General features: G+C 44.8%; 50 protein-coding genes and 1 pseudogene (2 of these 51 cut by a window edge). 26 read left to right on the top strand and 25 right to left on the bottom strand.

The features are described 5' to 3' along the window. A protein-coding gene (locus ACED53_RS00525; protein ID WP_371692538.1) for a DNA internalization-related competence protein ComEC/Rec2 crosses the window boundary here: on the bottom strand, nt 1–1,702 show its 5' portion. 431 nt of this gene lie to the left of the window's left edge; only the first 1,702 of its 2,133 coding nucleotides appear in the window; it begins with the start codon at nt 1,700–1,702; its stop codon lies beyond the left edge, outside the window. 215 nt (nt 1,703–1,917) lie between these two features. On the opposite strand from ACED53_RS00525, the gene ACED53_RS00530 reads away from it, so the two are divergent. Beyond that, on the top strand, nt 1,918–2,430 hold the full coding sequence (locus tag ACED53_RS00530; RefSeq protein WP_009847146.1) for a DUF2062 domain-containing protein: 513 nt from the start codon (nt 1,918–1,920) through the stop codon (nt 2,428–2,430). A gap of 214 nt (nt 2,431–2,644) precedes the next feature. On the opposite strand, the gene lolE is transcribed toward ACED53_RS00530, so the two are convergent. Genes lolE through lolC form a run of 3 tightly spaced genes read right to left on the bottom strand, consistent with a single transcriptional unit; the run spans nt 2,645 to nt 5,783 of the window. Next, nucleotides 2,645–3,889: a lipoprotein-releasing ABC transporter permease subunit LolE gene (gene lolE, locus ACED53_RS00535; RefSeq protein ID WP_017101613.1), complete on the bottom strand. Its 1,245-nt coding sequence runs from the start codon at nt 3,887–3,889 to the stop codon at nt 2,645–2,647. Continuing rightward, a complete protein-coding gene (gene lolD, locus ACED53_RS00540) occupies nt 3,890–4,582 on the bottom strand; it encodes a lipoprotein-releasing ABC transporter ATP-binding protein LolD (protein ID WP_009847148.1) in 693 nt (230 codons plus the stop codon). It abuts the gene before it with no gap. Further along, on the bottom strand, nt 4,575–5,783 hold the full coding sequence (gene lolC / locus ACED53_RS00545) for a lipoprotein-releasing ABC transporter permease subunit LolC (protein ID WP_032499387.1): 1,209 nt from the start codon (nt 5,781–5,783) through the stop codon (nt 4,575–4,577). The genes lolD and lolC overlap by 8 nt, the downstream gene beginning before the upstream one ends. A gap of 226 nt (nt 5,784–6,009) precedes the next feature. Between lolC and ACED53_RS00550 the strand changes: the two genes are divergently transcribed. The 4 genes from ACED53_RS00550 (at nt 6,010) to ACED53_RS00565 (ending at nt 11,560) form a co-directional block, all read left to right on the top strand. After that, nucleotides 6,010–6,579 carry a hypothetical protein gene (locus ACED53_RS00550; RefSeq protein ID WP_009847150.1) on the top strand — a complete coding sequence of 190 codons (570 nt, stop codon included), beginning with the start codon at nt 6,010–6,012 and terminating at the stop codon, nt 6,577–6,579. Between the two features lie 6 nt (nt 6,580–6,585). Beyond that, a complete protein-coding gene (mfd, locus tag ACED53_RS00555) occupies nt 6,586–10,047 on the top strand; it encodes a transcription-repair coupling factor (RefSeq protein ID WP_017101611.1) in 3,462 nt (1,153 codons plus the stop codon). Between the two features lie 63 nt (nt 10,048–10,110). After that, nucleotides 10,111–10,878 carry a peptidoglycan binding protein CsiV gene (locus ACED53_RS00560; protein WP_017101610.1) on the top strand — a complete coding sequence of 256 codons (768 nt, stop codon included), beginning with the start codon at nt 10,111–10,113 and terminating at the stop codon, nt 10,876–10,878. A gap of 136 nt (nt 10,879–11,014) precedes the next feature. Next, on the top strand, nt 11,015–11,560 hold the full coding sequence (locus ACED53_RS00565) for a GNAT family N-acetyltransferase (RefSeq protein ID WP_012604406.1): 546 nt from the start codon (nt 11,015–11,017) through the stop codon (nt 11,558–11,560). A 110-nt stretch (nt 11,561–11,670) separates the two neighbouring features. Here the strand turns inward: ACED53_RS00565 and ACED53_RS00570 are convergent, their stop codons facing one another. The 7 genes from ACED53_RS00570 to hinT all read right to left on the bottom strand — a co-directional run bounded on the left by ACED53_RS00570 (nt 11,671) and on the right by hinT (nt 18,400). Then, on the bottom strand, nt 11,671–12,960 hold the full coding sequence (locus ACED53_RS00570; RefSeq protein WP_017096883.1) for an NAD(P)/FAD-dependent oxidoreductase: 1,290 nt from the start codon (nt 12,958–12,960) through the stop codon (nt 11,671–11,673). Nucleotides 12,961–13,587: 627 nt separating this feature from the next. Beyond that, complete coding sequence (gene ycfP / locus ACED53_RS00575; RefSeq protein ID WP_012604408.1) at nt 13,588–14,127, bottom strand: alpha/beta hydrolase YcfP; 540 nt, start codon at nt 14,125–14,127, stop codon at nt 13,588–13,590. 96 nt (nt 14,128–14,223) lie between these two features. Beyond that, complete coding sequence (locus ACED53_RS00580) at nt 14,224–15,090, bottom strand: phosphotransferase (RefSeq protein WP_017101609.1); 867 nt, start codon at nt 15,088–15,090, stop codon at nt 14,224–14,226. A gap of 226 nt (nt 15,091–15,316) precedes the next feature. Then, entirely contained in the window at nt 15,317–15,907 is a 591-nt protein-coding gene (gene lpoB, locus ACED53_RS00585; RefSeq protein WP_009847157.1) for a penicillin-binding protein activator LpoB, read from the bottom strand. A 139-nt stretch (nt 15,908–16,046) separates the two neighbouring features. Continuing rightward, entirely contained in the window at nt 16,047–16,430 is a 384-nt protein-coding gene (locus ACED53_RS00590; protein ID WP_009847158.1) for a YcfL family protein, read from the bottom strand. Beyond that, nucleotides 16,430–17,821, bottom strand: a complete 1,392-nt coding sequence (locus ACED53_RS00595; protein WP_017101608.1) for a COG3014 family protein — start codon at nt 17,819–17,821, stop codon at nt 16,430–16,432. The genes ACED53_RS00590 and ACED53_RS00595 overlap by 1 nt, the downstream gene beginning before the upstream one ends. Nucleotides 17,822–18,049: 228 nt before the next feature. Then, nucleotides 18,050–18,400, bottom strand: coding sequence for a purine nucleoside phosphoramidase (hinT, locus tag ACED53_RS00600; protein WP_012604413.1), 351 nt, complete (start codon nt 18,398–18,400; stop codon nt 18,050–18,052). 275 nt (nt 18,401–18,675) lie between these two features. Between hinT and ACED53_RS00605 the strand changes: the two genes are divergently transcribed. Next, nucleotides 18,676–20,667 carry a methyl-accepting chemotaxis protein gene (locus tag ACED53_RS00605; RefSeq protein WP_017096887.1) on the top strand — a complete coding sequence of 664 codons (1,992 nt, stop codon included), beginning with the start codon at nt 18,676–18,678 and terminating at the stop codon, nt 20,665–20,667. Between the two features lie 196 nt (nt 20,668–20,863). Next, nucleotides 20,864–22,030 (top strand): DUF1887 family protein, encoded by a 1,167-nt coding sequence (locus tag ACED53_RS00610; protein ID WP_009847162.1) that lies wholly within the window; start codon nt 20,864–20,866, stop codon nt 22,028–22,030. Nucleotides 22,031–22,260: 230 nt separating this feature from the next. On the opposite strand, the gene udp is transcribed toward ACED53_RS00610, so the two are convergent. From udp to ACED53_RS00630, 4 genes are all read right to left on the bottom strand, one after another. After that, on the bottom strand, nt 22,261–23,019 hold the full coding sequence (gene udp, locus ACED53_RS00615; protein ID WP_009847163.1) for a uridine phosphorylase: 759 nt from the start codon (nt 23,017–23,019) through the stop codon (nt 22,261–22,263). A gap of 313 nt (nt 23,020–23,332) precedes the next feature. Continuing rightward, complete coding sequence (locus tag ACED53_RS00620) at nt 23,333–25,690, bottom strand: zinc/cadmium/mercury/lead-transporting ATPase (RefSeq protein ID WP_017101606.1); 2,358 nt, start codon at nt 25,688–25,690, stop codon at nt 23,333–23,335. A 171-nt stretch (nt 25,691–25,861) separates the two neighbouring features. Continuing rightward, nucleotides 25,862–27,325 (bottom strand): MATE family efflux transporter, encoded by a 1,464-nt coding sequence (locus ACED53_RS00625; RefSeq protein ID WP_017101605.1) that lies wholly within the window; start codon nt 27,323–27,325, stop codon nt 25,862–25,864. 189 nt (nt 27,326–27,514) lie between these two features. After that, nucleotides 27,515–27,931 carry a CBS domain-containing protein gene (locus ACED53_RS00630; protein WP_009847166.1) on the bottom strand — a complete coding sequence of 139 codons (417 nt, stop codon included), beginning with the start codon at nt 27,929–27,931 and terminating at the stop codon, nt 27,515–27,517. A 286-nt stretch (nt 27,932–28,217) separates the two neighbouring features. Between ACED53_RS00630 and ACED53_RS00635 the strand changes: the two genes are divergently transcribed. Beyond that, nucleotides 28,218–28,451: a hypothetical protein gene (locus tag ACED53_RS00635; protein ID WP_012604416.1), complete on the top strand. Its 234-nt coding sequence runs from the start codon at nt 28,218–28,220 to the stop codon at nt 28,449–28,451. Nucleotides 28,452–28,689: 238 nt separating this feature from the next. Here the strand turns inward: ACED53_RS00635 and ACED53_RS00640 are convergent, their stop codons facing one another. Then, complete coding sequence (locus ACED53_RS00640) at nt 28,690–29,676, bottom strand: glycosyl transferase family protein (protein WP_017096890.1); 987 nt, start codon at nt 29,674–29,676, stop codon at nt 28,690–28,692. A 167-nt stretch (nt 29,677–29,843) separates the two neighbouring features. Between ACED53_RS00640 and ACED53_RS00645 the strand changes: the two genes are divergently transcribed. From ACED53_RS00645 to ACED53_RS00670, 6 genes and pseudogenes are all read left to right on the top strand, one after another. Further along, a complete protein-coding gene (locus ACED53_RS00645) occupies nt 29,844–30,452 on the top strand; it encodes a TetR/AcrR family transcriptional regulator (RefSeq protein ID WP_009847169.1) in 609 nt (202 codons plus the stop codon). Nucleotides 30,453–30,601: 149 nt separating this feature from the next. Further along, nucleotides 30,602–30,961: a hypothetical protein gene (locus tag ACED53_RS00650; protein ID WP_012604418.1), complete on the top strand. Its 360-nt coding sequence runs from the start codon at nt 30,602–30,604 to the stop codon at nt 30,959–30,961. 91 nt (nt 30,962–31,052) lie between these two features. Then, nucleotides 31,053–31,652 (top strand): thiol:disulfide interchange protein DsbA/DsbL, encoded by a 600-nt coding sequence (locus ACED53_RS00655; RefSeq protein WP_009847171.1) that lies wholly within the window; start codon nt 31,053–31,055, stop codon nt 31,650–31,652. A 238-nt stretch (nt 31,653–31,890) separates the two neighbouring features. Beyond that, nucleotides 31,891–32,385 carry a peptidylprolyl isomerase gene (locus ACED53_RS00660; protein ID WP_017101604.1) on the top strand — a complete coding sequence of 165 codons (495 nt, stop codon included), beginning with the start codon at nt 31,891–31,893 and terminating at the stop codon, nt 32,383–32,385. After that, nucleotides 32,386–32,490: pseudogene (locus tag ACED53_RS00665) on the top strand (hydrogenase); the annotation flags it as partial. A gap of 17 nt (nt 32,491–32,507) precedes the next feature. After that, complete coding sequence (locus ACED53_RS00670) at nt 32,508–32,936, top strand: MarR family winged helix-turn-helix transcriptional regulator (RefSeq protein WP_017101603.1); 429 nt, start codon at nt 32,508–32,510, stop codon at nt 32,934–32,936. Between the two features lie 94 nt (nt 32,937–33,030). Here ACED53_RS00670 and ACED53_RS00675 read toward each other — a convergent pair whose 3' ends face one another. The 4 genes from ACED53_RS00675 to ACED53_RS00690 form a co-directional block, all read right to left on the bottom strand. After that, nucleotides 33,031–33,891: a DMT family transporter gene (locus ACED53_RS00675; RefSeq protein WP_029225568.1), complete on the bottom strand. Its 861-nt coding sequence runs from the start codon at nt 33,889–33,891 to the stop codon at nt 33,031–33,033. A gap of 110 nt (nt 33,892–34,001) precedes the next feature. Beyond that, nucleotides 34,002–35,099, bottom strand: coding sequence for an alkene reductase (locus ACED53_RS00680; RefSeq protein ID WP_017101601.1), 1,098 nt, complete (start codon nt 35,097–35,099; stop codon nt 34,002–34,004). Between the two features lie 14 nt (nt 35,100–35,113). After that, nucleotides 35,114–35,491 carry a lactoylglutathione lyase gene (gloA, locus tag ACED53_RS00685; protein WP_017101600.1) on the bottom strand — a complete coding sequence of 126 codons (378 nt, stop codon included), beginning with the start codon at nt 35,489–35,491 and terminating at the stop codon, nt 35,114–35,116. Nucleotides 35,492–35,708: 217 nt separating this feature from the next. Then, on the bottom strand, nt 35,709–36,644 hold the full coding sequence (locus tag ACED53_RS00690) for a LysR family transcriptional regulator (RefSeq protein WP_012604424.1): 936 nt from the start codon (nt 36,642–36,644) through the stop codon (nt 35,709–35,711). Between the two features lie 330 nt (nt 36,645–36,974). Between ACED53_RS00690 and ACED53_RS00695 the strand changes: the two genes are divergently transcribed. From ACED53_RS00695 to ACED53_RS00715, 5 genes are all read left to right on the top strand, one after another. After that, nucleotides 36,975–37,904, top strand: coding sequence for a hypothetical protein (locus tag ACED53_RS00695; RefSeq protein ID WP_017096898.1), 930 nt, complete (start codon nt 36,975–36,977; stop codon nt 37,902–37,904). A gap of 633 nt (nt 37,905–38,537) precedes the next feature. Beyond that, complete coding sequence (locus tag ACED53_RS00700; protein WP_017096899.1) at nt 38,538–39,179, top strand: hypothetical protein; 642 nt, start codon at nt 38,538–38,540, stop codon at nt 39,177–39,179. Then, nucleotides 39,179–40,168, top strand: a complete 990-nt coding sequence (locus ACED53_RS00705) for an efflux RND transporter periplasmic adaptor subunit (protein ID WP_017096900.1) — start codon at nt 39,179–39,181, stop codon at nt 40,166–40,168. The genes ACED53_RS00700 and ACED53_RS00705 overlap by 1 nt, the downstream gene beginning before the upstream one ends. Before the next feature lie 255 nt (nt 40,169–40,423). Next, complete coding sequence (locus ACED53_RS00710) at nt 40,424–42,400, top strand: alkyl sulfatase dimerization domain-containing protein (RefSeq protein ID WP_017101599.1); 1,977 nt, start codon at nt 40,424–40,426, stop codon at nt 42,398–42,400. 168 nt (nt 42,401–42,568) lie between these two features. Beyond that, nucleotides 42,569–43,057: a hypothetical protein gene (locus ACED53_RS00715; RefSeq protein ID WP_017101598.1), complete on the top strand. Its 489-nt coding sequence runs from the start codon at nt 42,569–42,571 to the stop codon at nt 43,055–43,057. A gap of 91 nt (nt 43,058–43,148) precedes the next feature. On the opposite strand, the gene ACED53_RS00720 is transcribed toward ACED53_RS00715, so the two are convergent. After that, nucleotides 43,149–46,247, bottom strand: a complete 3,099-nt coding sequence (locus tag ACED53_RS00720) for an efflux RND transporter permease subunit (RefSeq protein ID WP_017101597.1) — start codon at nt 46,245–46,247, stop codon at nt 43,149–43,151. An 8-nt stretch (nt 46,248–46,255) separates the two neighbouring features. Further along, nucleotides 46,256–47,368 carry an efflux RND transporter periplasmic adaptor subunit gene (locus tag ACED53_RS00725; RefSeq protein WP_017101596.1) on the bottom strand — a complete coding sequence of 371 codons (1,113 nt, stop codon included), beginning with the start codon at nt 47,366–47,368 and terminating at the stop codon, nt 46,256–46,258. 236 nt (nt 47,369–47,604) lie between these two features. Here ACED53_RS00725 and ACED53_RS00730 point away from each other — a divergent pair, with 236 nt between their 5' ends. Continuing rightward, complete coding sequence (locus ACED53_RS00730) at nt 47,605–48,219, top strand: TetR/AcrR family transcriptional regulator (protein WP_004736309.1); 615 nt, start codon at nt 47,605–47,607, stop codon at nt 48,217–48,219. Nucleotides 48,220–48,241: 22 nt separating this feature from the next. Here the strand turns inward: ACED53_RS00730 and ACED53_RS00735 are convergent, their stop codons facing one another. Further along, nucleotides 48,242–49,153, bottom strand: coding sequence for a LysR family transcriptional regulator (locus ACED53_RS00735; RefSeq protein ID WP_017101595.1), 912 nt, complete (start codon nt 49,151–49,153; stop codon nt 48,242–48,244). Between the two features lie 156 nt (nt 49,154–49,309). Between ACED53_RS00735 and ACED53_RS00740 the strand changes: the two genes are divergently transcribed. Both ACED53_RS00740 and ACED53_RS00745 read left to right on the top strand, forming a co-directional pair. Then, complete coding sequence (locus ACED53_RS00740) at nt 49,310–49,615, top strand: monooxygenase (protein ID WP_017101594.1); 306 nt, start codon at nt 49,310–49,312, stop codon at nt 49,613–49,615. A gap of 70 nt (nt 49,616–49,685) precedes the next feature. Beyond that, nucleotides 49,686–50,060, top strand: coding sequence for a hypothetical protein (locus ACED53_RS00745; protein ID WP_009847186.1), 375 nt, complete (start codon nt 49,686–49,688; stop codon nt 50,058–50,060). A gap of 98 nt (nt 50,061–50,158) precedes the next feature. On the opposite strand, the gene ACED53_RS00750 is transcribed toward ACED53_RS00745, so the two are convergent. Then, nucleotides 50,159–50,677: a lipocalin family protein gene (locus tag ACED53_RS00750; protein WP_017101593.1), complete on the bottom strand. Its 519-nt coding sequence runs from the start codon at nt 50,675–50,677 to the stop codon at nt 50,159–50,161. A 322-nt stretch (nt 50,678–50,999) separates the two neighbouring features. Between ACED53_RS00750 and ACED53_RS00755 the strand changes: the two genes are divergently transcribed. Beyond that, on the top strand, nt 51,000–52,715 hold the full coding sequence (locus ACED53_RS00755) for an amidohydrolase (RefSeq protein ID WP_017101592.1): 1,716 nt from the start codon (nt 51,000–51,002) through the stop codon (nt 52,713–52,715). Between the two features lie 100 nt (nt 52,716–52,815). On the opposite strand, the gene ACED53_RS00760 is transcribed toward ACED53_RS00755, so the two are convergent. After that, nucleotides 52,816–54,021: an MFS transporter gene (locus ACED53_RS00760; RefSeq protein WP_102579820.1), complete on the bottom strand. Its 1,206-nt coding sequence runs from the start codon at nt 54,019–54,021 to the stop codon at nt 52,816–52,818. Nucleotides 54,022–54,173: 152 nt separating this feature from the next. Between ACED53_RS00760 and ACED53_RS00765 the strand changes: the two genes are divergently transcribed. The 3 genes in view from ACED53_RS00765 to fhuB are tightly spaced (at most 17 nt apart) and all read left to right on the top strand, a layout consistent with a single transcriptional unit that may run on beyond the window. After that, nucleotides 54,174–54,941: an ABC transporter ATP-binding protein gene (locus tag ACED53_RS00765; protein ID WP_017101590.1), complete on the top strand. Its 768-nt coding sequence runs from the start codon at nt 54,174–54,176 to the stop codon at nt 54,939–54,941. 17 nt (nt 54,942–54,958) lie between these two features. Next, the gene (locus ACED53_RS00770; protein ID WP_017096909.1) at nt 54,959–55,870 is read left to right on the top strand and encodes an iron-siderophore ABC transporter substrate-binding protein; all 912 of its coding nucleotides are present in this window, start codon (nt 54,959–54,961) and stop codon (nt 55,868–55,870) included. Continuing rightward, nucleotides 55,870–57,671 carry the 5' portion of a Fe(3+)-hydroxamate ABC transporter permease FhuB gene (gene fhuB, locus ACED53_RS00775; protein WP_017101589.1) on the top strand. 196 nt of this gene lie beyond the right edge of the window, so 1,802 of the gene's 1,998 nt are visible here — the first part of the coding sequence; its start codon is at nt 55,870–55,872; its stop codon lies off the right edge, out of view. Before ACED53_RS00770 ends, fhuB begins: the two co-directional genes overlap by 1 nt.

The raw sequence follows: 57,671 nt of genomic DNA on the forward strand, positions 1-57,671 counted from the left end.
GTTTGGGAGGCCACAAGACCTCAAAAGCAACCCCTTGCCAAGTCCATACTTCTCCTAAAATACATGCTTGAATATTTGACGATTCTTGAATCGTAGATTGTCCTTGTTGACTGATATTCTGACTGGCTCTTACCCACTTAGGGTTGTAATTTTCAAGTAACGACGGATAGCCACCAGCGTGGTCAGAATCGAAATGACTCACTATTACACCCTCCAACTCATGAATTCCCCTCTGATTCAAAGTAGGAATAAGTAAGGATTCGACAATGGAACCTCCTGGCCATGCGTTACCAAGATCGTAAACAACAATCTGATTGTTCTTTTCTAAGAGCAAAGACAACCCGTGACCAACATCCAAGATATCGATAGTTAGTTTGTCTTGTTGAGGCTTGCCGAACTCCCACCACAGTACAAACACGGTAATAATCAATATAGATAGTGCTCGCTTGAAATATCGACTGACAAAACCGAAAAACAAGATGAGGAATACAGACAACTCAATCGTGTGATTATCCACTTGAAACCAAAATCGTTCAGAGAAAGGAAGACTAAATACGAGAGGCTCAAGCGATAAGTCGACCAACATCCATAATTGTTCAGACAAACCATTGTTGAATGTAGTTAAGCCAACGCCACCTGATACTGGCGCCAATATTAAGCTAAAGAACATTGCCAGGAACAATAGTGGAATAACCACCATCGACACCCAAGGTAAAAGGAGCAAGTTGTAGAAAACAGAGACTAAGCTGACCCCATTAAAGAACAGCATCGAAAAGGGAGCAATCAGGAATGTCAGCATTAACTGAATCTTGAAGAGGTGCAGTGCTCGGTCGATAAATGTTGAGTTTGAATCGGATGACTGACTATTTAACGCAATGTAAAGAACGGCACCTAACGCACCAAAAGACAACCAGAAGCTACTCGATAATGCTGAAAATGGCCAAATTAGCAGAACCACGCACAGACTTAAGGCGACATACCGAAACAAACTGATATTTTGCCCACGCCACAAGAAATAGCTGGCGATAATACACATCACCAAAGCTCTCAAGGTGGGCAGCGTGAACCCAGCAAACCAACTGTAGAAATAGGCTAAGCCGACTCCGAATATTGTGGGCAACCAAAGAAGTGAAGATGATAGTAACCTGAATACCTTTCCTACTTGATAGCCGATACCAAAGGCAATCCCAATATGCAGCCCCGAAATAGCCATCAAGTGAATCAAACCACTGCTTTTAAGTAAGTCCCAACGCTGAGAGTGAATAAGGTCTCGATAACCAAAACTCAAAGCCATAATGAGGTCTTGATTTGCCAGTTGACTTAACCTTTCAAGACTGTTTTCAAACCAATAGGACCGTAAGTTGCTATTGGTATGAATACGATACTTTGTATTAGATCTGTAAATTGCATTGGCAACCACACCTGCGCTAAACAGATACTTTTCTAAATCAAAGCCTGCTTCATTGAGTTTGCCCCATACAGGCTTTATATACACAGATAAATTGACATCATCTCCGAGTGTTAACTTAAAAGGAGTAAACAAACGTAATTTTATTAATTGAGGAAAGATTAATTTTTCGCCGCCAATTGATCTAGCTACTATTACGCTTTCAAAACCGTGGCTATTTTCACTAAAAAGGCTAACAACCGAAGCATTTATGGTAGTATTCTGCCCTGATTGAAATAAACGACTCGTTTGTATTTCAATTACATTCCCTAGGCAGATAACTAGTATCAATGCTGTTGCTAGACCTCTTGCACTCCGGAAAACGCTATACTTTGTTGATGCTAGTAGTAACAACAGCATCAATGGTGCCCAAACCCAATGAGGCATCACAGGCCAGAAGCTGGCAGACACAACTGTCGCAGCAAATGAAATCAAGAACCAAGTGTTAAACAAGAGAGTAGCTTCCTCCTATGCCAAGAAAGTTTATCAAACGATTTATGCCTGACCATGAGCTAATCAAGCGTCAGAAAGCATTGAAAGTTTTTGGCAATGTTTTGTACAACCCCAACTTATGGTGTCTTAATCGTCGCTCTGCGGCTGGCGCATTCGCTGTTGGGTTATTCATGGCGTTTGTCCCTCTACCAAGCCAAATGATTATGTCTGCAGGCCTTGCTGTCGCATGTGGCGTTAACCTACCTTTGGCTGTCGCACTTGTTTGGATCAGTAACCCGGTCACTATGCCCGTTCTCTTCTACTTTGCTTATAAAGTCGGGGCGTTTGTTATGCATGTACCACCTCAAGCCTTCCATTTCGAATTGTCTTGGGACTTCATCTTGGCGCAAATGAATACAATCGGGCCTCCTTTCTTACTGGGTTGCCTGATTTGTGGCGTGGTTTCAGCAATGATTGGCTACTTTGGTATTCGCGGGTTATGGCGTTACTCAGTAGTAAGAAGTTGGAAGAAGCGTCAAGCAAGGTACTGACAACTTTTCCTTGTCGTTCAATCTATCCTTGTATGCGCTTCACTTAAACCGCACACAAGTTAAAGTCAGATGAACCGCAGAACTCTGCAATATTGGGATGTAACCACAGTCGTAAAGAATGCAGATTGAATTCAAAAAAAAAAGGATCCCATCAGGGATCCTTTTTTGTGTATGCCATTTGTCTATCATGCTACATGACGTATTACTAAGCGCATTACTTCGAGCTAAGCACCGAGGCAGGGTTTAACTTGGCTGCTCGTGATGCTGGGTACCATGTCGCCAATAGGCTCAATACAATCGCTGTACCTGAAACCACAATAACATCCGTCATATCGAGTTGTGATGGCAAGAAGTCGACAAAATAGATGTCACCGGACAAGAACTGGTGATCTACTAGCCTTTCAAGCCCTTTGATAAGTGTCGTGAGATTAAGCGCCACTAACACGCCTATTACACTGCCCACCAAACTACCTAACACACCGGAGAATACGCCCTGCCAAACGAAAATGCGTTTCACAAGGCCGTCCGATGCGCCCATGGTTCTTAAAATCGCGATCTCTGATGCTCTGTCTTTTACTGCCATCATTAATGTCGAGACAATATTGAAACAAGCAACACCAATAACCAGTACCATCACCAGATACATAATGGTGCGAACCAACTGAATATCTCGATACAAGAAGCCAAACTTCTGTTGCCAGCTTCGTAGATACACATACACATCAAGCTGGTTACCCACCTCACGCACAATAGAGTTCGCATTCAGAACATCGGTCACTTTTAAAGAAACCCCTGTCACTGCCTCGCCTAGGTTTGCGTAAACTTGCGCATCGCCGATCGGGATCAAAGCTAAGCTGTGGTCAATTTGGCCATTAAGCGTCAGCAAGCCAACCACTTTAACTCGAACACGTTTAGGTGCTTGAACCTTAACCGACCCATTCACCGTCGGGATCATCAGAGTCAGGTAATCACCGACTTTCGCGCCAAGTACATTGGCCACACCAGAGCCCAAAATGATTTGTTGTTGCCCTGCCTTAAAATCGCTCCAAGCTTGCTTATCGATAAAACTCGATAGGCTCGATACTTGTTGCTCAAGTTGTGGGTCAACGCCGCGAACTTCAATTGCTTTCAACTCTTTGCCTTTTTCGGCAAGCGCGGTAATTTTCACATAAGGCGCAGCAGCAACGACTTTATCGTGCTTTACCGACTCCTCAATCACATGCTCCCAGCGAGTTACTGGTTTATTCACGCCCTCAAACTCACCGTGAGGAATGACAGAAAGTACTCGTGATTGAAGCTCTCGCTCAAAACCATTCATTGCAGATAAGCCGATAATGATTACCGCGACACCAACAGCAATACCAATTGTCGAAGACAAGGAGATGAACGACACCATTTTGTCTCGTTGTTTCGCCCGGCTAAATCGGCCGCCTATCAATAGAGATAAAGAAGAAAACACTTAGCTCTCCTCTTTTTCTACGTTGACCAGTAAACCATCTTGCATGTGAAGTTGGCGATCCATCTTACCGGCAAGTTCACCATCGTGAGTCACAACCAAAAAGGCAGTATCGTACTCACGGTTCAGTTCGCGCATTAAGTCGTAAATAGAAAGTGCTGTGTTGTGGTCTAGGTTACCAGTCGGCTCATCCGCCAACACTAGCGCAGGCTTGTTCACCAATGCACGAGCAATTGCCACTCGTTGCCTCTCACCACCTGAAAGTTCTGAAGGTCGGTGGTCAACACGATGACTTAGCCCCACTTTATCAAGTAGCAACTGTGCTTCTTGTTTAGCTTTCGCTGGCTTCTCTCCACCTATCAACAACGGCATTGCTACGTTTTCTAACGCTGAGAAATCAGAAAGAAGATGATGGAATTGATAAACAAAGCCAAGATGCTGGTTGCGAAGCTTAGCCTGCTTATTCGAACTCAAAGACGCTAAGTCTTGTCCGAGAAAGCTGACACTACCATCAGAAGCATCATCCAACGCCCCTAAAATATGCAATAGCGTACTTTTACCTGAACCGGATGTACCAATGATTGCGACTAGCTCACCCTTTTCTATTTCGAAGCTGACGCCCTTGAGAACCTCAGTATCTAACGAGCCTTCACGGTACGTTTTACGGATATCATTACATTGAAGAAAATTACTCATAACGAAGGGCCTCAGCAGGTTTCACAGACGATGCACGATAAGAAGGGAAGACAGTGGCAATCAAGCTAAGTGCAATAGCCAGAACCACAACAACGGCGATTTGAATTGGGTTAATTAAAATTGGCAACTGTCCACCAAATGAAAACAGAGCAACACCCATCGCCTCTAAAATAGTATTGAGGTTCGAAGCTAAAATCACGCCCAGGATGCCACCAGATAATGCGCCGATCACACCACTACTTGCACCTTGAACCATAAAGATCCCCATGACTTGACCATCACGCATACCTTGGGTTTTTAAGATGGCGACTTCGGACTGTTTCTCCATCACCACCATAATAAGCGCAGAAATAATGTTAAACGCAGCAACACCAATGATCAGCCCAAGCATCAAACCCATCATGTTTTTTTCCATTCGAACGGCTTGGAATAGCTCGCCACGTTGGTCTCGCCAATCGCTCCACACCCAACCTTCCGGTAGCGGTTGGTTTGATAGTTCTGCCACTTCAAATGGGTCATCAAAAAACAGTCGCCAGCCTGAAATCGTATCAGACTTATAACGCATCAATCGCCCTGCGTCTTTGATGTCGGTAACCATCAATTGAGCATCGATATCCGAACCCGTGTTAAAAATGCCAGCTACGGTAAAATTTCGCTGGCTTGGAATACGTCCTAACGGCGTGTATTGGCTGGCACTGGTCACCATTAAGCGAACTTTGTCGCCCATAGACACTTTCAAGTTTCTTGCTAATGTATGACCAAGGAAAAGCTGATACTGACCAGCCTTGAGTGAAGACAGTCTGCCAGCAATTAAATGATTCTGAAGAGGGTCATCGGAATTTGGCTCAATACCAATTAACAAGCCCGCAGATAACTGAGCAGGACTTTGGATCACCGCTTCACTACGAACAATAGGTTCTACGTGGCCATTGAGCGACATTTGCTCCGCAAAGCTAGGTGCTTGAGCAGAAAGTGACGTTGTGCCTCCTTGCTCGTAAACGACGGCTTGAGGAAGGACACCAAGAATTCGGTCTTTTAACTGCGCTTCGAATCCATTCATTACCGACAAAACAGTAACCAGAGACAGCACACCAATGGTAATTCCGGCTGTCGACATATAAGAAACAAAACGGCTAAAGCGATCACCTGAACGGCCTTTCAAATAACGCAGGCCAACAAACAATGAAATAGGATGAAACATACTTTGAACCATCTAAAGGAGATGCGGGTTAATGTAACGGGTATTGCCGTTACTGTGTAGGGGTTAATTGAAAATATAGGGTGAATTAACTCAATTAGTTAGGCTTGAAAAACAAACCTTGTCAAATAGCTAACTTTCAAACAACTATTTGAGACTTTCAATTAACTGACCTTGATTACTGCGGCCACATAGCGATAATCAATAGATCACTTCAAGGAACTAACGCATGACAGAACAAGAGTTTTTTACCGTTCACCACAGCCTTACCGCTAATATTGAGCCAATGGACAGTAACTTCGCTTTACCTTCTCAGATTCAGTTCGAATCGGAGATCCCTGCCCCTTTTGTTGTGGCAAGTGAGTTTAGCCAATTGGACCTGTTAGCCGACAGTGCTCGCAACGAACTGAAAAACAGCGACTTGAAGAATGTCATCAGTTTATTGGATGCACAGAACTCTAAATTAAACCTCTTGTTGAGCTTTATGTTATCGCAACAAGATGATGAACAATTTCGTACCCACACGTATTCATTTGGCGCGAGTCAGTTCTCGTGTTTTTCCAAAACAGATATCGAAGCGGGTCGCTTAGTTAAAGCCAAGCTCTTTATCGAGCACCCTGCCGCCGCTATCTATTGCTACGCGGAGGTCTTCGCTAGCGAACCTAAAGATTCAGGCTTCGAAATCAAATTCAAATATGCTCATCTTCGTGATACTGACCAAGACTTGTTGATCAAGGCTGCGCTCCATCAACAACAAAAGCTCTTACGTCAACGCTCTCTAGAACGAGATAACAAGTAAATAGACATGACAAAACAATCCATTTTCACACTACCTAAGCTCAAAGGTGCCGGTGACAAAAAGCACATCGGTAACCTAGTTGGTTCATCTCTCGCGCTTACTATCGCTAAACTAGCGGAGCAGCATAACAACCATACTTTACTTGCAGTGCCTGATCCTCAGATCGCACTCAAGCTTCAATCTGAAATTGAACAGTTTACGGCACATGAAGTCGCACTATTCCCAGACTGGGAAACACTGCCTTATGACAGCTTTTCTCCGCACCAAGAGATCATTTCAGATCGTATAGCACGCCTTTACGCACTGCCAACGCTAAAAGATGGCATCACGATCGTTCCGATCAGCACGTTATTGCAACGCCAGTCACCGCGCGACTTCTTACTACAACACACGTTAATGGTGAAAACAGGCGATCTCTATTCACTAGAGAAATTACGTCTGCAACTCGAAAAGTCGGGCTATCGCTATGTTGACCAAGTGTTTGGCCCGGGTGAATACGCTAGCCGTGGTTCTATTCTCGACCTGTTCCCAATGGGCAGCAAAGACCCGTATCGTATCGACTTCTTCGATGACGAGATCGACACGATCCGTACTTTCGATCCTGAAAACCAGCGCTCTATCGAAGACATCTCTGAGATTCGACTGCTGCCTGCTCACGAATTCCCAACCTCGGAAACAGCGATTGAAGATTTCCGTATTCGTTGGCGCCAACAGTTTGATGCGCGCCGTGAACCAGAATCGGTTTATATGCAGGTTTCTAAAGGCACGTGGCCTGCTGGTATTGAGTATTGGCAACCGCTGTTCTTCGAGCACACCGAAACCTTGTTCGATTATGTTGCCGATGAAGCGCAACTCCTGATTCTAGGTGATGTCGAGACTGCAGTAGATTCGTTCCTAACCGACGTTTCTCACCGATACGAGCAACGTGGCGTTGATCCACTGCGACCACTGCTGACACCTGAGCAACTTTGGTTGAAGAAAGACGAGCTGTTCGCACACTTCAAACAGAAGCCACAGGTCAACCTAAGCTTAGACACGATTGAAGAAAAAGCTGGGCGTACAAACCTTCCGGTTACGCCTCTGCCTGATCTCAGCGTTCAACATCAGAATAAAGAACCGTTGTCTAACTTAAGAAAGTTCACTGAAGCCTTCGATGGCAAGGTTGTTTTTTCGGTTGAGTCTGAAGGCCGCCGTGAAGCTCTAAGTGAATTGCTTCGAGGCATCAAAGTTCGTCCAAGCGAAGTTGAAAACCTCGACGCGGCAATTAAAGGTAAAGATAAGTTCACCCTGATCCTAGGTTCTGCTGAGCATGGCTTTATCCACGAAGAGCAAAACATCGCCCTTATCTGTGAAAGTGATCTATTGGGTGATCGCGTTGTTCAGCGTCGAAAAAAAGATAAGAAAAGCGTAAACAGCGACACCGTAATCCGTCACTTAGCGGAACTTAAACCGGGCCAACCGGTTGTTCACATTGACCACGGTATTGGTCGCTACATAGGCCTGCAGACCCTAGAAGCGGGTGGTATGAAAACCGAATACGTAACACTTGAGTATCAAAACGATGCCAAGCTCTACGTACCAGTTGCATCTCTGAACTTAATTGGTCGCTACTCTGGTGGTGCTGAAGATTTTGCACCGCTACATAAACTTGGCGGTGAAGCATGGCAGAAAGCTCGTAAGCGCGCCGCAGAGAAAGTCCGTGACGTCGCAGCCGAACTGCTCGATGTTTACGCCAAGCGTGAGCTTAAGCCGGGTTACAAATTTGTGCTCGATCGTGGTCAGTACGCAACCTTCAAATCTGGCTTCCCGTTTGAAGAAACCGATGACCAAGCGATGGCAATTAATGCGGTAATGTCTGATATGTGCCAAGCAAAAGCCATGGACCGCTTGGTGTGTGGTGATGTTGGTTTTGGTAAAACAGAAGTCGCAATGCGTGCCGCGTTCGTGTGTACCGATAACAGCAAACAAGTGGCCGTGTTAGTACCGACAACGTTACTTGCTCAGCAACACTTTGAAAACTTCCGCGACCGTTTCGCCAACTTGCCGATTCGTGTTGAGGTTCTGTCTCGATTCAAATCAGCCAAAGAACAGAAATCGATCATGCAAGATGTCGCCGACGGTAAGGTCGACATCTTAGTGGGTACTCACAAGTTACTTTCAAGTGACCTTCAGTTTAAAGACCTTGGCCTGTTGGTTGTCGATGAAGAGCACCGCTTTGGTGTGCGTCAGAAAGAAAAAGTGAAAGCAATGCGTGCGGATGTCGATATCCTAACGCTCACCGCGACGCCAATTCCACGTACATTGAACATGGCAATGAGCGGCATGCGTGACTTGTCAATCATCGCAACACCACCAGCACGACGCTTAGCAATAAAGACCTTTGTCCGTGAGAGTGATGACGCGATCGTCAGAGAAGCGGTACTTCGTGAAATCATGCGTGGTGGTCAAGTTTACTTCTTACACAACCAAGTAGACACGATTGAAAAGACGGCTGAGTCACTACAGAAACTGATTCCAGAAGCGCGTGTCACCGTGGCTCATGGCCAGATGCGAGAGCGCGAACTAGAACGCATCATGAATGATTTCTACCACCAGCGTTTTAACTTGCTAGTGTGTACAACCATCATCGAAACCGGTATCGACGTACCAACAGCCAATACCATCTTAATGGACAGAGCCGATAACCTTGGTTTAGCACAGTTGCACCAACTGCGTGGGCGTGTGGGTCGATCTCACCACCAAGCCTATGCCTATCTGCTAACACCTCCCCCGAAAGCAATGACCAAAGATGCGGTTAAGCGATTAGATGCCATAGCTTCACTTGAAGACTTAGGTGTAGGCTTTACACTAGCAACCCATGACTTAGAGATTCGTGGCGCGGGTGAGCTGTTAGGTGATGAACAGAGTGGTCAAATTCAATCGGTTGGTTTCACCTTGTACATGGAGATGCTTGAACAAGCAGTTGAAGCATTGAAAGAAGGGCGAGAGCCATCGCTTGATGACCTACTGCGTGAACAAACTGAAATTGAGATGCGCCTGCCTGCGCTATTGCCTGATGACTACATCCCAGACATCAATACACGTTTGTCTACTTATAAGCGTATTGCGAGTGTGAGTGACACCGACGAATTGGCAGAGTTGAAAGTCGAGCTGATTGATCGCTTCGGCCTTCTGCCGGATGCTACCAAGAACTTGTTGTCAGTTTCAGAGCTAAAATTAGCCGCGGCGTCTATCAAAGCGAAGAAAATTGAGGCTCATGATAAAGGTGGATTCTTAGAATTCTACCCGGATGCTGACATAAACCCGACCTACCTTGTTAAACTGTTGCAATCTCAACCGCAAAAGTTTTCAATGGAAGGACCAACAAAGTTCAAGTTTACGATACCATTGGTCGACAGACGGAAACGAATTCAATTTGTTAGTGATTTATTGGGCGAATTCAGACAGAACTTGCTGCCTTCGGCATAAGACCCAATCCACTTGCACATATAAATTATCCAGCCGGTAGTTCGGCTGGAAGACGGAGTAAAAATGAAAAGACTGATCCCACTGCTACTATTGTTCGTCTCACTGCCAAGTTTGGCGCAGAGACAATTTGATATAGAAGTGATCATTTTTAAGCGTGCTGTTGATGCAGAAAAAGTGAATGAATCTTGGCCAAACACACAGCCTCAGATTTCACTTGAGCGCGTAGGTTCATTTCAAGATACCCAATACCGAGCGAAGAAAGGCGTGCAGATGCTGCCTTACTCGGAATACAAGTTAACACCTCAGAAAGATAAGCTACGCAAACACGCAGGCTTTGAAGTTCTGATGCATACCGCTTGGCGTCAAGGCGACCAAGGCAAAAGCTCGGCACCGGTTTTCCATATTCAAGCCGGTAAAGACTTCTCTAAACAGTTTAATGCCGACAGTTCTGAGAAAGGTGCAGTAACTGCATCAAATCCGAATGGTTTTCAAGAAGAGACTATCGACAAGCCGCTTTACGAGTTAGACGGCAAGCTGCAAATCTACGTTCAGCACTATCTATATGCTGAAACGACATTGGATTTAAAAGCGCCGAGCGTTCGTGAAGTGACTCTACAAGAGCAAAAAATCGAGCTAGATTCACCTGTAAGTGGTGCAGAAAGTAACGTGCAAGTGGGTAATCTAACGGAGATTTCTCCGACGGTTGAAGTCCAAGAGTTTCTTAAGAGCTACCGCATGGACCAAAAACGTCGTATGCGCAGTACAGAAACTCACTACCTTGACCACCCACTTCTTGGAATGGTTATTCAAGTTCGACGCGTGGCGCAGTAAGTTACTTGCCGATTCGGCTATAATTATATAAATAATTCAATCCGCCCTCCTAGTGAGGGCGTTTTATTAAGTGCTATCTATCTTTATTCTGCACTGAATCCTTTGTTCAGTACTTACATGTAATTCGGTATTTCTTATGAGCCCTGACTTTCAGATAAATACTCAACACCTCAACCTAAAAATCATTGAAGCCTCAGACGCTCAAGAGTTTTCGCAACTGGTTAAATCCTCCCCGAGTTTATTGCCATGGCTCGACTGGTGCCACGACGAGTTTTCGACCGTCGAGGCCGAGAGATTCATTCTTGCGACTCGCTTAAACTGGGTTAAAGCCGATGCGTTTGGCTTTGGTATCTTCGAACGAAAAAGCGAAAAGTTAGTCGGCATGGTGGCCATAAATGAGCTTTACCACACCTTTAATATGGCAAGTTTAGGTTATTGGGTGGGTGATCAATTTCAGAGAAAAGGGATAGCGAAAGAAGCAATGCTTGCCCTATTTGAATTTTGCTTCGCAATGCTCAAGTTGACGCGTTTGGAGATTGTCTGCGATACAGAGAACCTACCCAGCCAAAAGCTGATCGAGAAATGTGGCGCTGAACGTGAAGCCATTGCAAAGAATCGCTTTATCTTTAACGGTAAACCGAAAGATGGCGTGGTTTATTCTGTGTTACCTCCATTATCTTAATTGCTTAATAGAGTAACAATCCGAAATAACACGTACTCGACACGATCGAAAAAGAGCTCCGAAGAGCTCTTTTTTATTATCAGCGTAATGACCTTAGAAGGCTTACCTGATTAGTGAAGCTTTAGGTTTGGACGAAGGACACGGTTAATACGACCCACCAACATCATCAGTGATGTTTTGATTAAGCCGTGAAGTGCCATCTGGTGCATTCGGTACAAAGAGATGTAAACCACACGAGCAATACGTCCCTCAACCATCATCGAACCTTTAGTCAGGTTACCCATCAAGCTACCTACTGTAGAGAAACGGCTTAGTGAAACCAGTGAGCCTTTATCTTTGTAGATGTAGTCTTTCAGGTCACGGCCGTTCAGCTTAGCGATGATGTTGCTAAATGCGCAGCTTGCCATTTGGTGAGCCGCTTGCGCACGTGGTGGAACAAACGAACCATCCGCTTGTGTACATTGCGCCAAATCACCGATAGCAAAGATGTTGTCATCAAGCGTAGTTTGCAGCGTGTTTTTGACAACCAACTGGTTGATACGGTTCGTCTCAAGACCACCGATGTCTTTCATGAAATCTGGCGCTTTAATACCAGCAGCCCATACCATGATCTGTGCTGGGATCTTCTCACCATCTTTGGTCGTTAGACCGTCAGCGTCAGCTTGTGTAACCATTGTCGTTGTACGCACGTTGACGCCAAGCTTAGTTAGCTCAGAATGTGCTGCGCTGGAAATACGAGGAGGTAGAGCTGGAAGAATACGCTCACCCGCTTCAACAAGGTTAACGTTCAGCTTGCTTGAATCTAGGTCGCCAAAACCGTATGTACGAAGCTCTTTCACAGCGTTGTGAAGCTCAGCAGACAGTTCAACACCAGTAGCACCCGCACCAACAATCGCAATGTCTACCGTACCTTGACCATTCTTAGCGTGCAGCTTTAAGAACTGGTTGTTCATTTCTGTACGGAAACGGTGTGCTTGCTCTGGGCTATCAAGGAAAATACAGTTGTCACGAACACCTGGGGTATTGAAGTCGTTTGACGTTGAACCTAACGCCATCACAAGAATGTCGTATTCAAGTTCGCGGCTTGGCATCAGTAACTCACCGTGCTCATCAGTCAACTCGCTCAACGCAATCACTTTACGTTCACGATCGATATCGTTCAGGCTGCCCATTTGGAAATCAAAGCAATGGTTTTTCGCGTGTGCGCGGTAGCTTAGCGCGTCAACACCTTCATCCAATGAGCCAGTGGCTACTTCATGAAGCAATGGTTTCCATAGGTGGCTTGCTTTACGGTCTACCAGAGTAATCTGGGCACGTTTCTTACGACCTAAAGTGCGGCCTAGCTTAGTTGCTAGTTCTAAACCACCAGCACCGCCGCCTACTACGATAATTTTTGTCACAATGACAATCCTCTACAAAATGAATAAATGGGGTTCGGCTCGATTACTCCAACCGATAAATTCTATGTATCTACTCGGCCTCAATTCCAAAGGCTGCGGCTCATTTGATGACTGTGATAATAAGTAACAACAGCTCACTGAGTAGTTAGAGGGATTACAAGCAACAAACATTGGTTTGTCACTTTGCTCACGAGGATGAAAAAGGTGTCTACCTGAGAGGCAGAGCACAAATTATGGGCAAGTTTTATCACTCGCTCTCAATTTTTTTTGACATTTATCAAAATATTTTGCTTTAGAACATTATATATAGCAAAAAGATGACCGCAACAAAAATCCTTACCCACAATGAGGATTCGTGACTGATTAGTTAACGTTTGCGCAAACTCATCGATAAAATCTATATGACTAGGGCACATTGACCTTTTCACGGTCAAATTTCGTTCGATATAAAAGCGTTTTAATCGCGGCAAGGGGGAAGTAGCCTGGTCATTCTAAGCAAATCTCCCTCAACAAAGAGTAAAACGCTTTTTGCGGGGTGCTCAGCTCGAACCCTTCGGGCATCGCTTGCTAATTTGGATAAAAAAACAGCACTCAATTGAGTGCTGTTTTATAAATTGGCGGTAATCCTTAAGCGTTTTTAAACGCCTTCATTGCCTGTAAGTGTTGAGAGATCTTTTTGAACTTATGACTCTCTTTTTCGTCCCAGACAACTTCGTAGTAATCTTCTAGAGCAGAAGCTGTTTTCGTATTGTCGTGAATTTCATCTTCACGAGAAAGCACCACTAAACAGCGTCCTTTGTTCTTCATACGATACTGAGCGACACACTTAGTCGCGATGTCTTCGTACTCTTCTGGGCGATCAATTCGACCTACCATGTTGTTCTCAGGGTGCAGATTAGGGTTGAACACCACCTGCTTAATCCCACATAAGAAACCAATACGCTCAGACCAAAAACCACCCAAACCTACACCACAAATGATTGGATGTGGATCATCGGATTGCTCTATCACTTTATGCACTTCTTTTAGCAAATGCTGCATATCGTGTTTTGGATGCAAAGTACTGTAGTTGATGAAACGAACGTCATCATCAATGAATTGCAACTGCAGTATTTTTTCGTGATTGCCCGGGCTTGTTGAGTCGAAGCCGTGTAGATAGATAATCATTGTACCTCCCCCATTGAATATTGGTACGTTTTGATCAATCTAACACGAAAAACAAGGTTTTAAAGGGAAGACCTCTGAAATTATATTTTTCACTTCCTAAACGTGATCATAGCTACATAAAGTGTGACTAAGAGCCTCGGCTTCACGCAGATAACTGTCATCGCCCCATAGCTGATGAGCAAGTAAATACCACAGCATTGCCATCATTTGGCTTCTTGGTAACCAGGCTTCTACTCCGTCAAGCCAAGATTGGGGATCATGGATACCTCTTAGCTGACAGTACTTATTAACAGCTTCTGTAACTGGTAATCGGGCAACAGCAATAGTCAGCGTAAGATCAAGCCTTGGGTCTGCTAGCGCTGCGTATTCCCAGTCAATGATCTTAATCCCATCGTGGTTCTTAACAAGGTTATAGCCACCGAGATCAAAATGACACAAAGACAGGCCTACACTTGGGATACTTGGAGCCACGCGCCACTCTTGATAAATCTTAGTGCAGGTTTCAGTCTTATGAACCGCATCAAGCTGAAGCCAGTAATGGTCAACTCGAGCCGTATAACTGAACGGTTGGAGCGGCAGTCGCGCAGTATTAACCAAATGCACCGAGATCAGCGTCTTCAGTAAATCATCCTGCTCTAGTCCTTCGTACAACGTCTCACCCGCGATCCATTCAACCAATAATCCTTGCTCATTGACCACTATCGGACTTGGGCCGATATCTAAGCGCTCAATAGCAGACAGTACTTGATACTCTTCATGGCGAGAGATGAAGAACGCTTTAGTGATGGGGGTAATCGGACGCCAAACATACGCGGTGCCATCGGCTAAAACCAATTTCCAACATCGATTAGTCAACCCACCTGTCAGTGTCTGTGCTCTGATTGGAGGCTCAGAAAAGTAGCCATCAAGAGAACTCAAACTGGTATCAAGAAGCTTTGCTTCAGACCAAGAAAAAATCGCCATATTTACTCCCTATAAACGTCTTAACTGCCCTATAAACGTCTTAATTTCCCTACAAAAAAGGCACTGACCAAAAGCCAGTGCCTCTTCATTAATACCAATCACAGCAAATAACATGTACTGCGTTGAGGCATGACTAAGCCAAGTTAATAGCACACTAAGCCATTTAAGAAGCTCAATAAGCTAAATTAAAAACTCAGTAAGCTAATTAGAAGCCAAGTAAACTGAATTAAAAGCCCAGCAAGCTCTTAGATTGTTGCTTACGGATTTCAGTTTCGTCAGCCCATTCAATCAAGCCTGACTCAAGATCCATTAGGCGCATGGTCATTTTGTAGTATACGTCTTCATCGCTGCCCGCTTTCTTAACGATGCTTGATAGGTTGCCGTACAACATGTACTGAGCACCAACCATTTTACCAAATTGGATTGCTGAGCTTTGATTTACAAGCTCATCGTTATTTTGGAAATTCAACTGTTCACGAACAGACTCTACACGGTCCATATCAACGAAACGGAACTTACCAGAGTTCAGCATTTTTGTACTGATAGTATCAGTGATTGACTCAGTATCGATGTGCTCACTTGTTTTGTTCTTGATTCGCTCTACGAACACGATTGGACGTTGCTCACGAGTAATATAAGACACAGAACCAGACGCCATCATGCTATCGACCATTTCGCCCGCAATCGTTTGAAGGTCAGTTGAACCGAAATCGATTGTCGTGGTTTCTACTGATTGTGCATCACCGTAGCTTACCTTGTTTGAACAACCGCCTAAAATAACCGCTAAACCTAGTAGCGCAATGACACTCTTTTTCATTTTGTTTCCTTAACTAATCACTAAGTGGGGTTACCCACTCTCTTAAATTTTTGTATTTTCGAATCCTTAGACCCGTTCTATCTCGTCTTTGCTATAAAGCTTGGAACCACTCTAAATATGAGCGGTTCCAAACGAAAGTTTACTGCTCTCTGAACTGAACTCTGAACTGAGTCGCTTTCGGATTTACCGACACTTCCGACAACGAAATACTTTCAAAGCCACGAACAATCGCTTGCTTCCAAGGTCCTTGTTTTAGGTTGACCTCAAGACCAGCATCGTCGTACCAGTAAAAGCGATAAAGGATATGTTGATCGCCTTTATAGTTACTGTTTAAACGCACGATTCCTCGCGTATGACCGTCGACGAGGTCAGTACGGATATCTTCAACCTGTAAGCGGCTACCCAATACCTTATCACCAAAGAAAACGTTCTGAGTTTGACTATCTACCCTTACGCCAGCTGTATTATCAGCACAACCAGCCAGAGCCATAACCGCTGCTAAGCTCACTAACCACTTTTTCATTACAGCCTCCCTAGCTGTTTATGCCACATTGTTGCATTGTTTCCTTGTCGAGAAATCCACACCAAAGTGGTCTGCCCTTCTCGAATATCAAAGTCATACGTTTTAGTGCCCGCTTCTAACGTATATTGACCACTGTTTGCTACAAACGTGCTGGTCTTTATTTCCGCAGGTAAAGATTGCCAGCTTCGAGTGTCTGGTTGTTCCGTGAATGCATTCCAGACATTGAACAAAATGTTACCGACATCGTTACCTTGAGTTGCTTCTTTACGGATGCGGTCTTTCGCGACCACACGTAACGCTTGGCGAATAACAATGCTCGTCATACGTTCAGATAAATCATTCTGCGCCATCGCATTCACATCCGTAATCAAATGCTCAGACAACGGTTGCCCGCTGATTCGTAGCGCAGAAAAGCGTTCTACGCTTTGGCTCGGATAATATGGCAGCGCCAAAGAGTATATTGCGCCCTGATCGCGACTGTCATAAATAGGTAAATCTAATCGCCAACTGTCCATCGCTTGAACTGCACTTTGTTCTTGAAGCACAATTACTCGCCCTTCGCTTGCCCCTAACTTAGATGACTGTTTGTAGCGCTTTTTCAGTGTTGCTAAATCTTGTCGCATGCCTAAGCGAACAGCTGTTGCCATGGTTCTATCGATGATTTCTTGGTTCTCAGGCATGATGGCCAAAGCACGTCGATAGTCCACATAAGCGCTGTTCAGATCGTTAGATGCTTCGTAAAGCAGGCCAGACAAAAACATCAAATACGCATTTTGCACAGATTGCAGCTTTTTACCCGCATCAGGATAATTCGCAAGAATACTACCCACGTTGGCAGACAACCCTTGAGATTTTGCATCGCTAGCAGCACTTTCTAACTCAGCTTCACGTTGTTTCTTGGCTTGTTCCTGAACTTGGTTAGCGCGACGCATTTCGATCACCGCACCTTCTAAGTCATTTTTCTTTAAATAATTCAAACCAAGGTATAAATGCAGAAAGCCCAACTCATAATCGGCTGGCACATACTCGGTAATATTGTCATTCACAGCCAACGCGCCGACACTGGTTGCACTGTCTGATACAGAGATCACCGCTTTACTTTGCTGATCTTTTACTGCCTGATCGGCCAGTTCGAGCGACGACTTACTCTCAGGATATTTTTGATCAAGTAGATTAATTCTACCTTTTTCAAAGTTATCAAGAATGTCACCTGCTACGTAATCTGGTAACTCTTGTTGAGCCGTTGAATAATCCCCAGACTTGACTGCTTGGTAAATTTCTTTGTTTTGCGCGCTGTAATGACTGAACAGGCTCCCTGCCGACATATTCGCACAACCCGCTGTCAACGCCGATAACAGGGCAATGGAAGCGAATCTAAACTGGTGCTTCACTTATCGTCTCCGTGCATGTTTAAAATGCCAACTTTGTTAAAAGGATCTTAAGCAAGTGGATACCTTGCTTTTTAGGCTCTACCTAATCGATGCCGATATTCAGACAACAGATAAAACTAAAAGTTGGCATACAAACAACAAATTTTCCAACTCGCTGTTTATGTTAATTAACCATTAACTTGTATTAACGAGATCATTAACTGTTTCGTTAGCTTATTAGCCTTTTAATTAACTCATTAAAAGCGGACCAAGCGGGCGGCCACCAACCAAATGCATGTGAATATGGTAAACCTCTTGGCCACCGTGAGAATTGCAGTTCACAATAAGACGATAGCCATCTTCTGCAATGCCTTCTTCTTTTGCTAACTTACGAGCAACAGTAAACATACGTCCCATCATTGCTTCATCTTCCGTTTCAACATCATTCGTTGTTGGAATCAGCTTGTTAGGAATAATTAGAATATGACTAGGAGCACGAGGGTTAATATCGCGAAATGCGGTTACTAAATCGTCTTGGTATAGTAGATCTGCTGGGATTTCTTTATTGATGATCTTACTAAAAATGGTTTCTTCAGCCATGTGTCTCTCCGATAAAACATTTATTTTTTAATGCTTTGAGTATGCGCTATGCCGCATCAAACCACAATAAACCTGCTTTAAAGCATAATAAAAAACACCGTTCAAATCAAAAAAAACACGCCTTATCTCTCAAGAACGGCATATTGGCTAGGACAAAGGGCTATTTTTGACGTGTGCGTCATAAAATGCGTAAGCCGAGCTCAATAGAATCCTGATAATTTTGTTAGTTTTGTTTTGACCTGGTATTAGGTCCACATTTATTTAGGGAGAAAGTCATGAAGGGATCTGTGATCAAGCGTATGTACGCTGGTTTCGCACTGATCATCATCATGTTCGCAGTCACGATAACCATCATGATGAGCAGCATGAATCAGATACATAGCAATTTTGAGAGCGTCTCAAAAGTATCATTGCCGCTGGTTGCGCTTTCAAACCAAACAAGTGTCCAATTACTTTCCGCTGACAAGTCATTTAAAGACTTCTTAACCACACAAAATTCTGAGCGTATGTCTGCAATGCGTACAGAGTTTGCTGCATCACAAAACGCTTTTTCTGAAGTTCTAGGTAGCCTAGAAACAGCAAGCCAAGACAATACCTCGCTCACTGAGCGCATCACGCAATTAAGAGCGATGGAAGAACGTTACTTCACCGAAGCAGATGAAGCGATGAACAATTATATCGCTATGTTTGAGGCGCAAGAGCAAGTACAAAAAGCATCACGTGATTTCCAACGCTTACATTCAGAATTGACCGTTGGCATGAAAGAGTACGTTGCCGACCAAAAAAGCATCTCTGTAAAAGTGATGGCAAAGAGCTACTTTATTAAACTACAAGACGCCGAGGTGATTACCTCTGATGCACTAGCAAGTTCTGATGTTGCCTTCGTACAAAAAGCCGTTAACCAAAACAAAAAGGCCGTTACCCACCTAAACTACGCGTACCGTGGCTTAGCGACACAATTGCCTGCGATAAAAAATGTTTTCGATGAATCGGTTAAAAACTTCACCAAAGACGTGGGACAAAAAGGCGGTGTTTTAGATAAGCATAATAATTATCTGAAAGCGAAAGAAGCCTTGTACATCAACATTGCTAATCTAGCCGTTGAGGTCGACCAAGCAATGGCGGTACTGGATTCTTTCAACGTCACAGCGGAAGAGCAACTCAACTCATCATTAGCAGATGCGAGCAGCATCTACGACAACGGTCTATTCAAAGCGATTGCAATTGGCATTGTTGTCACCGTATTCGCTGCAGCAATTGGTTACCACATTGCACATAGTGTAAGAGAACCACTAACGCGCATCCTCGGTACATTAGAAGGCCTGACCGAAGGAGATATGACTCAGCGTATCGATATTCGATACGACAACGAATTCAGCCGAGTAAGCCGTCACATCAATACCTTAGCCGACAACCTGCACAATATTCTGGTGAAACTGAATGACGCTTCAGATGACCTAACCAATACTGCAAGCGTAAACCAAAAAACCTCTTCTGAGACACAGGCTCAATTGAACAGCCAGCGTGAACAAACAGCAACTGTCGCAACGGCAATGACACAAATGTCTCACTCTGTACAAGAAGTAGCAAACAGTGCACAAAGCTCATTAACTATGGTTCAACAAGTAGAATCGGCTTCTGAATCAGGTCGTCAGGTCATGAACACCAACATCAGTACCATTAATCAGCTTGAGGTGCGCCTGACTGAATCCGTGGGTGCTGTAGGCGAGCTACAACAAATGAGTAGCCAGATTGGCTCTATCCTCGATGTTATTCGTGGTATTGCAGATCAAACCAACCTACTTGCACTCAACGCAGCAATCGAAGCCGCGCGCGCAGGTGAACAAGGCCGTGGATTTGCTGTAGTTGCAGATGAAGTCCGAGTACTGGCACAAAAGACAACTCAATCGACGTCTGAAATTGAGACCATGATCAGTAACCTACAATCAAGTTCTAAAACAGCAAGCAATGTGATTGAAAGCTGCATGAGCGATATGGATATGTCGGTTGAACAAGCTTCAAGTGCTAATAGTGCTATGGAAGAAATTCAGGCATTGATTCTAGAAATCAGTCGAATGAGTACGCACATTTCTCAAGCCGCGGCTGAGCAGAGTGAAACTTCGGGTGATATCGCGCGTAACATTGAAGACATCAACCAGATTGCTGATAAGAGTTATCAAGCGATGTCATCAATTGCAGAGGCAAGCCAAAACCTAACAATTCTGGCAAACCAGCAAGGCGATTTAGTTCATCAATTCAAGCTATAAGTAAACGAAGAACCAATAGATATTCACCTGAAATGTTGGGATATCTCACCCAATAGTGATAACTAATTGAACAAGGGCAACTTTTATCAAGGGTTGCCCTTGTTTTTTATGAGCTTTGTCATTATATGATTATAAAGGCTTGCTGCTTCCCGTTTTTCTTTCACCTTTATGAGCGAGCCGCTATTAAGGAATTTATATGGCTGTTCATGTTGGCATTATCGATCAAGACCCCATTCGGTTGATCACCCCACTACTCGACAACCGAACGATCAGCACTCACATCGTGTTCATCGGTGACAAAAATCAAATCAGTATCTATCAACGCTTAGACAGCGTTTTGCAGAAGCGTGATATTACGAGTGAATTTTTCGAGATTCCAACTATCGTAAACACCTCTGCAATTAAAGAATCGATCCAAAACCTTGCTGAAGACTTAAAAGCTCGGGGACAAGAAGTGAAGCTCAACGCAAGTTGTGGCCTTCGTCACCGCCTACTGTCTGTCTACGAAGTATTTCGTACTTACCACTGGCCAATCTTTGTTGTTGAACCAAACAGTGACAAACTGTGCTGGCTTTACCCGAATGGTAAAGAAGACGCACAAGTTCAAGACCGCATCACTATCGATGACTACTTAACGGTATTCGGTGCTCGTGGTGAATTCAGCGATGTACAACTGTCTCCGCAACTTGACCAAAAACTGTATGAACTGGGTGAGCGTTGGGCAAGTAACGCATTAGAATTAGGCCCAGGTCTTGCTACATTGAACTACCTTGCAACAACCTGCCGTAAAGAACAGAGGCTTGATGTGGGCTTGTCTGAGAAGCAACAAGGTTATCGCGAGCTGAACATGCTGTTGAGCGATTTGGTTGAAGCTAAGATTGCCACTTATGACAATGGTATTTTGACGTTTGCCAATGAAGACGCGCGACGCTTCTCAAACGGCGAATGGCTTGAAACATTGGTTCATAGCACCGTTAAGCAGATCCAAGATGACATGCCGACCATTCAAGATCGCTCTTTGAATGTTCAGGTTTATCGTCAGCTCGGTGAGCGCGAAGTTCGTAATGAGCTTGATGTTGCTTCTGTAGTGAACAATAAGCTGCACATCATCGAGTGTAAGACCAAAGGTATGCGAGATGATGGCGATGATACCTTGTACAAGCTGGAATCGCTCAGAGACCTGCTAGGTGGCCTACAGGCCCGTGCAATGTTGGTGAGCTTCCGCCCTCTTCGTCATAATGACATCACACGAGCAGAAGATCTTGGCCTAGCATTGATTGGCCCTGACGAATTAAAAGATCTTAAAACACATCTCGCGGCATGGTTTACCGCTGCCGGTGGTGATGAAGATTTAGAGTGCTAATTTAAGAAACTCGAACATATCGAATTCTCAAAAAACAAAAAGGCGAATGACCGCTTAAGTCACTCGCCTTTTTTGTACCCGTAACGATTATGCCAATCGTAGTAAATGACTTATATCCACTACCCCGCCCGTATTGACAAGGTAAAAAGCTCAAAGGACTTGTAAACACGCAAAAAAATGGCCACATCATTCGATGTGGCCATTTTCAAAATTTGAAGTCGTTTTAAGACTTAAAGCATTTTACGAGCAGCTTCTACAACCACTTTGATTGAGCGCGCTTCCGTTACTTTTAGTGTCTCGTGATCAGGTATCTCTTTTTGAGTACGGTTGATGATCACACCAGCAACACAACCTGCTTTCAAACCAGAACTTGCACACATTGTTAGTAGCGTTGCAGATTCCATTTCGAAGTTAAGAACACCCATGTCTTGCCATTCTTGCATAGAACCTTGGAAACGCTTAACCACGCGACCAGAGAACGTGTCGTAGCGCTCTTGACCTGGGTAGAAAGTGTCACTTGAAGCGGTTACGCCCATGTGAACTGCTGCGCCTGATTCTTCAACTGCTGCTTTCATTGCTGTAGCAACTTCGAAATCAGCAACTGCTGGGAACTCCATAGGAGCGAAGTGCAGGCTAGCGCCGTCTAGACGAACAGAACCCGTAGAAACAATCATGTCACCCACGTTTACGTGAGGTTGGATCGCACCAGTCGTCCCAACACGTAGGAAAGTACGAACGCCAAGCTGAGCAAGCTCTTCAACTGCGATAGAAGTAGATGGGCCGCCGATACCTGTTGAACATACAACAACTGGCTTACCGTCTAGCTCTGCGCGGTAAAGCGTGTATTCACGGTGACTCGCAAGAAATACGGGATTCTCCATCTCTTCTGCAATTTTTTGCACACGAGCAGGATCACCAGGAATGATCGCAAGAGTAGCACCGTTAAGATCTGCTTCAGTAACACCTAAGTGGAAAACAGCTTGAGACATAGTTCGCTCCTTTTGGCTTATTGGGCTTTTTACCCTTATTTAAGCTCATAGTAAATTCGTGGGGTACGAACACACTCTAACCAAGCTCATAATGAAATGAAGTGACGAACATCACACCAATGATCGCAACAATATTTCAGGTTTCACGAAAAACCGATTGGCATCACAAAAATAAGCAATCCGAACGGCTGCGTTGCATACTAATGAGACAAAAAACGCCTTTAACGTATGACCGCTAAAGGCGCTTTTATGCGAGATGCTTCTTATATAAGACGCTTTTAAAATTAAGAGCGTCTATGTCTGAGAGCTGAACTTAATCCGATTTAGACTTGAATCGAAGCAGGCGTAGTGCGTTCAGTGTCACCAGTGCTGTCGCGCCACTATCTGCAAGAACAGCAACCCAAAGCCCGGTAATACCAAGCAAACTGGTCACCAAGAACACACCCTTCAAACCGAGTGCTAGTGCTACGTTTTGACGAATGTTATTCATGGTCGCTTGCGACAATTCAATCATCGCGGGCAGCTCAGTTAAACGGTTGTGAGTCAGTGCTGAATCTGCCGTTTCAAGCGCAACATCAGTACCACCACCCATAGCAATACCTACATTCGCCGTTTTCATTGCTGGCGCATCGTTGATGCCATCACCGACCATAGCAACGTGTGACTGTTGAGATAACTCTTCAACATAAGACACCTTGTCACTTGGAAGCAGGCTCGCTTTATATTGCATACCAATTTTGCTACTGATCGCGGCCGCACTGCGCGGGTTATCACCAGTAAGCATGATTGATTGAATACCCAAGTCATTAAGTCGTTCAATCGCAAGCTTAGCGTCACTACGTAACGTATCTTGCCAAGCAATCAAACCAATCACAGTCGTAGCTTGTTCTGTTGACTCTTCTAGATCTTTAAGCTCAAGAGCAACCACAACCGTCTTGCCCTCGCCTTCTAATGCTTCTACCTGAGAAACCACATCGGGTCCAAGAGTGAACGTGACTTTAGACGGTGATAAAACCTGATACTTAACACCATCGACATCGCCTTCAACACCGCTACCAATGAGCGCTCTCTTGTTGTGTGACTCAGGGATCTCAACATTCAGCTCTTTAACTTTAGCGACAAGCGATTGCGCCAAAGGATGAGTCGAACCAACTTCAATCGCCCCAACTACACGAAGCATAGCGTCTTGTTTCCAACCTGATAGAGGTTGAATATCCGTAACCTGAGGCTTGCCTTCAGTCAACGTACCTGTCTTATCAAAGGCAATCGTTTGAATTTTCCCTAACTGCTCTAGTGCCGCGCCGCCTTTAATTAATGCGCCACGTTTCGCTGCGGCTGCTAAACCAGAAGTAATTGCAGCAGGTGTCGAGATAACCAACGCACACGGACAAGCAATCAACAATAGAGCTAGACCTCGGTAAACCCAGGTTTCCCAAGGCTGCGCGAACAGCAATGGTGGGGTGATGATGACCAACAGAGCCACCAACATCATTAGTGGTGTGTACCAGCGGCTAAACTTATCGAGGAAACGTTCAAGCGGTGCTTTACGAGATTCTGCTTCTTCAATCAAGTGAAGAATACGGTCGATCGCATTCTCACCCTGTTTTGACGTGATGGTGATACGAACGACTTTATCGACCACCACAGCACCAGCCATGATGCTGTTGCCTGCTATATGTTCGACAGGAACAGACTCACCCGTTAGCGCACTTTCATCAAAGCTCGCAGCGTCGGTAATAAGTTGACCATCAGCAGGTAAACGAGAACCCGCCGCCACTTCAATCACGTCACCAGGAGCAAGTTCACTTACTGCAACGTCAACACGGTCGCCGTTGATAATCTTAGTGGCATTTTCTGGCACCAATGCCATTAAGGCTTGAACACCACTTCTTGCTCTTGATGAAGCAAATGCCTCTAGACGCTCACCAATCAAAAACAGTAACAGAACCATCGCAGCTTCAGCGGTTTCGCCAAGGTATAAAGCACCGAGCGCGGCAACACTCATTAAGGTTTCGATTGCAAACGGCGTACCTGAACGTGCCAACTGAACTGCTTTCTTGGCCACTGGATACAAACCAAGCAAACAGGTTACGGTAAACAAACCTTCACTTAGTTGAGGAGAAGTACTTTTCAACAGTGCTGCGAAGAGCATTGCGGCTGCAATCGCTATAATTTGTAAATTAGGTTGGATATGAGCTTGCCAAAAAGTCTCGGGGTGCTGTTTTTCTTTTTTAGAACCAACTTCCGAAAGAGGGAAGCCCGTTTTGATAGAGACCTGTTCAATGGTGTCGGCAAGACTTTCATTGTCGAATTTCACAACTAGCTTTTCGGTGGCAAAGAGAACTTTGGCTTGAATAACACCTTCAATGTTACTAACGGCTTTCTCTATTTTTTTAGCACAAGCTGGGCAGTCCATTCCTGAGACCAACCAACTTTTAGAAAATTGGGCATTTAAAGTTTGAGTAGAGGACTGACTGTCTTCTTCTCCACTGTCTGAACCACAACAATCATCTCCTGACGATGAAGACGCAGTAGCAGAAGAGCTGCAGCATGAAGATGAAGTACCGGCTGCGGTAATGCTTGAAATTTTAGGGCTAGAGCAACTTGCTCCAGTCGCTTGTGGTTGAACGTCCACTTTTGTTGAGCGGCACGCTGCGTGTTTTGCGCACATAATGTATCTCCTTAATACTCAAAAGCCTTGAGGTTGTTGCTCACTCATGAGCAACAGAACCTTAAGTACAACAAAAGTATAAACCTTGGAGACTACTCCAAGGTCAAGAACAAATTGTCCAAGACCAAGAAGAAATTTACAAACCAACTAATCTATATTGGAGTGTCGCTGTTATTGCGACTTGAGCTCTTTACACTCTTCTCTGTTCGACGATACATCATCAATAAGAACGGCATCATGTGAACAGAATGGTTGTGTATTCAAGCTGACTATCGACACATCGTCTTCTACAGGATCAACTTGGGAACCTTGCATAAGCTCGGCAATATGATAGCGAAGCACTAGGGTACCGAGTATTCCGAACAAAACATTGCCCAAGGCTTGCCCATACAGCACACCCAATGCGCCATACCATTGCGAGCCTAAGTAAACGAACGGCAATGTACCGAGAGTGGCTTTACCCAGATTCAGTGCTGTCGAGTAAAGCGGTTTACCTAGATTATTAAAAGACGTGTTGGCAACAAACAGTGCGCCGTTGAAGGTGAAGGTCAACGCTACATAGGTACAGAATGCGGCAACAATAATTGCTGCATCACCTTGTAGGCTAAAGCCTTGGATCACATAGTCTTGGACAAAGTATAAGAGAATACAAACGGCGATGGTGTACGCCGTAGTAACCAACAATGAGTTGTTGAGTGTTTCTTTTACTCTGTCCATTCGTTCTGCACCAAAGTTTTGCCCAATGATAGGGCCCACAGCGCCAGACAAAGCAAAGATAACCGCAAAACAAACCGGCGTCAGACGACCTATCACAGCAAAGCCCGCGACAAAATCCTCTCCGTATTGTGCAATCCCCGTCGTTACAATCGCATTACCGATAGGCGTTGCGGTATTGGTGATAATAGCAGGCAGCGCAATAGCCAATATTGGTCGAATATTAATGCGCCATTGTACAAGAGAAGGGGGAGCCACCAGCTGGTGACTGCGAATCAAAGGGTAAAGCGAGAAAAAGAGCACCGAAAAACGAGCAAAGACAGAAGCGATAGCCGCCCCTTCGATGTTCCAACCAAAACCAAAAATAAACAAAGGGTCGAGAATCGCGTTAACAATGCCGCCCGACAAGGTCGCCCACATCGAACGTTTGGCATCCCCCGCGGCTCTCAAGCCTGCACCCGCAGCCATCGCTAGCGCTAGAAATGGCCCGCTTGGCAATAAGATCTGCAGGTAAGCTTGCGCCCGCTCTGCGGCCACCCCCTTTGCACCAATCGCAGCAAGCAGCTCTGGGATATAGGCGAACATCACCGCAGTAATCGTCAAACTGATGACAAAAGCGGTCAGCATAATACTCGTGGCGAGGTTTCGAGCGTGTTCTTGATTCTTTGAACCAATAGCTTTGGAAACCAACGCACCCATAGCAATAGAAGTACCGATCGAAACGGAGGTAGAGAAAAATGTCAGTGTGCCTGCAAAACCAACAGCCGCGGCCAATTCGACTTGTCCCAACATACTGATGAACAACATATCGAGTAAATCGACCACGAATAACGCCATCAAACCAACAGAGCCAGCCCCCGACATCACCAATATGTGGCGCATCGTTGAACCTTCTACAAACTTCGCAGTTTGATTTGACATGAAACCTCCAAAAGTTGGAACACCACAAAATAAAGCTCTATAAGCTAGTCAGCCACAAACTAGGGGATCGACAAAAATGATCCACCAAGAAAAGCTCTACAAAGAAAAAAGGCGCTAGTGCGCCTTTTCAATTGAGGGTATTGAGAAAAATAATCGTTCTTAACACACCACTATACATGATGTTTAAAACTATACCTGATGTTTAAAGCATTCATCTAAGTTCTTGCCGATTGCTCTCAAAACATCGGTTCGAGTGATCATTCCCACTAGCTTTTTGTTATCGAGTACTGGATAAGCTTTGGGTTTTCCAACTTGCATCATATCTGCCAATTCAATAATGGATAATTCTGGTGATACCGAGAGAACTTCTTGGTACATACAATCACCTACAATATGCGTGTCTTGGCAGAAATAGCTCACCTTCACTAACTTCTCGAGTAAATCTTGTTCAGAAAGGAAACCAATCACTTGTTCATTATCATCAATGACTGGACCACCCATATGATGGCTGCGCATTACTCTGTCTAACGCGAGACTTAACGGCATATCAGGAGTGAATGTCACAACCTGCGGCGTCATGTAATCTTTCACTTTAATAGAATGCATTGCGTTCTCCCTAAAATACGTTTTGTTATCGATTTTTCTATCGTGTTACCTTAATTGTTGTCTAAAATCTTGATTTTACTAAATGGATTTCAACAATTTTATTGATAGGCAAAACCTACCAAAGCAAAAAACGAGGTAACAAAAGGCTTGCACGCATGCCTATGAAGCAAAAATTTAAACACCGCTTACAAACTCTTACCTTTGATTCCTCCCATAAGCTAGCCTGAATACATAAATACTGTAACCTTCATCACACTAATAATAAAAAGCTCAACTTAGGTAATTTATGCAACACGACAACAACATGTACGCGTATGTTTATGCAGACAACGAAGGTACAGAGAACACACTTATCGCTACTGTCGACAACCAAGAAAAGCCCCTAATCTCAAGCTGTTTTAATGAGATAAAGCGCATGTCTAACTTAGCTATTGATCTTGCAGCAGAACACAACTTGAAAGTGAAACTGGTTAAATACGGAAGAGAACAAGAGATCGACTTCGGCCTATTCCTAAAATAGCGCACTCATAACGCATGTCTTGTTCGGCAAGCTTAAGCAGCATGGTCAACAGCACAGAACACCGTTGAATAACATGTTATGAGTAGGCAATCACCTTGACAATGATTGCCTACTTAATTCAACAGCGAATACCGACCACGGTAAATATACGAAAAAGGCCAGCATTCGCTGACCTTCTCATTCACGATTTCAATCGCTATACGTTATTTGCTAGCTCTTAACGACTGGCTAGTAGCTACTAACGAGTGCAATAGGCTTCCCACAAACGCGCTGCCTTTGAGTAAGCTTCAGCCTTATCGTGCGTTTCTGCGAATAAAATTGCCGTCATACTATCCACAACACTATTCGCCATCAGCTCCATCTCATCTTCCGGTGTACCCAGTACACATTCAGAAGGTAGAGGCAGCTCAGCATTCATCGTGCCTTCCCAGTAGAAAGATTCCACCTTTTCAGGAGAACTCATCCAGACAGTTTGGCTTACCTTGGGGTTGTATTCTGATTCGCCATTCATGCCTTTAAATGAAATCACCGAGTGGGATTTATTGCCAATCACATGCTCAACTTCTGCATGAAGCTGTGGGAATCCAGGGTGAAAGCTGCCACGCAAGCCTAAACGTCCACCACCAGGGTTCAATGCACGAACAACGGTATTAATCGGAGTTCTCAGTCCATAACGATGTTTCCAACCAATCATAGTTTGAGCTTGTGGGGCGAAGTTCGCCAAAGGCAAGTAAGCAATACCATCGGCTTCTAGAATCTGCTTTGCGTCTTGCGGATCTTGCGCGCTGCGAACGCCGACACATTCTAAATGCGTTTCGGCATGCGTACGACCACTGGGTTTGTCCATGTAGCCATGCATTAATACTTTATAGCCGTTGTCAGCTAGAATTTTTGCTGCCAACAGGTTCCAAGGCTTTCCACTGGCGTTATCGTTACGCTTACCTGCATAACACGGCCAATCGATATCAGCACCTAAGTCTGGCACTCGAGATTGAAACGCTTTTACAAAGCCTGCGATTTCTTCATTGGTTTCATTCTGCACACGAATCAACATCAGTAGCATAGCCATTTGGTCGTCACCGACCTCTCCGCTTAAATACTCATCCATGATGCGGTAGGCTTGTTCGAACGACAAAGGCTTACGACCTCTTTCCCCTCGTCCAACTGTACGAATACACTCTAAAATACTACTCATTGATTGTTTATTCTCTTCCGTTGATATCAATAAAATTCGAATACGTTTTCGATTCTATGACACCCGCAGTTCATTGCAAAGCGATTCAGGTGCTAGCGTGCTAATTACCAATACACTGATTGGTATTCTAAAAGTAAACTTACTGGTGTAAAATTAGAGTATGCAATGCTAACCGCGACATATTGAGTAATATCCAGATGACGGTAAAAAAAACACTAAGCCAAAGAAAACGCGAATCTATCGTGGCCGCTGCCATCGCAGAGTTTACCGAGCATGGCTATAAAGCCACCAGCATGGATAAAATATCGAGCCGCGCGGAAGTATCAAAGCGCACGGTTTACAATCACTTTGCGAGTAAAGAACTGCTACTGGATGAGATTTTAGACAGCATTTGGAGCAAAACACTCGCAGCGACTCAGTTCCCCTATCAAGCCGAACAACCGCTAGATGAACAACTTACCTCTATAGCCAACCAAGAACTTGAGCTTCTCGAGTCTGAAGGTTTCATCGACTTATCTCGCGTACTGTTCTCTGAATATTTTCATAACGCAGAACTCGCGCATCAAGCGATGGAAAAATATTCTCAAGCAGAAAGCGGCCTGACGACTTGGATCAAAGCGGCATTGGCTGATGGGCGTTTGGTTGAACTCGACCCATTGTTTGCATCCACTCAGTTTATCGCCCTGCTGAAATCTTTTGCATTTTGGCCACAGATCATTGGTCATGCGCCCTCTCCTGATAAGCAGCACAAGCAAATAATCATTAATTCCAGCGTCGAGATGTTCCTTAAACAGTACCAAGCGTAATAAAAGTTGAGCTCTGCTAAGTTTTGTTGGGTTTAATTAGAGATGCGTAAACGAGTGATGTATCATGCGCTCGTTCTACGCTTTCCTGTTTAGCGGTTGCAGAATGTGATTCATACCAACCTTAATTCGGACACAAAGACCAATATTCCATGCCAAAGTTGATAAGCAAAATTTGGGTACATGCTTTTATGCTATTCGCTATGTTAGTGGCCACCGTCAGTGTGGACAGTATCGCGAACGCCAATGCTATGCAGGTAACTCAAAATCTATCAACCTTATCGCTAAACACCGATTCCTCATTCGACACCAGTGACTCATTCCCATATTCCAGCGCGCAACCCAATGTAGAACACCACTGCTGTGGCTCTGTATGCTTGCTTAAAATGCCACCGTTGATTGTGTCAGAGTCTTTTGATACCCAAATTGGTTCATTGGCTTTGATCGAGAAAGAGCCTTCACACAAGGCAATCATGTCGCCACAAGCTCCTTATCGCCCTCCTATTTCTTAATTGTTTGTCCCTGTTTGGCAACGCTTGCCAACGTATTACTAATACAGCTCTATCGCTGTAAACAATGACATCCAAATTTAGGAAATAACACATGAAAAAGCTATTTAGCCTATTCGCAGCTCTGATCATGAGCGCCTCAATTAATGCCGCTCAGTTTGAAGAAGGTACTCACTACAAGATCCTCGACGTAGCGAAAGCAGATAAGCCAGTCGTTACCGAATTCTTCTCGTTTTACTGCCCTCATTGCTACAAATTTGAAGGCGTCATTGAGTTCCTTAAACAAGATCTACCAGAATCAGCAAGCTTTCAAAAAGTGCACGTAGCGTTTATGGGCAACGACATGGCTGTGCCTATGGCAAAAGCTTACGCGACCATGATTGCACTCGACGCTGAAGACAATATGGTTCCAGCAATGTTCGCCAAAATTCACGAGAAGCAACAGACTCCAAGAAACGAAGCGGAACTGCGCCAGATCTTCATTGATAACGGTATCGATGCGAAGAAGTTTGATGCGGCCTACAACGGTTTCGCAGTTAACTCAATGCAGAAGCGTTTTGATAAGCAGTTTGATGCGAGCACATTAACTGGCGTTCCAGGCGTATTAGTTAACAACAAATACATCGTAAAACCGGATCAAATCAAGAGCTACGAAGAGTACAACCAACTGGTGAATTACCTTCTAACGCTTTAATCAAAAGCAATAATCTTTAAAACCTCCAAAGCCAGCGACCTGTTCGCTGGCTTTCTTGTCTATACGAATGAAGTGAACGCGCGATGGCACGCTCGAAGATCATTCAGATCGCCCTTGAATACACGTCAGAATCACTGTTCACTGGCATCCGTCGTTATTTCTCATATACTGCACCCTATTACGTCATCCACTACTCTGTAGTACTCAAAATATTAGTACTCGAACATTGGGCACCTTTATGATTATTCTGACCACTAACTTTGGCGACATCGAAATTGAACTTAACCTTGAGAAAGCGCCAGTAAGTTCAAAAAACTTCCTTAAATACTGCCAAGAAGGCTTCTATGAAGGCACCACATTTCACCGTGTGATTGAGGGTTTCATGATTCAAGGTGGTGGACACACTATCGACATGACAGAGAAGCCAACACACGCACCTATCGTCAATGAAGCAAATCGTGGACTAAAGAACGTGATTGGCTCAGTGGCAATGGCTCGTACAGACGCACCACACTCAGCAACGGCGCAGTTCTTTATCAACCTTGACGACAATGATTTCCTTGACCATACCGCGACCAGCAACGCAGGTTGGGGTTACGCAGTGTTTGGCAAAGTATCGGCAGGCATGGACGTGGTCAACAAGATTGCTGTCGCTCCAACGACCACTCGCTGGGGACACGAAGATGTACCTTGCGAAGATATTATGATCACCAAGGTCACGATTCGCGATTAATTCAAAATTAGCAGTCAATTCGCTTTTTTATCAAATAACGAAGCAATGTTGGTGCTAATTGCATCGGTATTAGTTACGATGACAATAGTTGTAATGTCATCGTAAGAATTAGGTACTGACGGATGTCACAAGAATTTGATAGGCAAAATAGCTTTGGTTGGATGATCAACGTGATCGCCAATAAAGCGAGCAAAGATTTCGACACAGAATTGAAAGAACATGGCTTAACCATTGCGCTCTGGCCAACCTTGATGTGCCTATGGGAAGAGGAAGGTATTACTCAGCGTGATATCGCGGCAAAGTCCAAAGTCGAGAATTCAACGACGACTCGCACACTAGACAAGCTAGAAAAGCTTGAGCTGGTTGAACGCAGAGCCGATCCAAACAGTCGTCGTTCTTTCAGAATCTACTTAACGGAAAAAGGGAAAGCACTCGAAGAACAGTTGATTCCAATCCCTACTCGTTTAAACAAAGAACTGATGAATGAGTTGGACGCTGAAGAACAACAGCAGATGATCAAGCTACTTCAAAAGATGGTCGCAGCAATCTGATCTTACTGTGACCGGAGCTTACTGCTAGTACATGCTTAATGAGTTCTAAACTTGCACGAACCAACAACCAATACTCGGCCTTGCGCCGAGTGTTTTATTTTCGTCTCGACCATTTGATATAACAAAATAGCGAACCAATAATCACCGCTCCGCCAAGTAGCTTTTGCATCTCAACCGTTTCACCCAACACGCTGACACTCAATAACAATGTCCACACTGGCTCAAGAATCATGATCAATGCCGCCACTTCCATGTTCACGGAGTGCTGACCGACAGTTTGCAATAAGTAACGGATCGATGTCGCGACAACCGCTGATACGATAAACCAGAATATTAAGGTTTGAGTTATTTCAAACTCTGGTTGAGTGGTCATCGAAGCAAACGCTAACCCACTAACACCCACCACAAAAAGCTGAACGCAAATTGAAGCTATAGGTTTGATATTAGTAATCACTCGCTTATTCATGACAAAGTGAACCGAAAGCAACATCGATGCTAATAGGAAATAGAGCTTACTCTGCTCAACGTGCCAACCGTTAGTTAGGGTCAGTAGCAACATACCGATAATCGCAATTGGAAATGACATCCAGAAGGCACGATTAGGCTTAACTCGAAATATAATCCAAGAGACAAACGGCGCGATGATCATAGCTAAGCTCATGATAAACGCTCCTTCCGACAAACTTTCCGTCATCGATACTGCATACACCCAGACTTGCAATGAAGCAGACAGCAACAAGCCAACGCCGCAAAGAGAAAGTACCTGCTTAAGCGAAAGCTTACGAATGTGATGAATACAAAATGGCAAAAGAATCAAACTCGCGACGAAGAATCGCACACCAATGAACACTGGCCCAGGCATTTCTAACACCACCAGCTTAGATGCAATCCATCCAATCCCAGCTAACAAGGTAGCAAATAGGAGATAAAGCTCTCCGCGCATCGCTTTCATCATCTTACTTGGTCCAATAACAAAAAAAGCAACCCGACTCTGCAAGGTTGCTTTTTATAAACATTCAACAGGATCGAGATATTATCTCAATACTCTGCTTCAGGCAGCTATTTTTAGCCTGCGTATTTTGGGTAATCCGTTAAACCTTTTTCAGCACCACCAAACAATGTGTTTGGATCGTGCGCTGCTAATGGGTAACCATTTTGAATACGAGCGGGTAGATCTGGGTTTGCTACGAATGGACGACCGAAACCAACCATATCAGTTACGCCTTCAGCAACCGCTTTTTCGCCGCGCTCGCTGTCGTATTTACCTGCGTAAATCAGCACGCCATTGTAAGCTTTACGAACCGCTGCTTTAAACGCTTTTGGCGTTTCAGGTGCGTCGTCCCAATCGACTTCTGCAACGTGTAGATAAACAATGTTGTATAAGTTAAGTAGCACCGCCGCCGCTGTGTAAGTCTCTACTGGCGTAGCGTCAACCGTACCATTCAACGATGTGAACGGAGCAAGGCGAACACCTACACGGTCAGCACCAATCGCTTCGACCATAGCTTCAACCACTTCACCTAGGAAACGTAAACGGTTTTCAATTGAGCCACCGTATTCGTCAGTGCGGTTGTTTGCTTCAGAGTCGATGAATTGGTTAATCAAGTAACCATTCGCGGCGTGAAGTTCGATACCATCAAAGCCCGCTTCAATCGCGTTCAAAGCCGCTTGGCGGTATTGACCAACCACGTTTTTGATGTCTTCTTTCGTCATCTCACGAGGTTCAACCACATCCACAAAACCCGGCTCATCAGTGCCATTATCGATGAATACTTTTACGTTTTCTGCTTTAAGTGCAGAAGACGAAATTGGTTGTTCACCACCAATGTTGTCTGGGTGTGTTACACGGCCTACATGCCAAAGTTGAGCGAAGATAACGCCCTCTTTTTCATGTACTGCATCGGTGACTTTTTTCCAACCCGCAATCTGCTCATAAGAGTAGATACCCGGAGTCCAGGCGTAACCTTGACCCATAGGTGAAATTTGTGTGCCTTCAGCGATAATCAAACCTGCAGAAGCGCGTTGAGCGTAGTAAGACGCCATCATATCGTTTGCTGAATTGCCAGGTTGCGTTGCGCGAGAACGCGTCATCGGTGGCATAACAATACGGTTTTTAAGTTCGATACTACCAAGTTGAATTGGTTGAAATAGTGCGTTTGTCATTGTTATATCCTCGATTAACCTAGTTGAATCAGTTCGATTTGGTAGCCATCTGGGTCTGTGATAAATGCGATGTGCGTTGAGCCACCTTTTACTGGCCCCGCTTCACGAGTGACGTTGCCACCCAGTGATTTGATCTTGTCGCATGCGGCGTAAATATCTTCCACACCCAATGCCAAATGACCAAACGCGCTGCCCATCTCGTACTCGTTAGTATCCCAGTTGTACGTTAGCTCGATAGTCGTGCCGCCTTGTTCGTAGCCAACAAAAACCAATGTGTAGCGGTAGTCTTTGTTTTCATGGCGTTCAAGTTCCTTCATTCCCAATACCTTGGTGTAGAACTCGATAGACTTGTCTAAATCAGCAACTCGGATCATTGTGTGTAGGAATTTCATATTTCACCCTTATTGGCACCACAAGCATGGCGCCGTTATGATTTTGAGTGGAGGTTATCCACTAATCTCTGAGTGAAATAATACGATTCATCGAGGAATCAAGGAAATTATCAAAAATTCTCAATATGATAATTTTTTGTTATGAACTTTATAAATAGCACGAACTCAATGACACAAAAAAGGGAAGCTAATGCTTCCCTTCGAGTTAGACTCTCAATTAAAACCGCAAACGCCTATCTTTAAGCGTCTTCGACATCGCATCTGATGTACTGATGACTTGTTCTCGGAACCATTTATGAGCAGGGTCATTATTCTGCTTCTTTAACCAAATCAAATAGTGGGATATAGGCTGATATTCAAAAGGTGGTTTAAACAACTGTAAACCTAGCCTTTCTTGAAACTGGACAGCCATAGATAAAGGCACTACGGTGATGTAATCCGATTGGCTACATAGCAAGATATTACTGAACAGTGAGCGCCCGTGAAACACGATTTTACGCTTAGATAAATCCAATGATGTGTAGTGATTTAAACTGCGAACTTTCCGCCGTGTTCTATCTAATACGGCATGCTTTTCATTCATGAATTGCGCTTCGCTGATTTCACCTTGGATTCGCGGGTGATCCTCTCTACACACGATCACAAACTCGCCTTCATATAGAGTTTCACTAACGATGCTCGGGTGTTCAGGTACAACAATATCGATCATTGCATCGAACTCTTGAGTCAAAAGGTCTTCGTAAATACGCTCATCACTGTCTGGTTGGTCAAAGACTTCTAGCGATAGATTTTGATTAGGAAGCGCAGCAAAACTATTGAGTAAAATCCACTGTAAGTGCTCAGGTGAAGAAATCACAAACTTACGTTCAGAGGATTGCTCATCAAAATTAGCCATCGACTGAAATACATCATTCAATTCATGAATCGGCGTTTTGATTTGTTCATACAAACTTTGAGCATAAGAAGTAGGCGTAACACCTCTTCCTTTACGAACAAAAAGCTCTTGGCCAATCTCTTTTTTTAGGCGGGCTAACGCGGTACTGATGGTCGATTGGTTGGTACTGAGTTGATCCGCAGCCTTACTTAAACTGCCCTGCTCCATCACCGCAGAAAACACAGCAAGTAGGTTGAAATTGGGGATTTCGTTGCTCATATATCATTACTCGTTAGGCGACCATAAACACCATGCTATCGTAAAAACGATTAAATATCGTCAATAAAAACATTTATTAAAGGTATAACGCATCGATTATTTTGCTAATAAATAGCATATTAACCAGACTTTACTCACACTCATCAACCCTCAATAAATCTTCATATATTGAGACAATAAAGCCCTCCCTTCTCCGTAAGCCCTTTAATAATGGGGCGTACTTCATGCAACGCGCTTTGAAACCACAACATTGTCTCAAATTACATGACACTGAGTTTCCGTTCGGTACATATACATTCCTTTTGTGAATACTACAATGGCACCAAAATAATGACCCTCGGTATCAATATGAAAAACACTAAAATAATTTCCCTACTCTTAAGCGGTGCGGCTATCGCTTACTCTGGTTCTGCGCTGGCTGAAAAGGAACAACTCTCAGTTCAGGAAGCCGCAAAAAAATCGGCTAACCCGGTATCTGACGTATGGATGCTAATCACTCAGAATGATTACACCTTTCTTGAGAAAGAAGATGGCCACCATGAAATGCAAAACCGTTTCAGCTTTCAACCAGTAATGCCTGTTCCTATCATGGATGGCGAATGGAACTTGGTGAACCGTCTGGTAGCCAACCACTACAGTTCACCAGGTGACCGTGAAGACGGTGATTTCTTTGAAGGTCGTACAAATGGCATGGGAGACACCGTCTTTCTATCAATGGCAGCGCCTAACCGTGATGACGGCTGGATTTGGGGTGTTGGTCCAACGGTGATCATGCCAACTGGTACTGATGGTTTAACCCAAGATAAATGGCAAGTAGGCCCTGCGGCAATGGTCGCTCGCCTTGGTAAAGAAACCGGTAACCCAGCAAGTATTGAAAGCTGGAACGTTGGTTTCTTAGCTCAGCAATGGTGGGATGTAGGCGGTAGCGACAGCGTTACTGAATCAACCAATCAAGCGGACATCCAGTACTTCTTAAACTATCGTGTCAGCAACACCGCGTTAATTGGTATGACGCCTAATATTCAAATTGATTGGACAAAAGATGGTTCCGACCAATTTACTGTACCTGTCGGGTTAGGCTATATCGATATGTTTAAGATTGGACCGATGCCTGTTCGTTGGGGTGTAGAACTTCAATATTACGTAATGAAACCAGACGCAAATGTTAATACGACCAATCCAGCTGAGTATGTGCCATATGCACCAGATTGGAACCTAAAATTCTTTATTGCTCCTGTTACATTAAACCCGTTCAAATAATCGATTAAAATCCTCCCTAGAGCTGGTCTAATTTATTCAATATTTTAGGCCAGCCTTTTTAGTACTTTTCATCGACTTCTATGATCCAAACCAAGTTAATGAACAATGTTTTCTATCTGTATATGAGCCTTTTCAAATAAATCACTTTACCGATTTAGAGTTATAACTACTAATCGTAATTACGATATTATCAAATCGTAATTCTGGGTAGATACTGGTCAAAACTCTTTCTATTATCCTGCTAACAAATCAATCACCAGCCCAAATAGAAAACTGACAAATGTTTTACTTTGGTATGTCAATTGTCATGGAAGAGCCCCTCGATTGTCGAGGTAATACACGTAATAAAAACAGTCGCTAGAAAGCCGCGCGAATATTAATTCGAACGCTTCATAGCCATTTCATTTACGTCTGCTGACAAATAATAAAGATTGATTTGTAGAGAAGCATATTCGCTTCTTGATACCGAGAATCGGTTGTCTGGACTGTGCAATATCACTTTAAATATCATCTATTACTTTTGTTTATTATGGGCACTAATCTACCCACATAATAGACATCTACTTTCTAAGATGTCATTAAAGGTGACTTCTAGGCTGCAAATTCTCTCTTCTTATTGATGTAGGTTGAGATATGAACTTTATAAAAATCATTTTCCAGAAAATCTGGGCCGTTGTGATGGTCTTGATTAAATTCTGCCTGTTTATGGCGGTAATGTTTGCTGGTGCATGGGCTCTTGCACCGTTAGGCACTATCCATTCTAAAGACATCGACATGTCTCAATTCAACAATCATCCCAATGAAATGATGATGAACTTCTTCCAGATGGAGTACTTCTCTGGTTACTTGTTCTCGGTGACCATTGCTGTGGTATTAGCCGGTGTTTACGGCATGTGGCAGTTGCATGAACTGGGTGTGCATAAAGCAAAAGAACACAAAAGCGCTCACGTACAGATCGTTTTTGCACTGTCACTTTGCGGGCTCTTCATCAGCAAAACATTCTGGGTTATCGCCTTGGTTATCGCGCTAGCGAACTGGAAACATATTGGTCAATCACTGAGTGATGTCATTCGCCGTGGTGTGCAGCCTAAACAAGACGCGACCAATTCAGAGGCAGCCGCAGTCCACGTATCACCTGAAAAATCGGCAACCGAGCCGTCTCAAACACAACAGTCTCCAGTAGAACCGTCTTCAGAAGCTCAGCCTTCAAAAGAACAGGCTTCAGAAGAAAAGACTCCAACAAAACCATCCCCTACAGAAAAAGAGGTCGCATAATGAAAGAGATGATGATTCCATACATCCTAATTGTATGGTCACTGTTTGCGACAGGCGCACTGAAGAAGAACTTCAAAAACTACACGTGGGCTGCCATTGGCGGCGTAACGATTCTTGCGGTATTGGCGGTTATTTCTCGCTTGTGGGCGCCGGTTGATTTAACGAACTCAACCACAGTAAAAGCACCACACGCGGTAATGTCGCCTGTATTTGGCCAACAAATTGATGAAATCCATGTTGACCACAACCAACGAGTAAAAGAAAACGATGTACTTTACACACTCGTCGACATTAACTCTGCAGCTGACAAAGCAAAGATCGAATCTGCCATTGTTAAGAAGGAAGAACAGATCAAGCAGATGACACGAGATCTTGAGCGTGCTGAAACATCACCGCAAATCTTTAATGCGCGTGATGTTGAGAAATACGATTCTGACCTACGTGTAATGAACGCTGAACTTAATTCATTGGTTGCCGATCTTCAAAAAGTGAACTGGGCGCAAGAGAAAAAGACGATTCGTGCTGAGTTTGATGGACAAGTCGCGATTGTCAACATTGCCGAAGGTTCAGTCATGGGCAACATGCACCTTTACAACACCAACAAGAAATTTTTAGAAATGCGAGTTTCTGACCAAACTTACGGATATGTTCAAAAAGGCGATTTCGCAGAGTTTTTCGTTGATGCATACCCAGGTCACGTGTTCAGAGCAAAAGTACACAGCTTCACAACCGGTACTGGCGAAGCGGCTATTTCTCCATTTCAAGGCCCACAGAGTGTTGGTCAACACGTTGTAAGAAATAGTAACGGATTAGGCCGTACCATCGTTCTTGAGATCATCGAACCAGAAGGTTTCGATATCCCAATCGGTGCGGCTGGTGCGGCTTGGATTTCTGCTGAGAAACCGCATCCGTTCTGGGGCTTTATTGATGTTATCGGTGCAGCAACAGTTCGCCTGCAATCTTATAAGTCTTACTTAGGAGCTTGGTAAGCACTTAGATAATCGAAAATATTACTTTTAGTTCTTTAAGAAATGCCCTGGTTTTCAGGGTATTTTTGTATCTATCACAAACCAATCTTCCTAATTTAACCTTCGATACAAATCGAAAAATCAATATAAATGACAACAAAATCATCGTAAAAGCGATGTATCGAAATACTATTAGCGTGTAGATAGCGACCTCTATCCTCTCTATTATTTGAGTCAAGAAATCCAATTCCTGTATCCAAATATAAGGTCACTATCATGACTAATACATTCAAAAAAATGGCTCTTCCTGTTGCTATCGCAAGCGCACTATTTGCTTCTGGCTTTGCATCAGCAACACCTATTGTTGAAGCAACATCAACGGTAGGCCAAGAGCTTCAAACCGCAAATGCAGCTCAATACCAAAACATCGATCTTGATGCACGCTACAAAAGCGAGGTTCTATTCGAACACAAGTCAAACATGTTCTGGGGTAAAGGCGAACGTATCCAGGTTGTTTCTAAAACGGGCGATTCTCTAGCTTACACTGCAGAATCTGACCACGTTCATCCAATCCTAACCAAGCATGGTCGTAAAATGGACCAAGCAATCATTAAAGTGGATGACAACGTTTACCTTGGTTACGGTTTCGGTCTAGACACTCCTGTCATGATCGAAGGTACGGACGGCATCATCATTGTTGATCCAGGCGAGTCGGTAGAAATGGCTCAATCGGTTAAAGAGCAGTTCCGTCAAATCACAGACAAACCGGTTAAAGCAATCATCTACTCTCACAACCACATCGACCACATCTCTGGCGTGCGTGCATGGGTTACTGACGAAGAAGTAGCATCAGGTGAAGTAAAAATCATCGCTGAAGAAGGCCTAACAGCTGCAGTGGCTAACTGGTCTTCAAACCTAGGTACTCTATTTGGTCACCGCACTTCTTACACAGGTGCTAAGCACGTAGAAGAAGGTGAGCACGGTACAGTAAATGACGGCCTTGGCCCACGCTTCATGCAAGGTGCTATTTCGTTCATCGAACCAAACCTGCTTGTACCAAGCCAAAGCCACATCGAAATCGAAATCGCTGGCGTGAAAATGCACATTGAGAACGTGCCATCTGAAACGAAAGATGAGTTAGTGGTTTACTTCCCAGATCAGAAAATCCTGCACGCTGCGGAAGTACTTCAAGGTGAGAACTTCCCTAACCTTCACACCATCCGTGGTACTAAATTCCGTGACCCATCAATGTGGTTCAAGGGCATCGACGTAATGCGTAAGTTCGACACTGAGATCATGATTAACTCTCACGGTCGTCCTGTTGAAGGTAAAGAAGCAGTAGCTGACGTACTAACGGCTTACCGTGATGCGATTCAATACACTCATGATCAAACTATACGTTACATGAACAAAGGTATGACGCCAGACGAGCTAGTTGAAGTAGTTAAACTTCCTAAGCACCTTGCAGAACACCCTTGGTTAGGTGAACACTACGGTACCGTTGCACACGCCGTGCGTCAGATTTACGTAGGTTACAACGGTTTCTTCGAAGCGGATCCATGGCAGCTAGAGCCAATGGCTTACGAGCAACGCGCTAAAGCATTCGTAGAGATCATGGGCGGTCGTGACAACATCCTTACTACTGCACGAGCAGCAATTAAGGCTGAGAACTACACATTTGCAGCAGAAATTCTTTCTTACCCAATCACGGTAAACAAGCAAGATATGGAAGCTCGTGAGATGAAAGCACAAGCTTACAAAGCATGGGCTGCAGACCAAGTGAACATCAACTGGCGTAACTGGGCGCTTAACGCGGCGGCTGAACTAGAGAACAAACGTGACTTCTCTAACATGATCAGCTTCGCTTCTGTTGACGTTCTTACTGCGCTACCAAGCAAGCAGATCTTCGACATGATGACTTCAACGCTTATCGCAGAAAATTCGTTAGACGTAAACATGATGCTAACGTACAACTTCTCTGATACGAACGAAGCATTCACTATCGAAATTCGCAACGGTATTGCTCAGTTACACGAAGAAGCAGTGAAAGGCGCAGACGTTCAAATCGACACCACTCGTGCAGTATTGAACCAAATATTGATTGCAGGTCCAAACGCTCAACAAGTGATTGGTACCAACCTACAGTCTGGTGCATTCAAGTTCTCGAACGGCGACATCAAAGGCTTCGGTCAATTCATGAGCTACTTCGATAAGCCAATGACTCCAGAAGAGATCATGCTAATCGTTCGTTAATTAGATATACACCAAGCAAAGGCATGCTAAGGATGGCGAGCCGATAACTTAGGGACCTATTGTGGTCCCTTTATCGTTTATTCATTGGTACAGTTCGCAACCTTCACTCAACAATCTCGATCTATTGTTGAAGTAAGAAAACTGCCCTAGTTCGTTTAAGGTTCACACATGCTAAAACGATTTGCTCTCATTCTTTCACTCACATCTTCCCTAACTTTCGCCTGTGGTCTTCACCAAGATACAGGATTTAGTTTAGTGACAGAGCCCGGTTCACTAGAAGTCTTTGGCAACGTCATCACAGCCAGACAAGACGATGAATTCAACAACCTCAATAAACCGGATCATTTTCGACTCTTTGCCGTCAAGGCTGCGCTTGCGAAACCCCACCCAAGCAAAATTGAGTTCAACTTATTCGAAGCAATTAAAGGTCATTACAGTCAAGTGAAACTTGAGAAGGGCGTCGATGTGTCAGGTAGAGATACTTTGCCTACCGAGGAAGATCTATTACTGATTACGGAACTCGATGTGTTCGATGCGCTAGCTACTGGCACCATATCTTGGGATCACGCGACACTAAACGGTTTGGTGATCATCAATGGCCCACAAGATAAACGAGAGCAACTTGAAGATTGGCTTAGTGATATTTTTGAAGGGTAGTTGGAATGAATTTAGTGAGAGAACAACGCCATAATCGAACCAGATACGGCTCGATTATGGGTAATTGAAGAGCAGTTAAATTGAAAAACAGTTACGCAGCTTGAGTCACTATGTTTTTTCGCTGATTTTTAGTCATCAAATGATAAACCACCGGCACAAAGTAAAACGAAATAAGCGTGGTTAACACGGTACCGCCCACAATCGCGACCGCAAACGGAGGCCAGAAACCGCCTCCAGCAATAATCAACGGCATAAATCCCCCAACGGTTGTAATCGTGGTCGAGCTGATATGGCGAGTACACGACATCACCGCCTCAACGACCGCATCAACATTCCCAGAGGAAGCCTCCTTGTCTAGCTTCAATTCGGTCAGAATGACAATGGCCGCGTTAATCGCTAAGCCCGCAATGCCGAGCATGGCGATGATCACCGTAAAGCCAAACGGATAACCGAAGATCCATACCGACAACAGCCCTAGTCCACCAGCCAATCCTGCTACCATGAAGATGATGCTACTCATTCGGAACGAGTTGAATGACATCACCACCACCAGCACCATCAATACCACCACGACTGCGACATTCGAGATGAGGCTGTTGACTGAATTGTCTCGTTCAGCGGATTCACCACCAAAACCAATCGTATAGCCCGATGGCATCTGATAGCTTTCTAGGCGTTTTTGGAATTCATTGAGCACGGTTTGAGGCAATACACCCGCTTCAATATAACCCTCAATGGTATTCACACGTTGCCCATTTCTGCGCGTAATCGCACCACGACTGGTGGTCAGTTCAAGCTCAGCCAAGGTAGACACATTGATACCCGTTGAATAGACATCTGAGCTTATCGGCAAGCGAATATTACTCAGGTGCGCTAGGTTCTCACGCGCATCATCCGCGACACGAACACGGATTGGCACCGACTCACTCCCCTCAATCACCGAGCCACTTTCACGACCTGTCAGCGTTGTTTGCAACATACCAGCAAACTGGTTCAATGAAATACCATTTAGTTTTGCGGTGTCTTCATCGACCTTCAACCACACCTTCGGCGTACCCGGTTGCAGGGTTTCCCTTGTGTGCGTGACATGAGGGACACCTGCCAAAATTAGACGTACATCTTCACCAATTGCTTTCAGAGTATCGAGGTTCTCACCATAAACACGCAGCTCAACTGGCGCGGTAAATGGAGGCCCTTGGTTAAGCTTACGTACCAAGATTTGTGCTTCCGGCACCTCTTTATCTAACACCTTTTGCAGCTCAGGAATCAGCGCATTGGCTTGGTCAAAGTTCTCTGTTTTCACCATGGATTGCGAGAAGTACGGCGCGTTATTTTGCCTTGCTTGCAGGTTGTAATAGAAGGATGGGAAGTTTGCACCCACGAGCCAATCGATACGCTCCACTTCTGGATAGCGATGAATGATATCGTCGATTTTTTCAGAGGTGTTTTTGGTGGCGTAAATGCTCGCTTGCGGCGGCATGTAAACCTGAATCTCAAACATGTCTCGGTCTGATGGCGGGAAGAATTGCTCAGTCAGCTGAGACATACTCCAGTAACCGGTAAACGGTACCAATAACACAAGAGCAATCGTGATGATTGGATGCGTCACACCAAAGCGGACAGAAGACGAGAACCAACGCGTCAAAGCCGGGATTCTCAAACCCGTCATGTACCAATGGTGCTGCCCTTTCTTATCGACATCACTGAGTTGTTTCGGCAATAGCTTGGTCGCTAAGCCTGCGATTAAGGTATGCGAGATGATGTAAGAGCCGATCAATGAGAAAGAAACGGTAATCGCAATACCACCGACAAATTCACCCGATGCACCCGGCATCAAGATAATCGGAGCAAACGCCAACACGGTAGTTAAGGTTGAGCCTAATAACGGCACCCATAAATGCTTCAATGCATTCATGGTCGCTTCTGCTCGTTGTTGCCCTTTCAAGCGATAAGCTTGAATGGTATCGACCATCACCACCGCGTTATCAACCATGATCCCGAGCGCCACAATTAGGCCTGTCACCGACATTTGGTTAATCGGTACACCGGTCATTTTCATGATCGACAAGGTCAATAATGAGGTTAACGGTAGAGAAATGGCGACTAAGATCGCGGCACGCACGCCTAAAGTGACAAACAACACAATCAAGATCAGACCAAAACCGATCATCAAGCTTTTGCCTAAATCGTCTAAGCGAGTTTCGGTATAACCTTGCTGATTAAAGAGCACCGTCACCTTAACGTTACTTGGTAACTCTTGCTCAAACTTACCAATCAGAGCATTAGCTCGCGACGTCCAGTTATCGACTCGCAGATCAGGATGCATTCTTGCCGCGACAATCACGCCCGGCTCGCCGTCAATGATCGCAATTTGGTCTTGTGGGGTTTTCTCACCACGTTTCACAGACGCAATGTCTTCCATACGGATGATGTGACCTTTGCTGTCAGTGGCGATTGGCACTTGCTTAATGCGTTCAATAGAATCGAGTTCAGATTTAATTTCTAAGCCAAAGCGAGAATAAGCACTCACTAACTCGCCGGCGGAGTTCTTGGCGTCCGCCCCTTCTAGCGACTCAGCAATATTAGCACTTGAGCGCCCCAACGCGGCTGCATCTGCGGTACGTAAACTGATTTGAATCTCTTCTTGTGGCATCCCGTATTCATCAACGAATTCGGTACCCGACAAAGTTCTTAGTCGCTTAGCGAGTTCTTTGGCATAACGACCCAGCGTTAATCGGTCAGGCTCGCCTGCACCAGACCAGGTTAGAGATGCGATGGTCGTGAAAGCATAGGTGTGGTCACTGTCGAGATCGGGAGAATGAGAGCCCACAGGCAAAATAGATTCAATGTCAGATAGCTTGTCGCGAGCTTGAGACCAAACTGGCTCTGGCTCGGTGATGGTGTCGTTAAGTTCTAGCGTAACAATTGACACGCCCGGCCTTGAGGTTGAGCTCACGAGTTTAACTTCGCTCAGCTCACGCAGCTTGTTCTCGATAACCTCAGTAACTAAGGTTTCAACACGCTCGGCACTGGCGCCGGGGAAACTGGTAGTAATGTTCGCGTAACGGTTGATGATCACCGGATCTTCTGCACGCGGCAACGTCATGAACGCAGAAATACCACTCACCATCAGCAGTGCGGTCATTAAGATAAGCAGTCGAGTGTTGGAAATAATCTCTATTATTTTCATACTATTACCTACTCAGCCGCGCTTGCTGGCTTCACGGTTTGTCCGGGAACTAAACGATGTAAGCCACTGGCAATCACTTGTTCACCGTCTTCAATCGCCCCACTCACGTATGCTTGTTGATTGTTGGCAAACAACACTTGAACACTTCGGCGCTCAACTTTGTTGTCTTCACCAATCACAAAGATGTTCCACACACCGCGCAATCCATCAATCAAACCCGTTAATGGCACCCAGTAGCCTTGGTCGTCAATCTGTTCGTCAAATTTCAGATAGGCAAGTTGTCCTTCTAATACCGCTGATTGTTCAGGAAACAGATAACGCAAACCGACACTGCGAGACTGTGTGTCAACCATTGCGCCCGGATTCAACAGGCTCACAACGAATTCATCTCGCCCGACGCGAATACTTGGTGCGGAAAGTGAAGTAACCTTTTTCATTTGATGGGCAGGGATACCGATAAAGGCTTCTTTCCCTTCAGAGGCAAGCAGTGTAAGAGTTGGATTCCCTACATTCACTACATCTCCAAGCGAGACAAAACGGGTTGCGATGGTCCCTGAATATGGCGCACGAACTGTCGATTTCACCAGCTTCAATTGATTGCCTTTTACCGAGGCATCAATACGCAGTAAGTTCGCCTGTAACACGCGTTGCTCACTGGTTAACGAATCAATCTCAGCTTCGGCACTGAAGCCTTTCGCTTTCAATGAACGTTGACGTTTAAGGTTCGCAGCCACCAAACTCAATTGAGCTTTGACTTCTTCAGCCTGCGCTTTCAGTTGGCTAGACTCGGTTTCCAAAAGTTGGGTATCCAGTCTGATCAACGGCTGACCCGTTGTGACTGTGTCACCGACATCCACCAGAATCTCGTTTACTTTTCCGGCCAACTCAAAACCTAAATTGGCCTGTTGACCCGCCTTAACCACACCGACATATTCGCGTTGTACTGCATAAGAGGAAGACAGCGCCAAGGCCATCGTTTCCACCGTTAAAATGGTTTGGACGCTCGATGCCGTTTCAGCGGTTGAATCAACCGACTCTTGGGCTTGTTCCTTTTCGCCACATCCAACAAGAAAAGCCGACAACGCCACTGCCACTGCGCTTCCCTTCATCAATTTATACATACGTACTGTTCCTATGCGGTACTCAATTATGTTCTTTTTTTAGACTAACCAAATCAAACTAGACTGTCTAGTTTGATTGTGTTAAAAATACGTTTCATCGTTAATGATTGATAAAACCATCACAAAAAGCATAATGCTTAGCGTAAAACGAGACACATAGAACTGAGCACCAACAGGCGCTAAGCAACGAGACAAACTAGGTAACGAGACAACACTAAGTAACGAGAAGCAAGCACGTGACTAAAATCATCAAGAGTGAACAGAAGAGATCGCAGATCTTAACCGCAGCCAGCCAACTTTTCTCTGAACATGGCTTCAAGATCAATATGGATCAGATAGCCAAAGCAGCGAACGTTTCTAAGCAAACGGTCTACTCTCACTTTAAAAACAAAGACGAACTTTTCGAAACCTGCATGCAAACCAAGTGTGCGGAGCGAGAACTCAGTCCTGCAGCCTTTGATATGGATGCTGCGGTGGGTGATGAGTTGGTGAAGTTTGGTGTGAAGTTTCAGGATTTATTACTTGATGAACAATCTAGACAAACCTTTCAAAATGCCATTAGCCAAGCGAATACGCATCCAGAGATCGCCTCTATCTATTTAGAAACTGGGCCTCAGAAAACCACCAAATTACTTGCTGATTATTTGCAGTCGAAAATAGATTCTGGTGATCTCACACTGTCGACATCAAGCTCGCCAGTCATTGCAGCCAGACAACTGCTGCTTATGTTCCATGGTAAGTCAGCGTATTGGGGATTCTTCGGACACGATAGCGGAGAATCTGAAGAAGAAAGACTTCACTACACTCGCGAGTGTGTCGCGCTATTCTTAAACGGCAATCAGCCTCGTTAATCGTTCAAGGTTCATGTCGCCGTTAGCTCGCATTTGAAACTGACTCAAGAAGTAACTCATAGAAACGTTTAGCAGCAGGGCCTGTCTTGGCTCCTTTTGGTAAAGTCAGGTGCAGCGGAACGTGATACCCACTGCCATTTTCGACATTCAACACAGTGAGCTTGTCACTTCCTCGGCTTTCAACAATGTGCTTTGGTAGTCGACAATACCCGACTCCCTGCTCTACCGCGCCAAACGCATGGTCGAAATTGTCCACCGTAATACGCTGACTCGACTTCAACCAGCCCACATCCTGTTTGTTCCCTTGCTTTTTGCTGCCTTGACTAGTTTGAGCACCTAAATCTCGCACCACAATTTGCGGCAAAGACGACAGTTGATTCAACGACACTGAAACGGCACTTGCTAACGGATGTGAGCTAGCAACTACTGGCTCCATCATCGTAAAACCAAAGGCTTCGGCTGAGTAATTAGTAATAGGCAAGTTGATGATAGCCACATCAGCCAGTTCTTGAGTCACCATTTCGGTTGTTTTAGACAGAGACGTTTCAATCACTTGTATCGATGTGGTGTTGTTCTCCGTCAAAAATGTAGCCATCGGTTGATAAAGGCGTTCAAGGCAGCACAAGTGATCAACAGCAACCACAATTTCAGACTCAACACCTTTCGCCAGCTGTTCACTGATCAACTCTAGCTCGCGAGCTTGTTCCAACATACTGCTCGCACGGCGTAACAGTGATTTCCCATCCTCCGACAAGACCGCCCTACGACCTTCAACCTGCACTAAAGTCACGCCTAATTGGTCCTCCAATTTTCTCAGCGCATAAATCAGCGTGGTATGGCTCTTGTTCAATTGCACTGCCGCCGCCTGAATGCTGCCTGCACGGTCAATTTCGTAAAGCGTTTGCCATTGGTCGAGGGTGGTTTTCAATCTCATCGGTCTAAAATCCTGACAGTTAATAACTATATTATGAACTTTTCTGTCTGTTTTTTACAGGTAATATCTATTTCAACAGGCAATCAAGCCTCCTATGTTTTGCGAAATGACCATGAGTCTCAGCGCAATACCAAGTAACTGTTTGGAGAAATAACCATGAAATTATTACAAGTCGATTTTGAATTTAGCGGCCCATTTGGTGAAGAGATGTCAAACGCACTCGTTGACCTAGCAAAGTCTATTAACAACGAACCGGGCATGATCTGGAAAATTTGGACAGAGAACGAAGCAGAAAAACTGGGCGGTGGTGTCTACCTTTTTGAAGACCAACTCAGTGCAGAGACGTACCTAGCGATGCATAGCGCTCGCTTAAAAGAGATGGGGGTTGAAGAAGTGCGTGGTGTGATTTTTGACGTCAATCAGCCATTAACTACCATTAATAAAGGCCCAATCAACGGTTAATCAAACTTGTTCATTCGCTGAATGACAACAAAGATACTGAATAGCTAAGTAATAAATAGAGAGATACGTAATGAACAACAAAACTTTTCTTAGCCTACACGGCATTATTTACGCAGGGTTTGCCATCGCACTGTTTTTTATCCCAACGGTAATGTGGCCCATGTACGGCGTAGAGATCAATGATAAGTACGCGTACTTTCTCTCTCAACACACCAGTATATTTTTGGGTGGTATCGCTGCAATAAGCTGGCTGCTTAGAGACATTGAACCTGGCTTGTCCGCTAAAAAGCTCATCCAAGGCTTGGTGGTTACAAATATGCTCGGCGCCATCATCACATTGTATGCGGCATTTACAGGAATATTTGTTGGCTTCGGCTGGAGTGATCCGGCGTTCTTCCTTTCACTATCGGTGCTCAGCGTGTTGCAGGTTCGTCGACAAGGCTAGTTCATACAAAACCAAACCAAACCAATAAAAAAGGAACAGATGCACTCATCATCTGTTCCTTTTTCTCAATCAACTGTCGTTAACCTAGCGCGCTCAGCTTATTTACCGTGCTCAACGTAAATCAATTCATCAGTATTGAAGCCACGCTCTTTAGACATCGCTTTGAACTTCTCCATCACTCCTGGTGCAACCTCTGGTGTTCTTGAAAGTAACCACAAGTAGTCGGTATCTGGGCCCGAAACAAACGCATATTGGTATCCCTCTTTGTCCAATTCAAACACCACATAAGCGCCGTAGAAAGGGCCAAAGAAAGACACTTTCAAATAGCCTTGTTCGCTGCCTTCAACAAAGTACGCCTTGCCTTCCGCCTCATTCCATTCGCCATCTTCCGCCGAATAGCCGCGGTTAATCACCTTAACGCCACCATCATCACGCAAGCTATATTCGGCACTGATGTTATCTAAGCCACGCTCAAACGAGTGGTCTAAACGAGCCACTTCGTACCATTTGCCCAAGTATCTATCCAATTCAAACTGTTGAACGGGCTTTACTGTTTCAGGCATGCCCACGCAACCACCCAATAGAATCACACTAAGCAGCAATAATATTTTTTTCATCCTAACCTCGGCTTGTTTTTATTAGTAATGCGAGTAAGCCTTGTGAAAACATAAACTTACATCCTTGGTAATACGTTAAATCCATTTTTAAAGTTCACCTAACTGTAATTTATTCAGAATCTTATGTGAATCGTTTAGTCTGCGAATGAATCAATGGTGTTTCATTGATGTTCGATATTGAGTCGGAGTCACCACAAAATATACGGCAAGTTAACTTAATCAGGAGAGCAACTATGGACACTTTATTATTAAAAATCCGCGATATGATTCTTACCACTCGCTTTCTATACTTACTAAACAGTGGAACATGGAATAAATAACAATGAACAATAAGCTCACTTTGCCACGCACTGCATGGATTGCATTATTCGCTAGCCTAGTCTCTGTGCCATCGGCTTTTTCTCAAAGCCTAACCGCAGACCAGATCTTTACCAATGCCGACATATATGGGCATCGCGAGTCAGACTCGATCGTTACCCATAAAGGCAAGATCATCTTCATCGGTGACCACACTCAGGCGCAATCTTTTCAAGGTCAGAGTACCGATGTCATCGACTTGGAGAATGCCTTTGTTTTGCCGGGGTTCATTGATAATCATAACCATGTGTTTGAAGCCGCCTCAGAGCTGGGTGGCAATTGCGAACTAGACTCTGAAGCCACATTAGAAGAGCAAATCCCTTACTTAGAAGCGTGTAAAATCAATGCCGAAACCAATGGTCGAGGCTGGCTGATGGGTTATGGCTTTTCTCTTGAGTCGACACTCGACAGCGACTCTGAATACACACCACTTGAGATCATCGACAGTATTTTCCCTGATCGCCCCGTGGTGCTTATGGAGCAAACCTCTCACTCTATGTGGGTCAACTCAAAAGCCTTAAAAATAGCCAGAATAAGCCAACAATCTCCTGATCCACAAGGTGGCGCTTATTTAAAAGACCAAGACAGCGGCAAGCTCAATGGCATCTTATTAGATAATGCTGGCGACCAAATTATGGAGATGGCGTGGAACAGCCAAAGCGAGCTCTTTGAACAAAGCTACCAAGGGTTAATGTTCGGACTTGAAGAAGCCGCTGCGCACGGCATTACCACCATTGGTGACGGCCGGATGTATTGGAAACGAGGTTGGTACGACGTTTGGCTAGAAGCGGAGCAAAACCAAGATTTGACGGCTCGCGTGTCATTACGCCCTTGGGTTTACCCATCAATGGCGATATCCTCTCAATTAGAAGTATTCAAGAAGATGTATTCCGATGATGAAAGCCGTCTGTTGCTCGTTGATCAGGTAAAAATGTACAGCGATGGCATCTTCATTAACGGTACAGCAAAAACACTCGCGCCCTATTTAGATACCTATCTGCCACAGTCTCCCAATGGCCTAAACTACATTCCACCAGCACAGATGAAAGAGTGGCTAACCGCGCTCGATAAAATCGGTTTTAGTGCGCACATTCATGCGATTGGTGATGGTGCCGTTCGTGAATCTCTTGATGCGATAGAAAGCGTGCGTAAACAAGGTTCGCAAAAGCCTTATACCCTAACCCACATAGAGTTAATCAATGATGAAGACGTTACCCGCTTCAAGCAGCTCAATGTCTCGGCGGACTTCCAAGTCGGTTCCGATTACGTAGCCAAACATCAACACCAATGGGCCGAAGCTTTCCTTGGTGCTCGCCGTGCCAAAGCCATGATGAACTTAGACGCGATACTTAAGACTGATGCCAACATCACATTAAGCAGTGATTGGAACGTACACGACATCAACCCATTGGTCGGCATCGCGAACAGTTTAATCATGGGTAAAACGGGCCTAACTGATATCTACACGGCTATCGACGCTTACACGATTAATGCCGCTTCTAGCTTGGGCATCGACGACGTCACTGGATCTATTGAGGTAGGAAAATCAGCGGACTTCGCGATTCTCAACAAAGACATCACTACAGTATCGGCAAGACAAATAGCCAAGACTCAGGTGTTGATGACAGTGTTAAGAGGGGATGTGGTTTTCGAAGACGCTGCTTTCAAAGACATAAATTAGCAAACCAACGTTCGACACAAAGCCGTTTGCTACTAGTTAATATGCTATCCGTTAGCTCACTTCCAATTGGCTCGCTAAAAAGTATCAGGGAAATACAAGGTTAAGCTTGCTCAGCGACCTTGATATTTCCCTCTCTTTTAACAATGTAGCTCGTTACAAAGATCAGTGCTGAACACAGTACACATAAGTAGATGGGATACATAGGGTTCAAGGTTGAAGTAAATGCAAGCAATGAAGCAACGCCATAGCCTAGAGTATGAGACATGGCGATGTACCCTGCGGCTGCGCCCGGTGTACCACTTTGCTTTTCAGTGGCAAACAACGTGTAAGCAGGAACAAGCAACGCTGCGCCAATCGCTGTCAGTACCATCGCCACAGCTAACGCCCACATACTGGGAATCAAGAACACTCCAAAGCCGACAAGCAAACCCAATGCCCCCCAACGGTACATAACAAACGGTGTCAGCTTTTCTTTTTTGATAACCAAGAGTTGAGTAGCAAAAGTACAGGCAGCACTGATAGTCAAAAGAATCCCGATCGTGTCACTTATTTGATCGGTAGGCCAACGGGTGATCGAATAGATAAGTGGAGAAAAACTGTATTGCAACAACGCGACTGCGGCACACAACAACAACCCGCAAGATAAAAAAGGCAGTAATGTTTTATTCGGTAACCAAGGTGCTTGCTCTATTCCTTCAGCCTTCCGAGTTTCTTCTTTAGGGGTTGGTAACAACATCGTGACAAGTAAAGCAACACACGGTAAAAAGATCATCACGATCAGGGGAGCAAAAGGCGATAACTTTAACGCTAAAATGGAGACCAAAGGCCCAATTAATCGACCAACACTTAGGCCAAGACTCACTGATGTAATGGCCTGTAAACGGTTCTTCTCACCACACAATAATATCGCCCAATGCTGACTCGCAGGCACCATTCCAGACACCGTACAACCATAAATAATTCGCGTGACCACCAGCCCAATCAAACAAAACACGAATGCCTGCCCCTGTTTGCTAAACATGGCGAAATAGCACAACAAAGCAAAGCTGACGGCCATGCCTATCAGTGCTTGAATGACTACTTTTTTAGGGCCATATTTGTCGCTCTGCCTTCCCCAAAACGGCGCAGATGGCAGAAATAATATGCTTCCTATTGCGATAAGAATCGACCACGTAGGCAAGCTAAATGAAGACTGTTCCACAAGAAAAGGCAGGGAAACGAGTAAGCCGTTTTGCCCAATTCCCATAAGAGCCGAAGCAAGACCAATAGCCAATAGTTGAATTTTTTTATTTTGTATCACAGACATAAACTCGAAGGCGCTAGATAAGGTTGGTAGGTTCGTAGTGGGCACGAGCACATTACAATGATAAATAGATTGATTTAGCGAATAATTATCATTTTGATTTCACTGTGTTACATTAGCGGCTAGCAGCCCATAACTCAACTTCATATTGCATTATGTACACACTTACCAATGCCTCGTTCGAAATCGACGGTAAGATAATCCTTTCGCCAACGACTTTGACCTTTGAACCAAAGAAGATCACCACCTTGCTTGGCCATAATGGATGTGGCAAATCGACACTCATTAAACTGTTAAGTCGACAAAACACGCCAACAGAAGGTGGCGTTTTCTTCAATGAGCAACCACTCGCCTCATACAGTAACCTTGAATTTGCACACCAAGTCGCCTACCTGCCGCAGCACCCACCGATTACTGATGGCGTGACCGTTCGTGAACTGGTTTGCTTTGGCCGTTATCCATGGAAAGGCGCATTTGGACGTTACAGCAAAGATGATTATGCCATCGTAGACGAAGCGATTGAGAAAGTTGGCCTTAACGCCTTTTCTGACCGATTTGTCGCGACACTTTCCGGCGGAGAAAGACAAAGAGCTTGGGTCGCCATGCTGCTTGCTCAGCAAAGCCAATGTATTTTGCTTGATGAACCAACCTCAGCACTCGATGTCGCGCACCAGCATGAATTGCTCGCTTTAATCAGAGAGCTTAATCAGTCACTCGGCTTAACCGTGATCATGGTGCTTCATGATGTGAACATGGCCGCCAAATTCAGTGATCATTTGATTGCGCTTCATTCTGGGAAAGTGATTGCTTCCGGTTCGCCTAAAGATTTGATGACGCCAGAAACACTAATGCAAATCTACGGAATGGAGCTTGCGCTCTTTAAACACCCTGAGACAGGGCAACCTATCAGCTACATCCCTTAAATCAAAAGGAACCTGTTGTGAAAAAGTTCATCACCATGCTGTTCACAGTATTAGCTTTCAACGCCCTTGCTCTAGAGAGCGTTCACGCACTAGAAATCAAACATGAAATGGGCAGTGTCTCTTTCGATGCTACACCTAAAAAAGTGGTGGCTTTAGATTGGGCACTCACCGAAACCGTATTAAGCCTAGGCGTTGAGTTGCAAGGTGTGGCAGACGCACAAGGTTATCAGCAATGGGTGGTAAAACCTGCGTTAAATGCAGACGTGACAGATGTGGGATCTCGAAGAGAACCAAACCTAGAGCTACTAACAGAACTCAAACCTGACGTCATTTTAATCAGTGAGCATATGGCGGCGGCCTACCACCAGCTCAATAAAATCGCACCTGTCTTGGTTTACAGTGTCTACAGCAAAAAGAAACAACCTCTTGAATCCGCAACTTCGGTTACCCTCTCTTTAGGCAAGCTATTTAACAAAGCACAACGCGCCCAACAAGTGATTGATGAGACAAACAAGAGATTAAGCGATAATGGTGAAAAAATACGTGCCGCAGGCAACTCAGACAAACCACTGATTTTTGCACGCTTTATCAACGACAAAACCTTACGCATTCATAGCCAAGGTTCATTGGCGCAAGCCACCATAAGCAGCATGGGTCTTAAAAACGACTGGCAAGAGCAGACAAACCTCTGGGGTTTTACCACTACAGGTACTGAAAGACTCGCTGAACACCAACAGACGAATGTGATGATCTTTGGCCCGCTAACGGAAGAAGAGCATAAGAAACTGACTCAATCTCCTCTTTGGCAAGCGATGGCGTTTACGCGTACAGACTCCGTTTACGAACTTCCTACCATCTGGACCTTCGGTGGGCTAATCGCCGCTCAAAGGTTTAGTGACCACATTACCGAACTGCTTATCCAAAAATAATGGCTACCGCAAAGATCGAAAAAACCGTCACCGGGCGATTCAGTATCAAGGCAGCGGCACTACCTGTCGCTGCTGTTTTGTTGATCAGCTCGCTACTGCAAATTACCGCTCCTTACTCGCAAGGGGTTGGCTTGATTTGGGATACGCTGTTTCACTTTGATTCTTCAAATTATCAGCATCTGATTACTCACCTCACCTATTTACCTAGGCTTACCGTCGCTCTCATTTGTGGTTTTGCACTGGCAGTCGCTGGGTGTGTGATGCAATTTGTACTGCGTAACCCCATTGCCTCACCTACCACATTGGGTGTTGCTGCGGGCGCAGAACTCGGCATGGTATTAGGGATCCTTTTAATTCCTGCTAACCTAGCTATCCCAGGGTTTATTCCCGCTTTCATTGGGGGCTGCCTTGCAACAGGCTTAGTTTTTACCTTAAGTTCTGCACGAGGCTTTTCACCATTACACATGGTGTTAGCCGGTATGGTGGTCAGCCTATTTTTAGGCTCACTCAACACCATGTTGCTCATGCTGCATGAACAACGGCTTACCAGTATTTTTGTTTGGGGTGCCGGTGTACTGAATCAGAATGATTGGTCGAGCGTGCAGGTTCTCATACCTTTAGTCTCGATCCCGACGCTGTTATTACTGGTTTTACAGCGTCCATTATCAGCGCTGCAATTTGGCGATAATGTCGCCACTTCGCTTGGTGTAAACATCAAACAAATCAAATTGCTTTGCTTATCGTTGGCGATCTTTATTACTGCAGCCGTAGTCAGTGAAGTAGGCTTAATCGGATTCGTTGGCATTGTGGCTCCAGCTATCGCTAGGCTTATCGGTATAAGAGCACTCGCGAAACAGATTCTGGTCAGCGGGTTGGTAGGCAGCTTCATTCTATTGATTGTGGATTTATTGATTCAGCCCTTCTCTGGCTTCGGTGGCGAACTGCTCCCTACCGGCGCAATGACGGCGCTACTGGGTGCTCCTTTCTTATTGTGGTTACTGCAACGTACCAAGCTGCAGTCCGATCTCAAAAACCGCAGTGAAACCATTGAGCACTACAAATTCGTCAGTACGCGTAAAGTACTGGCCGCGATGTCAGTGCTGTTGATGGTAATGTGTGTTCTTGCTCTTACAGTAGGTAAAAACCAGTTCGGTTGGAATGTTGAACTCAACCCATCGCTATTCGATCTACGTCTACCGCGTGTATTAGTCGCGCTATTGGCAGGGATCGGGCTTGCGTTTGCAGGCACGATTATTCAACGCATCTCAAACAACCCAATGGCGAGCCCCGAAGTATTGGGGATCAGCTCAGGGGCTGCTCTGGCGTTAGTGCTCGGCACACTATTTGGCACTGCAGTCGGCCGAGAAGAGCAAATGCTGCTTGGTACACTCGGCGCAACTTCAGTGACTGCCGTGGTTTGGTTGATGGGAAGAAAACACAATTTCGCCCCAACGCAAACCTTGTTAACGGGCATCGCGCTAAGTGCAGGGCTCGACGCTCTCCTGCGCATCACAATGAGCTCGGGTAATGAGAATGCAACCGCGCTCCTCACTTGGCTTTCAGGATCGACTTATTTAGTCGCGAATCAAGATGTCATTTTGCTCGCCGTTGGGGTTACCATCATCAGTGCAGTGGCGCTGTCGTTGAATCGCTGGATAGAGCTGATTAACTTAGGCGACGTCACCACAAGCAGCCTAGGTATGAACACAACCGCTGTTCGATTGGCTTTGCTTTTGCTTGTCGCGGCACTAACAACTCTGTGCACCATCGTCATTGGGCCATTAAGTTTCATTGGATTATT

Source organism: Vibrio sp. 1F169, assembly GCF_041439605.1.
GTDB lineage: Bacteria > Pseudomonadota > Gammaproteobacteria > Enterobacterales > Vibrionaceae > Vibrio > Vibrio tasmaniensis_A.

Bases quoted from the DNA above. Each gene is read 5' to 3' on its own strand.
- ACED53_RS00530 (WP_009847146.1), top strand. From the start codon at position 1,918: ATGCCAAGAAAGTTTATCAAACGATTTATGCCTGACCATGAGCTAATC.
- lolD (WP_009847148.1), bottom strand. From the start codon at position 4,582: ATGAGTAATTTTCTTCAATGTAATGATATCCGTAAAACGTACCGTGAA.
- lolC (WP_032499387.1), bottom strand. From the start codon at position 5,783: ATGTTTCATCCTATTTCATTGTTTGTTGGCCTGCGTTATTTGAAAGGC.
- ACED53_RS00550 (WP_009847150.1), top strand. From the start codon at position 6,010: ATGACAGAACAAGAGTTTTTTACCGTTCACCACAGCCTTACCGCTAAT.
- mfd (WP_017101611.1), top strand. From the start codon at position 6,586: ATGACAAAACAATCCATTTTCACACTACCTAAGCTCAAAGGTGCCGGT.
- ACED53_RS00560 (WP_017101610.1), top strand. From the start codon at position 10,111: ATGAAAAGACTGATCCCACTGCTACTATTGTTCGTCTCACTGCCAAGT.
- ACED53_RS00565 (WP_012604406.1), top strand. From the start codon at position 11,015: ATGAGCCCTGACTTTCAGATAAATACTCAACACCTCAACCTAAAAATC.
- ycfP (WP_012604408.1), bottom strand. From the start codon at position 14,127: ATGATTATCTATCTACACGGCTTCGACTCAACAAGCCCGGGCAATCAC.
- ACED53_RS00580 (WP_017101609.1), bottom strand. From the start codon at position 15,090: ATGGCGATTTTTTCTTGGTCTGAAGCAAAGCTTCTTGATACCAGTTTG.
- lpoB (WP_009847157.1), bottom strand. From the start codon at position 15,907: ATGAAAAAGAGTGTCATTGCGCTACTAGGTTTAGCGGTTATTTTAGGC.
- ACED53_RS00590 (WP_009847158.1), bottom strand. From the start codon at position 16,430: ATGAAAAAGTGGTTAGTGAGCTTAGCAGCGGTTATGGCTCTGGCTGGT.
- hinT (WP_012604413.1), bottom strand. From the start codon at position 18,400: ATGGCTGAAGAAACCATTTTTAGTAAGATCATCAATAAAGAAATCCCA.
- ACED53_RS00605 (WP_017096887.1), top strand. From the start codon at position 18,676: ATGAAGGGATCTGTGATCAAGCGTATGTACGCTGGTTTCGCACTGATC.
- ACED53_RS00610 (WP_009847162.1), top strand. From the start codon at position 20,864: ATGGCTGTTCATGTTGGCATTATCGATCAAGACCCCATTCGGTTGATC.
- udp (WP_009847163.1), bottom strand. From the start codon at position 23,019: ATGTCTCAAGCTGTTTTCCACTTAGGTGTTACTGAAGCAGATCTTAAC.
- ACED53_RS00620 (WP_017101606.1), bottom strand. From the start codon at position 25,690: ATGTGCGCAAAACACGCAGCGTGCCGCTCAACAAAAGTGGACGTTCAA.
- ACED53_RS00625 (WP_017101605.1), bottom strand. From the start codon at position 27,325: ATGTCAAATCAAACTGCGAAGTTTGTAGAAGGTTCAACGATGCGCCAC.
- ACED53_RS00630 (WP_009847166.1), bottom strand. From the start codon at position 27,931: ATGCATTCTATTAAAGTGAAAGATTACATGACGCCGCAGGTTGTGACA.
- ACED53_RS00635 (WP_012604416.1), top strand. From the start codon at position 28,218: ATGCAACACGACAACAACATGTACGCGTATGTTTATGCAGACAACGAA.
- ACED53_RS00645 (WP_009847169.1), top strand. From the start codon at position 29,844: ATGACGGTAAAAAAAACACTAAGCCAAAGAAAACGCGAATCTATCGTG.
- ACED53_RS00650 (WP_012604418.1), top strand. From the start codon at position 30,602: ATGCCAAAGTTGATAAGCAAAATTTGGGTACATGCTTTTATGCTATTC.
- ACED53_RS00655 (WP_009847171.1), top strand. From the start codon at position 31,053: ATGAAAAAGCTATTTAGCCTATTCGCAGCTCTGATCATGAGCGCCTCA.
- ACED53_RS00660 (WP_017101604.1), top strand. From the start codon at position 31,891: ATGATTATTCTGACCACTAACTTTGGCGACATCGAAATTGAACTTAAC.
- ACED53_RS00670 (WP_017101603.1), top strand. From the start codon at position 32,508: ATGTCACAAGAATTTGATAGGCAAAATAGCTTTGGTTGGATGATCAAC.
- ACED53_RS00675 (WP_029225568.1), bottom strand. From the start codon at position 33,891: ATGATGAAAGCGATGCGCGGAGAGCTTTATCTCCTATTTGCTACCTTG.
- ACED53_RS00680 (WP_017101601.1), bottom strand. From the start codon at position 35,099: ATGACAAACGCACTATTTCAACCAATTCAACTTGGTAGTATCGAACTT.
- gloA (WP_017101600.1), bottom strand. From the start codon at position 35,491: ATGAAATTCCTACACACAATGATCCGAGTTGCTGATTTAGACAAGTCT.
- ACED53_RS00690 (WP_012604424.1), bottom strand. From the start codon at position 36,644: ATGAGCAACGAAATCCCCAATTTCAACCTACTTGCTGTGTTTTCTGCG.
- ACED53_RS00695 (WP_017096898.1), top strand. From the start codon at position 36,975: ATGACCCTCGGTATCAATATGAAAAACACTAAAATAATTTCCCTACTC.
- ACED53_RS00700 (WP_017096899.1), top strand. From the start codon at position 38,538: ATGAACTTTATAAAAATCATTTTCCAGAAAATCTGGGCCGTTGTGATG.
- ACED53_RS00705 (WP_017096900.1), top strand. From the start codon at position 39,179: ATGAAAGAGATGATGATTCCATACATCCTAATTGTATGGTCACTGTTT.
- ACED53_RS00710 (WP_017101599.1), top strand. From the start codon at position 40,424: ATGACTAATACATTCAAAAAAATGGCTCTTCCTGTTGCTATCGCAAGC.
- ACED53_RS00715 (WP_017101598.1), top strand. From the start codon at position 42,569: ATGCTAAAACGATTTGCTCTCATTCTTTCACTCACATCTTCCCTAACT.
- ACED53_RS00720 (WP_017101597.1), bottom strand. From the start codon at position 46,247: ATGAAAATAATAGAGATTATTTCCAACACTCGACTGCTTATCTTAATG.
- ACED53_RS00725 (WP_017101596.1), bottom strand. From the start codon at position 47,368: ATGTATAAATTGATGAAGGGAAGCGCAGTGGCAGTGGCGTTGTCGGCT.
- ACED53_RS00735 (WP_017101595.1), bottom strand. From the start codon at position 49,153: ATGAGATTGAAAACCACCCTCGACCAATGGCAAACGCTTTACGAAATT.
- ACED53_RS00740 (WP_017101594.1), top strand. From the start codon at position 49,310: ATGAAATTATTACAAGTCGATTTTGAATTTAGCGGCCCATTTGGTGAA.
- ACED53_RS00745 (WP_009847186.1), top strand. From the start codon at position 49,686: ATGAACAACAAAACTTTTCTTAGCCTACACGGCATTATTTACGCAGGG.
- ACED53_RS00750 (WP_017101593.1), bottom strand. From the start codon at position 50,677: ATGAAAAAAATATTATTGCTGCTTAGTGTGATTCTATTGGGTGGTTGC.
- ACED53_RS00755 (WP_017101592.1), top strand. From the start codon at position 51,000: ATGAACAATAAGCTCACTTTGCCACGCACTGCATGGATTGCATTATTC.
- ACED53_RS00760 (WP_102579820.1), bottom strand. From the start codon at position 54,021: ATGTCTGTGATACAAAATAAAAAAATTCAACTATTGGCTATTGGTCTT.
- ACED53_RS00765 (WP_017101590.1), top strand. From the start codon at position 54,174: ATGTACACACTTACCAATGCCTCGTTCGAAATCGACGGTAAGATAATC.